General features: G+C 61.6%; 51 protein-coding genes, 4 tRNA genes and 3 pseudogenes (1 of these 58 running past the window's edge). 23 read left to right on the top strand and 35 right to left on the bottom strand.

Features of this window, described 5'->3' with window-relative positions; genetic code table 11:
- The 4 genes and pseudogenes from BJQ17_RS09395 to BJQ17_RS09385 all read left to right on the top strand — a co-directional run.
- Window positions 1–1154 carry the 3' portion of an APC family permease gene (locus BJQ17_RS09395; RefSeq protein ID WP_003254749.1) on the top strand. It extends 199 nt beyond the left edge of the window, so only the last 1154 of its 1353 coding nucleotides appear in the window; the start codon falls outside the window, past its left edge; its stop codon occupies window positions 1152–1154.
- 66 nt (window positions 1155–1220) lie between these two features.
- A pseudogene (gene mcpU, locus BJQ17_RS32485) lies at window positions 1221–2429 on the top strand (methyl-accepting chemotaxis protein McpU); the annotation flags it as partial.
- 102 nt (window positions 2430–2531) lie between these two features.
- Window positions 2532–3287, top strand: coding sequence for a methyl-accepting chemotaxis protein (locus BJQ17_RS32480; protein ID WP_370688784.1), 756 nt, complete (start codon window positions 2532–2534; stop codon window positions 3285–3287).
- Between the two features lie 148 nt (window positions 3288–3435).
- Window positions 3436–4395 carry a cation diffusion facilitator family transporter gene (locus tag BJQ17_RS09385; protein ID WP_003254751.1) on the top strand — a complete coding sequence of 320 codons (960 nt, stop codon included), beginning with the start codon at window positions 3436–3438 and terminating at the stop codon, window positions 4393–4395.
- A 93-nt stretch (window positions 4396–4488) separates the two neighbouring features.
- Here BJQ17_RS09385 and BJQ17_RS09380 read toward each other — a convergent pair.
- From BJQ17_RS09380 to BJQ17_RS09295, 19 genes and pseudogenes are all read right to left on the bottom strand, one after another.
- Window positions 4489–4564, bottom strand: a tRNA-Lys gene (locus BJQ17_RS09380).
- Window positions 4565–4624: 60 nt separating this feature from the next.
- The gene (queC, locus tag BJQ17_RS09375; RefSeq protein WP_080634937.1) at window positions 4625–5317 is read right to left on the bottom strand and encodes a 7-cyano-7-deazaguanine synthase QueC; all 693 of its coding nucleotides are present in this window, start codon (window positions 5315–5317) and stop codon (window positions 4625–4627) included.
- Complete coding sequence (gene queE / locus BJQ17_RS09370) at window positions 5317–5964, bottom strand: 7-carboxy-7-deazaguanine synthase QueE (RefSeq protein WP_003254753.1); 648 nt, start codon at window positions 5962–5964, stop codon at window positions 5317–5319. Before queE ends, queC begins: the two co-directional genes overlap by 1 nt.
- 168 nt (window positions 5965–6132) lie before the next feature.
- On the bottom strand, window positions 6133–6939 hold the full coding sequence (gene ybgF / locus BJQ17_RS09365) for a tol-pal system protein YbgF (protein WP_003254754.1): 807 nt from the start codon (window positions 6937–6939) through the stop codon (window positions 6133–6135).
- A 6-nt stretch (window positions 6940–6945) separates the two neighbouring features.
- A complete protein-coding gene (pal, locus tag BJQ17_RS09360; protein ID WP_003254755.1) occupies window positions 6946–7446 on the bottom strand; it encodes a peptidoglycan-associated lipoprotein Pal in 501 nt (166 codons plus the stop codon).
- Between the two features lie 54 nt (window positions 7447–7500).
- Window positions 7501–8772: a Tol-Pal system beta propeller repeat protein TolB gene (gene tolB / locus BJQ17_RS09355; protein WP_012051477.1), complete on the bottom strand. Its 1272-nt coding sequence runs from the start codon at window positions 8770–8772 to the stop codon at window positions 7501–7503.
- Window positions 8773–8798: 26 nt separating this feature from the next.
- A complete protein-coding gene (gene tolA, locus BJQ17_RS09350) occupies window positions 8799–9917 on the bottom strand; it encodes a cell envelope integrity protein TolA (RefSeq protein ID WP_012051476.1) in 1119 nt (372 codons plus the stop codon).
- Window positions 9917–10369 (bottom strand): protein TolR, encoded by a 453-nt coding sequence (gene tolR, locus BJQ17_RS09345; RefSeq protein WP_003254760.1) that lies wholly within the window; start codon window positions 10367–10369, stop codon window positions 9917–9919. Before tolR ends, tolA begins: the two co-directional genes overlap by 1 nt.
- Window positions 10370–10383: 14 nt before the next feature.
- Window positions 10384–11079, bottom strand: a complete 696-nt coding sequence (gene tolQ, locus BJQ17_RS09340; protein WP_003254762.1) for a protein TolQ — start codon at window positions 11077–11079, stop codon at window positions 10384–10386.
- Window positions 11080–11081: 2 nt separating this feature from the next.
- Window positions 11082–11534 (bottom strand): tol-pal system-associated acyl-CoA thioesterase, encoded by a 453-nt coding sequence (ybgC, locus tag BJQ17_RS09335; RefSeq protein WP_003254764.1) that lies wholly within the window; start codon window positions 11532–11534, stop codon window positions 11082–11084.
- Between the two features lie 125 nt (window positions 11535–11659).
- A complete protein-coding gene (gene ruvB / locus BJQ17_RS09330; RefSeq protein ID WP_003254766.1) occupies window positions 11660–12706 on the bottom strand; it encodes a Holliday junction branch migration DNA helicase RuvB in 1047 nt (348 codons plus the stop codon).
- Complete coding sequence (ruvA, locus tag BJQ17_RS09325; RefSeq protein WP_003254768.1) at window positions 12703–13320, bottom strand: Holliday junction branch migration protein RuvA; 618 nt, start codon at window positions 13318–13320, stop codon at window positions 12703–12705. Before ruvA ends, ruvB begins: the two co-directional genes overlap by 4 nt.
- Before the next feature lie 109 nt (window positions 13321–13429).
- On the bottom strand, window positions 13430–13954 hold the full coding sequence (ruvC, locus tag BJQ17_RS09320) for a crossover junction endodeoxyribonuclease RuvC (protein WP_003254769.1): 525 nt from the start codon (window positions 13952–13954) through the stop codon (window positions 13430–13432).
- Window positions 13955–14139: 185 nt separating this feature from the next.
- A complete protein-coding gene (locus BJQ17_RS09315; protein ID WP_003254770.1) occupies window positions 14140–14886 on the bottom strand; it encodes a YebC/PmpR family DNA-binding transcriptional regulator in 747 nt (248 codons plus the stop codon).
- A gap of 114 nt (window positions 14887–15000) precedes the next feature.
- The gene (gene aspS, locus BJQ17_RS09310) at window positions 15001–16776 is read right to left on the bottom strand and encodes an aspartate--tRNA ligase (protein ID WP_004575741.1); all 1776 of its coding nucleotides are present in this window, start codon (window positions 16774–16776) and stop codon (window positions 15001–15003) included.
- Between the two features lie 93 nt (window positions 16777–16869).
- Complete coding sequence (locus BJQ17_RS09305) at window positions 16870–17091, bottom strand: FmdB family zinc ribbon protein (protein ID WP_003254776.1); 222 nt, start codon at window positions 17089–17091, stop codon at window positions 16870–16872.
- Between the two features lie 94 nt (window positions 17092–17185).
- Window positions 17186–17515, bottom strand: coding sequence for a ribbon-helix-helix domain-containing protein (locus BJQ17_RS09300; protein WP_003254778.1), 330 nt, complete (start codon window positions 17513–17515; stop codon window positions 17186–17188).
- A 234-nt stretch (window positions 17516–17749) separates the two neighbouring features.
- Window positions 17750–17824: pseudogene (locus BJQ17_RS32050) on the bottom strand (dihydroorotase); the annotation flags it as partial.
- Between the two features lie 78 nt (window positions 17825–17902).
- A complete protein-coding gene (locus BJQ17_RS09295) occupies window positions 17903–18376 on the bottom strand; it encodes a Dps family protein (RefSeq protein WP_003254783.1) in 474 nt (157 codons plus the stop codon).
- Window positions 18377–18656: 280 nt separating this feature from the next.
- Between BJQ17_RS09295 and BJQ17_RS32380 the strand changes: the two genes are divergently transcribed.
- Window positions 18657–19250: a cold-shock protein gene (locus tag BJQ17_RS32380; protein WP_003254784.1), complete on the top strand. Its 594-nt coding sequence runs from the start codon at window positions 18657–18659 to the stop codon at window positions 19248–19250.
- A 121-nt stretch (window positions 19251–19371) separates the two neighbouring features.
- On the opposite strand, the gene BJQ17_RS09285 is transcribed toward BJQ17_RS32380, so the two are convergent.
- Entirely contained in the window at window positions 19372–19578 is a 207-nt protein-coding gene (locus BJQ17_RS09285) for a SlyX family protein (RefSeq protein ID WP_003254785.1), read from the bottom strand.
- A gap of 1 nt (window position 19579) precedes the next feature.
- A complete protein-coding gene (locus BJQ17_RS09280) occupies window positions 19580–19999 on the bottom strand; it encodes an HIT domain-containing protein (RefSeq protein WP_070095932.1) in 420 nt (139 codons plus the stop codon).
- A 691-nt stretch (window positions 20000–20690) separates the two neighbouring features.
- Between BJQ17_RS09280 and BJQ17_RS09275 the strand changes: the two genes are divergently transcribed.
- The 3 genes from BJQ17_RS09275 (at window position 20691) to BJQ17_RS09265 (ending at window position 24806) form a co-directional block, all read left to right on the top strand.
- Window positions 20691–21956, top strand: a complete 1266-nt coding sequence (locus tag BJQ17_RS09275; protein ID WP_012051471.1) for an OprD family porin — start codon at window positions 20691–20693, stop codon at window positions 21954–21956.
- A 160-nt stretch (window positions 21957–22116) separates the two neighbouring features.
- Window positions 22117–23832 carry a proline--tRNA ligase gene (locus BJQ17_RS09270; protein ID WP_003254788.1) on the top strand — a complete coding sequence of 572 codons (1716 nt, stop codon included), beginning with the start codon at window positions 22117–22119 and terminating at the stop codon, window positions 23830–23832.
- Window positions 23833–23852: 20 nt separating this feature from the next.
- Complete coding sequence (locus BJQ17_RS09265; RefSeq protein WP_003254789.1) at window positions 23853–24806, top strand: hypothetical protein; 954 nt, start codon at window positions 23853–23855, stop codon at window positions 24804–24806.
- A 26-nt stretch (window positions 24807–24832) separates the two neighbouring features.
- On the opposite strand, the gene dinB is transcribed toward BJQ17_RS09265, so the two are convergent.
- Entirely contained in the window at window positions 24833–25891 is a 1059-nt protein-coding gene (gene dinB / locus BJQ17_RS09260; protein WP_161775046.1) for a DNA polymerase IV, read from the bottom strand.
- Window positions 25892–26112: 221 nt separating this feature from the next.
- Between dinB and BJQ17_RS09255 the strand changes: the two genes are divergently transcribed.
- From BJQ17_RS09255 to BJQ17_RS09235, 5 genes are all read left to right on the top strand, one after another.
- Window positions 26113–26189: transfer RNA gene (locus BJQ17_RS09255), tRNA-Met, on the top strand.
- A gap of 134 nt (window positions 26190–26323) precedes the next feature.
- Window positions 26324–26400 (top strand) — tRNA-Met (locus BJQ17_RS09250).
- 134 nt (window positions 26401–26534) lie between these two features.
- A tRNA-Met gene (locus BJQ17_RS09245) sits at window positions 26535–26611 on the top strand.
- 261 nt (window positions 26612–26872) lie between these two features.
- Window positions 26873–29515, top strand: coding sequence for a bifunctional lysylphosphatidylglycerol flippase/synthetase MprF (gene mprF / locus BJQ17_RS09240; protein ID WP_003254792.1), 2643 nt, complete (start codon window positions 26873–26875; stop codon window positions 29513–29515).
- Window positions 29515–30807, top strand: a complete 1293-nt coding sequence (locus BJQ17_RS09235; protein ID WP_003254793.1) for a virulence factor family protein — start codon at window positions 29515–29517, stop codon at window positions 30805–30807. The genes mprF and BJQ17_RS09235 overlap by 1 nt, the downstream gene beginning before the upstream one ends.
- A 49-nt stretch (window positions 30808–30856) precedes the next feature.
- Here the strand turns inward: BJQ17_RS09235 and BJQ17_RS09230 are convergent, their stop codons facing one another.
- Window positions 30857–32767 carry a potassium transporter Kup gene (locus BJQ17_RS09230; protein ID WP_003254794.1) on the bottom strand — a complete coding sequence of 637 codons (1911 nt, stop codon included), beginning with the start codon at window positions 32765–32767 and terminating at the stop codon, window positions 30857–30859.
- 235 nt (window positions 32768–33002) lie between these two features.
- Between BJQ17_RS09230 and rimO the strand changes: the two genes are divergently transcribed.
- Window positions 33003–34334, top strand: coding sequence for a 30S ribosomal protein S12 methylthiotransferase RimO (gene rimO, locus BJQ17_RS09225; RefSeq protein ID WP_070095931.1), 1332 nt, complete (start codon window positions 33003–33005; stop codon window positions 34332–34334).
- 71 nt (window positions 34335–34405) lie between these two features.
- On the opposite strand, the gene BJQ17_RS09220 is transcribed toward rimO, so the two are convergent.
- From BJQ17_RS09220 to BJQ17_RS31600, 4 genes are all read right to left on the bottom strand, one after another.
- Window positions 34406–35155: a hypothetical protein gene (locus tag BJQ17_RS09220; RefSeq protein WP_012051465.1), complete on the bottom strand. Its 750-nt coding sequence runs from the start codon at window positions 35153–35155 to the stop codon at window positions 34406–34408.
- A gap of 54 nt (window positions 35156–35209) precedes the next feature.
- Window positions 35210–36901 (bottom strand): DUF5666 domain-containing protein, encoded by a 1692-nt coding sequence (locus BJQ17_RS09215; protein ID WP_070095930.1) that lies wholly within the window; start codon window positions 36899–36901, stop codon window positions 35210–35212.
- The gene (locus BJQ17_RS09210; RefSeq protein WP_003254799.1) at window positions 36898–37743 is read right to left on the bottom strand and encodes a DUF6502 family protein; all 846 of its coding nucleotides are present in this window, start codon (window positions 37741–37743) and stop codon (window positions 36898–36900) included. Before BJQ17_RS09210 ends, BJQ17_RS09215 begins: the two co-directional genes overlap by 4 nt.
- Before the next feature lie 191 nt (window positions 37744–37934).
- On the bottom strand, window positions 37935–38429 hold the full coding sequence (locus BJQ17_RS31600; protein WP_070095929.1) for a hypothetical protein: 495 nt from the start codon (window positions 38427–38429) through the stop codon (window positions 37935–37937).
- A 294-nt stretch (window positions 38430–38723) separates the two neighbouring features.
- Between BJQ17_RS31600 and BJQ17_RS09200 the strand changes: the two genes are divergently transcribed.
- The 4 genes from BJQ17_RS09200 (at window position 38724) to tsaA (ending at window position 41219) form a co-directional block, all read left to right on the top strand.
- Window positions 38724–39179 carry a GNAT family N-acetyltransferase gene (locus tag BJQ17_RS09200; RefSeq protein ID WP_003254803.1) on the top strand — a complete coding sequence of 152 codons (456 nt, stop codon included), beginning with the start codon at window positions 38724–38726 and terminating at the stop codon, window positions 39177–39179.
- Between the two features lie 119 nt (window positions 39180–39298).
- Entirely contained in the window at window positions 39299–40009 is a 711-nt protein-coding gene (locus BJQ17_RS09195) for an rRNA pseudouridine synthase (RefSeq protein WP_010952344.1), read from the top strand.
- A 49-nt stretch (window positions 40010–40058) separates the two neighbouring features.
- The gene (locus BJQ17_RS09190; RefSeq protein WP_003254807.1) at window positions 40059–40520 is read left to right on the top strand and encodes a DUF1456 family protein; all 462 of its coding nucleotides are present in this window, start codon (window positions 40059–40061) and stop codon (window positions 40518–40520) included.
- A gap of 6 nt (window positions 40521–40526) precedes the next feature.
- Window positions 40527–41219, top strand: a complete 693-nt coding sequence (gene tsaA / locus BJQ17_RS09185; protein ID WP_003254809.1) for a tRNA (N6-threonylcarbamoyladenosine(37)-N6)-methyltransferase TrmO — start codon at window positions 40527–40529, stop codon at window positions 41217–41219.
- Between the two features lie 194 nt (window positions 41220–41413).
- Here the strand turns inward: tsaA and BJQ17_RS09180 are convergent, their stop codons facing one another.
- The 4 genes from BJQ17_RS09180 to BJQ17_RS09165 all read right to left on the bottom strand — a co-directional run bounded on the left by BJQ17_RS09180 (window position 41414) and on the right by BJQ17_RS09165 (window position 45906).
- Window positions 41414–42736, bottom strand: coding sequence for a dicarboxylate/amino acid:cation symporter (locus tag BJQ17_RS09180; RefSeq protein ID WP_003254811.1), 1323 nt, complete (start codon window positions 42734–42736; stop codon window positions 41414–41416).
- Between the two features lie 349 nt (window positions 42737–43085).
- Window positions 43086–44432 carry an ATP-binding protein gene (locus tag BJQ17_RS09175; RefSeq protein WP_070095928.1) on the bottom strand — a complete coding sequence of 449 codons (1347 nt, stop codon included), beginning with the start codon at window positions 44430–44432 and terminating at the stop codon, window positions 43086–43088.
- On the bottom strand, window positions 44429–45106 hold the full coding sequence (locus BJQ17_RS09170; RefSeq protein ID WP_003254813.1) for a response regulator: 678 nt from the start codon (window positions 45104–45106) through the stop codon (window positions 44429–44431). Before BJQ17_RS09170 ends, BJQ17_RS09175 begins: the two co-directional genes overlap by 4 nt.
- Before the next feature lie 194 nt (window positions 45107–45300).
- Window positions 45301–45906, bottom strand: a complete 606-nt coding sequence (locus BJQ17_RS09165) for an outer membrane beta-barrel protein (RefSeq protein ID WP_003254814.1) — start codon at window positions 45904–45906, stop codon at window positions 45301–45303.
- Between the two features lie 129 nt (window positions 45907–46035).
- On the opposite strand from BJQ17_RS09165, the gene BJQ17_RS09160 reads away from it, so the two are divergent.
- Both BJQ17_RS09160 and BJQ17_RS09155 read left to right on the top strand, forming a co-directional pair.
- The gene (locus BJQ17_RS09160) at window positions 46036–46827 is read left to right on the top strand and encodes a dienelactone hydrolase family protein (protein ID WP_003254816.1); all 792 of its coding nucleotides are present in this window, start codon (window positions 46036–46038) and stop codon (window positions 46825–46827) included.
- 81 nt (window positions 46828–46908) lie between these two features.
- Entirely contained in the window at window positions 46909–47610 is a 702-nt protein-coding gene (locus BJQ17_RS09155) for a 4'-phosphopantetheinyl transferase (RefSeq protein ID WP_003254817.1), read from the top strand.
- Window positions 47611–47613: 3 nt separating this feature from the next.
- On the opposite strand, the gene BJQ17_RS09150 is transcribed toward BJQ17_RS09155, so the two are convergent.
- Together BJQ17_RS09150 and BJQ17_RS09145 are read right to left on the bottom strand one after the other, a co-directional pair.
- Window positions 47614–49221 carry an ATP-binding protein gene (locus tag BJQ17_RS09150; RefSeq protein ID WP_070095927.1) on the bottom strand — a complete coding sequence of 536 codons (1608 nt, stop codon included), beginning with the start codon at window positions 49219–49221 and terminating at the stop codon, window positions 47614–47616.
- A complete protein-coding gene (locus tag BJQ17_RS09145) occupies window positions 49218–49916 on the bottom strand; it encodes a response regulator transcription factor (protein WP_004576832.1) in 699 nt (232 codons plus the stop codon). Before BJQ17_RS09145 ends, BJQ17_RS09150 begins: the two co-directional genes overlap by 4 nt.
- 748 nt (window positions 49917–50664) lie before the next feature.
- Between BJQ17_RS09145 and BJQ17_RS09140 the strand changes: the two genes are divergently transcribed.
- From BJQ17_RS09140 to BJQ17_RS09135, 3 genes are all read left to right on the top strand, one after another.
- Complete coding sequence (locus BJQ17_RS09140; RefSeq protein ID WP_003254820.1) at window positions 50665–53544, top strand: ribonucleoside-diphosphate reductase subunit alpha; 2880 nt, start codon at window positions 50665–50667, stop codon at window positions 53542–53544.
- 139 nt (window positions 53545–53683) lie between these two features.
- Window positions 53684–53815: a hypothetical protein gene (locus tag BJQ17_RS32045; RefSeq protein ID WP_003254821.1), complete on the top strand. Its 132-nt coding sequence runs from the start codon at window positions 53684–53686 to the stop codon at window positions 53813–53815.
- A gap of 440 nt (window positions 53816–54255) precedes the next feature.
- Window positions 54256–55506: a ribonucleotide-diphosphate reductase subunit beta gene (locus tag BJQ17_RS09135; RefSeq protein WP_003254823.1), complete on the top strand. Its 1251-nt coding sequence runs from the start codon at window positions 54256–54258 to the stop codon at window positions 55504–55506.
- Between the two features lie 438 nt (window positions 55507–55944).
- Here the strand turns inward: BJQ17_RS09135 and BJQ17_RS29845 are convergent.
- Window positions 55945–56232 (bottom strand): annotated as a pseudogene (locus tag BJQ17_RS29845) (type II toxin-antitoxin system RelE/ParE family toxin).
- The gene (locus BJQ17_RS09130) at window positions 56222–56461 is read right to left on the bottom strand and encodes a type II toxin-antitoxin system RelB/DinJ family antitoxin (protein ID WP_003254825.1); all 240 of its coding nucleotides are present in this window, start codon (window positions 56459–56461) and stop codon (window positions 56222–56224) included. Before BJQ17_RS09130 ends, BJQ17_RS29845 begins: the two are co-directional and overlap by 11 nt.
- Between the last annotated feature and the right edge of the window lie 352 nt (window positions 56462–56813).

Below are 56813 nucleotides of genomic sequence, written 5' to 3'. Positions count from 1 at the left end.
GCTATGGCACCCTGGTAAAACGCTTCCCGCAGTCGGGCTCGGCCTACACCTACACCCAGCGCGCGATCAACCCGCACGTGGGCTTCCTGGTGGGCTGGTCTTCACTGCTGGACTACCTGCTGCTGCCGATGGTCAACGCGCTACTGGCCAAGCTGTACCTTTCGGCCATGTTCCCGGAAGTACCTGAGTGGATGTGGGTCGCCGGCTTCGTCACCCTGATCAGCCTGATCAACATGCGCAGCGTAAACCTGGTGGCCCACTTCAACCTGCTGTTCGTGGGTGTACAGGTGGCGATCATCGCCGTGTTCATCTACCTGTGCGTGCGCGGCCTGGACCAGGGTGAAGGGCTGGGTACCACCTGGAGCCTGATACCGTTCGCCGACAGCCAGACCCAGTTCAGTGCCCTGGCCGCCGGTGCAACCATCCTGTGCTTCTCGTTCCTGGGCTTTGATGCGGTCACCTGCCTGTCCGAGGAAACCCGCGATCCGGCCAAGACCATTCCCCGGGCGATCTTCCTCACCGCACTGATTGGCGGTGTGGTCTTCATCACCGTGTCGTACTTCATCCAGGCCTACTTCCCGACCATGGCCCGCTTCCACGACCAGGAAGCAGCCCTGCCGGAAATTGCCCTGTACGTTGGCGGCAAGCTCTTCCAGTCGATCTTCATCGCCTGCACCGTGATCAACACCATCGCCTCGGGCCTGGCCTCGCAAACCAGCGTGTCACGCCTGCTGTATGTAATGGGCCGCGACAACGTGATCCCGGCCAGCGTCTTCGCCCGCCTGCATTCGCGCTACAAGACGCCAGTGCTGAACATTGCAGTCGTAGGGCTGATTTCGCTATCGGCGATCTTCTTCGACCTGGTTACCGCCACTTCCATCATCAACTTCGGCGCCCTGGTCGCGTTCAGCTTCGTCAACCTGTCGGTCATCAACCACTGCTACCTGCGTGAAGGCAATCGCAAAGGCCTCAGCAACCAGTTGAAGTACCTGGTTCTGCCGACCATCGGCTTCTGCATCATCGTCTCGCTGTGGCTGGACCTGAACGCACATTCGCTGATGTTTGGCGGCATCTGGGCTGCGCTCGGATTGATCTACCTGGGCTGGCTGACCAAAGCCTTCCGCGCGGCACCGCCCAACTACGTCGCCGAATGACCCACGCTGCCAACAACGCCCGCGCCTGATCGCGGGCGTTGCATTTGTTCGAAAAGGAAAGCCCTCATGCCGCTGCGTCGCCTCTCCATCCAGTGGAAGATCACACTCCTCGCCGGCCTGTGCCTGCTGGCCATTGTCGCCTTGCTGGTAGCCACCTCGCTGACCCAGGCCCATCGCAGCGCCGCTCTGGTCAACCAGGCCAACACTGCCATGCTCGAAGACAGCGCCCGCCAGCGCCTGCAGGCCCACGCCGAAACTCAGGCCTTGCGTATCCAGCGCTACTTCATGGACGCCTACCAGTACGGCAATGGCTTTGCCCGCCTGGTACAGGTGCTGAAGGCCCGTGGTGGTAGCGACCTGCGCGCCGAACTGACCCGCCAGGCGCGTGCCAGCCTGGCCGGCAACCCGGATGTGATTGGCCTGTATTTGGTGTTCCAGCCCAATGCCCTGGACCAGCAGGACAGCCACTACCTCGGGCAGGACGCCCTGGGCAGCAATGAGAGCGGGCGTTTCTCGCTGTACTGGTCCCAACCAAGCCCCGGCACCCTGGAACTTGAAGCCATGCCGGAAACGATGCTCGGCGACACCAGCATCGGCAGCAACGGCGCGGCGAAGAACCGCTGGCTGACCTGCCCGCAGGACACCGCCAGGACCTGCATGCTCGAACCGTACCTCGACGAGGTCAACGGCCGTCAGGTGCTGATGACCAGCATCGCTCTGCCACTGCTGGAACACGGCAAGGTAGTCGGCGTGGTCGGCCTGGACATCGGCCTGGCCAACCTGCAGCAACTGAGTGTGGACGGCCGCCGCGACCTGTTCGACGGCCAGGGCCAGGTGAGTATCGCCACCGCCGCCGGCCTGCTGGCGGGCAACAGCCGCGACGACAGCACGCTCGGCAAGCCCATGGCAAATGCGGTAGCCGACGGCCTGCTACGCGTGGCCCACCCCTTCACGCCAATCCCTGACACAGCCCCGTGGCAGGTATGGCTGGAAGTGCCGGAAAGCGTGCTGCAGGCCCCTGCCGTAGCCCTCAACCAGCGCCTTGATGCCCATAACCAGAATGCCAACCTCACCAGCCTGCTGATAGGCCTTGGCACGGCAATCGTGGGTTTGCTGCTGGTGTGGCTGACCGCTCGCGGCGTTAGCCGGCCAATCCTGGCCGTGGCGGCACGCCTGGAAGACATTGCCAGTGGCGAAGGCGACCTTACCCGTCGCCTGGACTACGCCCGCCAGGATGAACTGGGCCTGCTCACCGGCTGGTTCAACCGCTTCCTCGACAAGTTGCAACCGGTCATTGCCCAGGTCAAAGGGTCGCTGCAGGAGGCCCGCGACACCGCCGACCAATCGGCTGCCATCGCCAGCCAGACCAGCAACGGCATGCAGCAACAGCATCGCGAAATCGAACAGGTGGCCACAGCGGCCAATGAAATGAGCGCCACCGCTCTGGATGTCGCCCACAACGCCTCGCAGGCGGCCCAGGCCGCACGCGCCGCGGATCAGGCCAGCCAGGAAGGCTTGCAACTGGTGGACAGCACGCGCCAGGGCATCGACCGCCTGGCCGCAGGCATGAACACTGCCATGGACGAGGCCCGTGCACTGGAAGACCGCAGCGGGCAAATCGGCTCGGTACTTGAAGTGATCCGCACCATTGCCGAGCAAACCAACCTGCTGGCACTGAATGCCGCCATCGAAGCGGCCCGCGCAGGCGAAGCCGGGCGTGGCTTCGCCGTGGTTGCCGATGAGGTGCGCGGCCTGGCCCAGCGCACGCAGGTTTCGGTAGAGGAAATTCGCCAGGTCATCGAGGGCCTTCAGCAAGGCACCCAGGACGTGGTGGGGGCCATGCATGCAGGCCAACGCCAGGCCCAGGACAGCGCCGCACGCATGGAGCAGGCATTACCGGCACTGCAGCGTATTGGCGAGGCCGTGGCGGTGATCAGCGACATGAATTTGCAGATAGCCTCGGCGGCGGAAGAGCAGAGCGCGGTGGCCGAGGAAGTGAACCGTAACGTGGCCGGCATTCGAGACGTGACAGAATCGTTGGCCGGGCAGGCCGATGAATCGGCACGCATCAGTCAGGCCCTGAACCGGCTGGCCAACCAGCAGCAAGCGCTAATGGAGCAGTTTCGCGTCTAGCCTGTGAGGGCCTCTTCGCGGGTAAACCCGCTCCTACACGGGATTTGCACTGCTCTTGTAGGCGGCGCCAGCCCCTGTAGGAGCGGGCTTGCCCGCGAAGAGGCCGGAACAGACACAACAGCATCATCGTTTTTACTGAGCACTACTCATGCAAACCGCAACCCGATCCACCTTCTTCGACATCACCAGCGAACAAGGACTTTTACGCACCTCGATCGCCGCCACCCTGTTCATCGCCAGCATCGGCATCGCCTTCGGCCTTGCCTCCGGCTCGTTTTCCATCGTCTTCGACGGCGTATACTCGCTGGTCGACGCCAGCATGAGCGGGCTCTCGCTGGTCGTGGTCAAGCTGATCACTTCGCACACCACCAGCGTGCAGATGTCACGCAAGCTGCGCGAGCGCTTCACCATGGGTTTCTGGCACCTGGAACCCATGGTACTGGCGCTCAACGGCATTCTGCTCGGCGGCGTGGCCATCTACGCGCTGATCAATGCCGTCAGCAGCCTGCTGCAAGGCGGACGCCACCTGGAGTTCGGCATTGCCATGGTCTACGCGGCGCTGACGGTGATCACCTGCGTGACCATCGCCGTCATCGAGGCCCGCGCCAACCGCAAACTAAAGTCAGACTTCGTGCGCATGGACGTCAAGGGCTGGGTGATGTCGGCCAGCATCACTGCCGCACTGCTGATCGCCTTCTGCTTTGGCTATGCCGTGCAAGGCACTTCGCTGGAATGGGTATCACCCTATATTGACCCGGCGGTGCTGGCGCTGGTGTGCCTGGTGATCGTGCCATTGCCGATGTCGGTGGTGCGTCAGGCGCTGTCTGAAATCTTCCTGGTCACCCCTGGCGACCTCAAGCTGCACGTAGATGAGGTGGCCAAGGCCTTCGTCGCTCGCCACGGCCTGCAGTCTTACCGCGCCTATGTCGCCAAGGTCGGGCGTTCGCGGGAGATCGAACTGTATTTCATCGTGCCCAAAACCATGGCGGCGAAGACCATCGATGAATGGGATGCCTGGCGCAACGAGATTGGCGACGCGGTAGGCGGCGAAGGGCCGGACCGCTGGCTGACAGTGGTGTTCACTGGCGACCCGGAATGGGCCGAGTAATGTGTGGGCGCGCTGCGCCCTTTTTCCGAAACCCGTAGCGCAAACGAAAAAGCCCGCGACCATTTCTGGTAGCGGGCTTTCACGGACTGCGTATGGTGGGTCGTGTAGGATTCGAACCTACGACCAATTGGTTAAAAGCCAACTGCTCTACCAACTGAGCTAACGACCCATTTGATGGCGCGTATAATACTGATTTCTAACGAGAATTCAACACCCCATCACGATTTTTTCAAAAATACCGAGTCGGGTCTTCGATACCGGCGGCCTTGAAACCGTCGGCGCGCAGGCGGCAGCTGTCGCATTTGCCACAGGCGCGGCCGTCATCGTCGGCCTGGTAGCAGGAAACGGTCAGGCTGTAGTCCACACCACGGGCCATACCGGCCTGCACGATCTGCGCCTTGCTCATGTTCTGCAGCGGCGCCTGGATGCGGAAACCCTGCCCTTCTACGCCAGCCTTGGTCGCCAGGTTGGCCATGCGCTCGAAGGCCTCGACGAACTCGGGACGGCAATCCGGGTAGCCAGAGTAATCGACGGCGTTGACGCCAATGAAGATGTCGCGCGCTTCCAGCACTTCTGCCCAACCCAGCGCCAGCGAAAGGAACACGGTGTTGCGCGCCGGCACATAAGTGACCGGAATGCCTTCACCCGGGGCTTCCGGCACGTCGATGCTGCTGTCGGTCAATGCCGAACCGCCGATGCCGTCGAGGTTCAGCCCAATCACCTTGTGCTCGACCACACCCAGGTCGCGGGCCACGCGGGCAGCGGCGTTCAGCTCGGCGCGATGACGCTGGCCGTAGTCAAAGCTCATGGTGTAGCAGCTGTAGCCTTCGCCCTTGGCCATGGCAACCACGGTGGCCGAGTCCAGGCCGCCGGACAACAGGATTACTGCGCGTTTTTCTGTCATGTGTACGTGCTCCTCAATCAACGTCCGGGCTCGTCGTTCCACAGCAGCTTGTGCAGCTGAAGTTGGAAGCGTACGGGCAGGTTGTCAGCAACGATCCAGTCAGCCAGGTCACTGGCGTTTACCTGATGATGGCTGGGTGAGAACAACACCTCACCGGCACGCTCTGCCAGGTTGTACTGGATCAGCTTGGATACCGCCCAGTCATAATCCTCACGGGAACAAATGACGAACTTGACCTGGTCGTTGCGCGTCAGCTGCTCGATGTTCTCGTAGCGGTTACGGTGCGACTCTTCGGAGCCTGGGGTTTTCAGGTCGACCACACGACTGACGCGGGTGTCGGTGCCGGCAATATCCAGCGCGCCGCTGGTCTCCAGCGACACCTCGTAACCGGCGTCACACAGCCGCTGCAGCAATGGCAAGGCGTTGGGCTGGGCCAGCGGTTCGCCACCGGTGACACAGACGTAGCGCGGCTTGAAGCCGGCCACTTGCTCAAGGATCGAATCAAGGGTGCGAACGGTACCGCCACTGAAGGCATAGGCACTGTCGCAGTACTGGCAACGCAGGGGGCAACCGGTGAGGCGCACAAATACCGTAGGCAGCCCGGCCGTTCGCGTCTCACCCTGCAAAGAGTAAAAGACTTCGGTGATGCGTAATGTGTCTTGCATGCTCGCCACGGGCGTGACAGCTAAACAGGCTGTCCGCCTCCGTCAGGCACTGTCGCGGACTCGACATCGCGTTATCCGCAGCAGCGTGTTTACGAAAAAAGGGCAGTGATTCTAACGAAAAAACCCGCGACTGGCGCGGGTTTCTTTCGAGCGGTACAGCGACAACGCCTAGAGCTTCTGCAGGTCACGCTGGGCCAGTTGAGCGGCAGAGGTGCCGGGGTACTGGGTGACGACCTGCTGGAGGATGCCTTTTACCTTGTCGGTATGGCCCATACGGCGCTCGACATCAGCCAGTTTGTACAGCGAATCTGGCACCTTGCTGTGCTTCGGGTACTTTTGGCTGACCTGGGCAAAGGCCTGGCTGGCGCCTTGCAGGTCACCCTTGGCCAGGTTCACTTCACCCAACCAGTACTGGGCATTACCGGCGTACTGGCTGTTGGGGTACTTGCGCAGGAAGGCGTTGAACGCCTGGCTGGCCTTGTCGAAGTCTTTCTGTTTGATCAGGTCGAAAGCTGCGTCGTAATAGAGCTTCTCTTTCGCCGGATCACCGGGCTGGCTACTGCCGGCCGGTTGTTGCGCAGCAGCACCTGCTGCGGCATCGGGGGCGGCATTGGACGCACCACCACCGGAGGAATTGTCAGGGGTTGCGGCAGGCGCAGCGCCACTGTTGATGCGACGGTCCAGGTCCTGGTAACGCTCCAGGTTTTCCTGCTTCATGCGCGACACATCGTTTTGCAGCTCTTCGATGATGCCTTGCTGGCGGGAAAGCTGATCCTGCATCTGTTGCAGCTGCATGAACAGCTGGCCCTGTGCAGAGGCAGGGGCCGAAGCCCCTGACCCGGCATAGGCGCCGCTCGTGCCATAACCCGCAGGCGGATAGCTGCCTGCGTTGTCATCTACTACAGGGACCTCAGCCCAGGCCGCAAGCGGCAGGCTGAGTGCGAGGACGGTTACTACACGGCGGCACATACGCATAAGAACTTACTTACGCAGTTCTACGCGACGGTTCTGAGCCCAGGACTGCTCGTCGTTGCCGGTAGCAACTGGACGCTCTTCGCCGTAGGAAACCAGTTCCAGCTGAGCAGGGGAAACGCCCTGCAGAACCAGGTAGCGCTGAACGGCTTTCGCACGACGCTCACCCAGAGCCATGTTGTACTCGCGGGTGCCGCGCTCGTCGGTGTTACCTTCCAGAACAACACGGTTGCCGTTGGCTTTCAGGTCCTTGGCGTGAACGTCCAGAGCGCGCATGGCTTCTGGCTTCAGGTCCGAGCTGTCGTATTCGAAGTAGAAGGTGGTGATTGCGCGCAGGGCGGCTTCTTCGCTCAGGGAGCCGTCAACAGCGCCAGTGTTGGCACCGTAGCCAGCGTTAGGGTCTACAGCAGCGCCTTCGCCTGCGTTATCACCGCCCTTCGAGGAGCAACCTACAGCTACGGCCATGGCCAGGGCCAGCGCAGCAAATTTACCAAACTTCAGCATTTCCATCGTGAAACTCCTAATGAAACCCCAGTGTGTTAAGCAAAATGTATTACGCCGCAATCAGTTCAGGTAAGGGGACCAGGACGGTTCTCTGACTTCGCCTTGAGCGGTAGGAAGTGGGAGCCTCACGCGGCCATTAAGCGACACGAGCATCAAGACTCCCCGGCCCTGCTGGCGGGTGGCGTAGATTAGCATGGTGCCGTTTGGCGCAACAGTGGGAGACTCATCAAGACTTGTTTCAGACAGAATCTTTACACTTCCGCGCTGCAAGTCCTGTGCCGCCACTTTGAAGTTGGTAAAGCCCTGTTGGCGATGGATCATTACCAGGGTCTTTTCGTCCGCCGAAAGTTTCGGGTTGGCGTTGTAGTTACCCACGAACGTTACGCGCTCGGCACCACCACCACTGACCGACTGTTTATAGATCTGCGGTTTGCCGCCACGGTCGGAAGTGAAGTAAAGGGTGTTGCCATCTTTGCCCCAGAACGGCTCGGTATTGATACCCGGGCCTGCAGTAACACGGCTGATCTGGCGCGAGGCCACATTCATCACGTAGATGTCCGGGTTGCCGTCCTTGGACAGCACGAACGCCAGGCGCGAACCGTCTGGCGACCAGGCTGGCGCGCCATTGAGGCCCTCGAAGTTGGTCACCTGCTCGCGGCGGCCAGTATCGATGTTCTGCACGAAGATACGTGGGCGCTTCTGCTCGAACGAAACGTAGGCGATCCGTTTGCCATCTGGCGCAAAGCGCGGCGACAGGATCGGCTCACGCGATTGCAGCAGGGTCACCGCACGCGCACCGTCGTAGTCCGAACGCTGGAGGGTGTAGCGGGTGTTGTTGGTGGAGAAACGCTCGGCCGTCACGTACAGCATGCGCGTAGAGAACGCGCCCTTGATGCCGGTCAGCTTCTCGAACGACTGGTCGGCAATGTAGTGCGCCATGTCGCGCAGCTGGTCGGTGCTGCCCGCCACGCTGCCGGTCAGCACTTGCTGCTCGGTGGCGACGTTGAACAGCGCGTACTGCACCTGCAGGCGACCGCCCGACGGCACGATGCTGCCGACCATCACGTATTGTGCACCCAGCGCTTTCCAGTCACGGAAGATCACTTCGCTGGCCTGCGACGGCTGGCTGATCATGTTCTGCCGCGGAATTGGCGAGTAGTAGCCAGAGTTGCGCAGGTCATTGCCGATGATGTCGGCGATGTCTTCGGGCAGCACGCTGCCGCCCTGCAGACCGAACGGCACTACCGCGATGGGCGTGGCCCGATCACTGCCGCTGGTAACCAGGATGTTCTTTTCTTCTGCCACCGCCATGCCTGCCACGCAGCAGAGCATGACCAGCAGTCCTCTCAGACGTTTAATCACAACGCTAGATCCTCAGGTGTAAATGTCATCTTGAACGAACGATATTGGTTGAAATCGCTCGGCTTCATACCCTGCATCTCGGTCAAACGACCAATGTTCTTCACCGCAGCCACCGCCGAACTGTCATACGGGCCGTCACCACTGGAACGGGCCACGCTGACACTGGTGATGGTACCGTCCGGCAACATGTTGATCTGCAGGACCACCGTCATGCCCTTGCGCGCGGAAGGCGGACGTGCCCAGCCCTCGGCCGCGCGCATACGGATCAGGTCGTCGAAGTCACCGGCCACCTGGTCACCCTGCTCGTCGGCCAGCGCCTGCTGCCGCTCGGTGGTATCGGACAACAGCTCGGCCAGTGCCTGGGCTTTCTTGTCTTCTGCCGCCTTGCGGGCCGCTTCCTGTGCCTTCTTCTTCTGGGCATCTGCAGCGGCCTTTTTCTTGGCCTCTTCAGCTGCCTTCTTCTTCGCGTCCTCGGCCGCCGCTTTCTTCTTGGCGTCCTCGGCTGCTTTCTTCTTGGCCTCTTCGGCTGCCTTTTTCTTGGCTTCCTCGGCGGCTTGCTTCTTCGCCTCTTCAGCGGCCTCTTTCTTGGCCTCTTCTTCGGCTTTTTTCTTGGCTTCGTCCTCAGCCTTTTTCTTGGCGATGTCGGCCTGCTGTTTCTCGGCGGCTTTCTTCGCCTCGTCGGCTTTCTTGGCTTCGGCGGCTTTCTTGGCCTCGGCAGCCTTGGCAGCTTCGGCGGCCTTGGCAGCATCCTCGGCTTTTTTCGCCTCGGCGGCTTCGCGGGCCTCTTCGGCCTTTTGAGCGGCGTCAGCTTTCTTTTGTTCCGCGGCCTTCACGGCCTCCTGCTCGACCTTCTTCTGTTCCAGCTGCTCGACTTCGGTCTGGCGCGAAGCGGTTTTCTTCGCCTCCCCGGCAATCTTCTGATTGGTCTGGGTGGTTGCCTGGCTCTTGGACTTGAGCTGGTACAGGGTAGCCTGAACGATCGGCTTGGAAGGCGGCAGCTCAGGCGTCATGGCAAAACTGACGAACAGCAGGGCAAACACCAGCACATGCAGGCCGATGGCCCAGACACTGGGCCAGAAGTAGCTTTCCGAGGCGGATGGCTCTCGCTGTTGCATCAGGGCGCCTCGGTAATCAGGCCAACGTTACCGACACCGGCCTTCTGCAACCCGCCCATGGCACCCATGACCGCGCCATAGTCGACAGCCTTGTCGCCACGAATGAACACCTGGGTCTGCTTGCCCTGGTCACGGCCGGCAGCAATGATCTTGGTAACGGCGTCGGTCATGGCCGGCAAGGTCATGGCTTTGTCCATCTGCTTGTCGGTATCGACTTCGCTGCCGAGGTTCCAGTAATAGGTTTTATCGGCCTTGATGGAGATGGTGAGGATCTGGACGTTGTTGTCCTGCGGCAAGGCTTCGCTGGAAACCTTGGGCAGGTCGACCTTCACGCCCTGATTGAGCATGGGCGCCGTCACCATGAAGATGACCAGCAGCACCAGCATCACGTCGATGTAGGGCACCACGTTCATCTCGGCGACGGGCTTGCGTTTGTGGCGAACTCGGGCCATGGGCTTCTACCTGATTACTCTTCGCTGGTGTGCACTTTGCGGTGCAGGATCGCCTGGAACTCGTCGGCGAAGGTGTAGTAACGGCCGATCAGTATTTCACTGCGCGCGGCGAAACGGTTGTAGGCAATGACAGCCGGGATTGCCGCGAACAGGCCGATGGCGGTAGCGATCAGTGCTTCGGCAATGCCCGGTGCAACGGTGGCCAGGGTGGCCTGCTGTGCGCTGGCCAGGCCGCGGAAGGAGTTCATGATGCCCCACACGGTGCCGAACAGGCCGATGTACGGGCTGGTCGAACCAACGGTGGCCAGGAACGGCAAGCTCTGCTCGAGTTTTTCTTCCTCGCGCGAGATGGCCACACGCATGGCACGACCAACACCTTCCATGACAGCGTCCGGGTCGACACCCGGCTGCTGGCGCAGGCGCGAGAACTCCTTGAAACCGGCACGGAACACCTGCTCCACGCCGGAGTCCGGGTCTGGGTTGCTGCCTGCCTGGCGGTACAGCTTGGACAGGTCGATGCCTGACCAGAAACGCTCTTCGAAGGCATCCAGCGCACGACGACCGGCGCGCAGCATGGTGCTGCGCTGGAAGATCATGATCCATGAGGTGACCGAGGCGGCCACCAGGGTCAGCATTACCAGCTGTACCACCACGCTGGCATTGCTGACCAGACTCCACATGGAGGTATGGTCGACGACGTTAGCTTCCACGCTTATTCTCCTGCATTCGATTGATTACCCGAGCCGTCCGCCGCAAAGGCGTCGCGCAGCTGGGGGGGTAGGGCTCGGGGTTTGAAAGTGTCGGCGCGCACGGCAGCCACCAGGAACTGCCCTTCGCAAAGCAGCGTTTCATCCTTTTCCCGCCAGACCTGCTGTACGAAACGCAAGCTGGCGCGATTGAGTTCAAGTACTTGCGCGGTCACCCGCAATTCGTCATCCAGCCGCGCCGGCGCGTGATAGCGCGCTTCGCTGGAATGGACCACGAACAGCAGGTTGTCTTCAGCCAGCTGCGACTGGGAAAAGCCCAGGTGCCGCAGGCGTTCGGTGCGCGCGCGCTCCATGAATTTCAGGTAGTTGACGTAATACACCACGCCGCCCGCATCGGTATCTTCGTAATAGACGCGACACCGGTGTGCGAACGGTTCGAGCTGATTTTGCGCGCGCATACTCTAGTGCTTACTCCTCAGCTTGCCAATCCGCTGTGGCAACTGTTTTTTCTTCATTAATGTCTTATTGCCAGCGCACCCAGGGCATGCCAGCGGTAGGACCACGAAAAGTCGCTTTTGATCTGTCATTCATCGCCTGGCTCGGAAAAATCGCCCCCCTCCCCCAAGCGCCCGGGAATATTCAGCCCAAAGTGCAGGTAGGCATGCCGGGTGACCACGCGGCCGCGTGGCGTGCGCATGATGTAGCCCTGCTGAATCAGGTACGGCTCAAGCACATCTTCGATGGTATGACGCTCTTCGCTGATGGCTGCAGCCAGGTTGTCCACGCCCACCGGGCCGCCGTCGAACTTCTCGATCATGGTCAGCAACAGGCGACGGTCCGAATGGTCGAAACCACGCTCGTCGACATCCAGCAGGTTCAGCGCCATGTCAGCCACGGCCTTGGTGATCTGGCCCTTGCCGCGCACCTCGGCGTAGTCACGCACGCGGCGCAGCAGGCGGTTGGCGATGCGCGGCGTGCCACGGGCACGACGGGCGATCTCGTAGGCCCCCTGGTCTTCGATGGCCAGGCCAAGGATGTTGGCCGAGCGGCTGACAATGGTGCTCAGATCCTTGTCGTTGTAGAACTCCAGGCGCTGCACGATACCGAAGCGGTCACGCAGCGGGTTGGTCAGCATGCCGGCACGGGTAGTAGCCCCCACCAGGGTGAAGGGTGGCAGATCGAGCTTGATAGAACGGGCTGCCGGGCCTTCGCCGATCATGATGTCGAGCTGGAAGTCCTCCATGGCCGGGTAAAGCACTTCTTCGACCACAGGCGACAGCCGGTGGATTTCGTCGATGAACAGCACGTCGTGCGGCTCGAGGTTGGTCAGCATCGCTGCCAGGTCGCCGGGGCGCTCGAGAATCGGCCCCGAAGTGCTCTTCACCGACACGCCCATTTCATGGGCGATGATGTTGGCCAGGGTGGTCTTGCCCAGGCCGGGCGGGCCGAAGATCAGCGTGTGGTCAAGCGATTCGCCGCGGCCGCGGGCGGCCTGGATGAACAGCGCCATCTGCTCGCGCACCACCGGCTGGCCAATGTACTCGTCCAGGCTCAGCGGGCGAATCGCACGGTCCTGGACTTCTTCGCGGTCGCGGCCACTGGCGGCGATCAGGCGGTCGGCTTCGATCACTTGGAAATCATCCCTTTCAGGCTGCGGCGGATCAGCTCTTCACTGCTCAGGCCGGCCTTGTCCTTGATCGCGGCAATTGCCTTGCTGGCTTCCTGCGGCTTGTAGCCCAGCGAGACCAAGGCACTGACTGCATCGGCCTCGGCACTGGACTCGCTGGCAACCGGCAAAGGCCCATCGGACACCAGGGTGAACATGGCCGGCGAGGTTTCCCAGGCCTTGAAACGGTCCTTGAGCTCGACCAGCAAGCGCTCGGCGGTTTTCTTGCCGACGCCCGGCACGCGCACCAGGGCTGAGGTGTCCTGGGCCTGTACGCAGCGCACCAGTTCATCCACTTCCAGCCCGGACATCAGCGCCAGGGCCAGCTTAGGCCCTACGCCGTTCAGACGGATCAGCTCGCGGAACAGCTCGCGCTCACGTTTTTCGGCAAAGCCGTAGAGCAAGTGGGCATCTTCGCGCACGACCAGGTGGGTATGCACCGTGACGGTTTCACCCACTTTGGGCAGACGGTACAGCGTGGTCATGGGAACTTCCAGTTCGTAACCCACGCCGTTGACGTCGATAATCAGGTGAGGCGGTTGTTTTTCCGCCAGGGTGCCGCGCAAACGTCCAATCACGTTCCGATCCTTCCTCTCGGGGAGCCGGTCAAAGACCGCTCAACCCTATCAGCAAATGCAGCAGGTGAATGCATCACCCGAACAAAATGTGTATCAGCGCATGAAGCGCTTACAGACGCAAGCGCCCGCCGCGTCGCCGCGCTGTGCTCAAGCCATGCGGCACCAGGCTGGAGCGGGTGTGGGCGTGGCACAGGGCGATGGCCAGGGCATCGGAAGCGTCGATCTGCGGTTTTTGCGTCAATTTCAGCAGGTGCATGACCATCATCATCACCTGCTCCTTGTTGGCCCCCCCCGTGCCGGCCACGGCCTGCTTGACCTGGGTGGCGCTGTACTCGGCGATCTCCAGGCCGGCCTCGGCGGCGGCGACGATAGCCGCGCCACGTGCCTGGCCAAGCTTGAGCGCCGAATCGGCGTTGCGGGCCATGAACACCCGTTCGATGCCCATGGTCACCGGGCCGTGCTGAGCAATGATTTCACTGACACCACGAAAAACAATCTGCAGCCGCTCGTGCAGCTCACCGCTGCCGGTGCGGATGCAGCCCGACGCCACGTACTCGCAACCACGGGCGGTCTGGCGTACCACGCCATAGCCGGTGATGCGCGAGCCGGGGTCGATACCTAGAATCAGAGTCATAAAGCCCGTCGAAAAAATGATGCATCTCTACAAACTGCGCCGGCCCTTTCGCGGGTAAACCCGCTCCTACAGGTACTGCACCACATTTGAAATGGGCGCAATACCTGTAGGAGCGGGTTTACCCGCGAAAGGGCCGGCACAGGCGCTATCAAACGCTCAGAGTTGGCACAAAATGCCAAATCACCTTAGCCGAGGTTTTCCATGATCTCATCGGAAATCTGGGCGTTGGAGTAAACGTTCTGCACGTCATCCAGGTCTTCGAGCATGTCGATCAGCTTGAGCACCTTTTCGGCACCGTCCTGGTCGAGTTCGGCGCTGGTGGTCGGCTGCATGACGATTTCCGCGTCAGCGGCCTTGAAGCCAGCCTCTTCCAAGGCATTACGCACGGCATAGAAGCTGTTGAACGAGGTGAACACGTCGAAGGAGCCGTCGTCGTTGGCGACCACGTCGTCGGCATCGGCTTCCATTGCCGCTTCCATCAACGCGTCCTCTTCCACGCCCGGGGCAAAGCTGATCTGGCCTTTGCGCTCGAACAGGTAGGCCACAGAACCGTCAGTACCCAGGTTGCCGCCACACTTGGTGAAGGCATGGCGCACGGCCGCGGCGGTACGGTTGCGGTTGTCGGTCATGGCTTCGACCATGATCGCCACGCCACCCGGGCCGTAACCTTCGTAGCTAAGCTCTTCGACATTGTCGCTTTCATTGGTGCCAGCACCACGGGCCACGGCACGATCGATGATGTCGCGGCTCATGTTGGCGCCCAACGCCTTGTCCAGCGCCAGGCGAAGGCGCGGGTTGGATGCCGGATCAGGGCCACCCTGCTTGGCAGCGACCGTCAGTTCGCGGATCCACTTGGTGAAGACCTTGCCCCTCTTGGCATCCTGGCGCTCTTTGCGGTGCTTGATGTTCGCCCACTTGGAATGACCAGCCATAACGACTCCGAATCCTTTGAATCACAAACAGCCCCGCCCCATGACGGGGCGGGACGGGAAAATACCTGCGTCGAAACGCAAAGGCGCATCCATGTGGATGCGCCCGGGGACTGCTTACTCGACCTTGGTCTGTTCGCGCAGTCGGATGTGCAGCTCGCGCAGGGCCTTGGCGTCGACCATGCCAGGGGCCTGGGTCATGACGCATGCGGCGCTCTGGGTTTTCGGGAACGCGATCACTTCACGGATCGACTGAGCGCCGGTCATCAGCATGACCAGACGGTCCAGACCGAACGCCAGGCCACCGTGAGGCGGTGCCCCGAACTTCAGAGCGTCGAGCAGGAAGCCAAACTTCTCTTCCTGTTCTTCTGCCTCGATACCCAACAGACGGAATACCGCCTGTTGCATCTCTTTACGGTGGATACGGATCGAACCGCCACCCAGCTCGGTACCGTTCAGCACCATGTCGTAGGCACGGGACAGGGCAGTGGCCGGGTTGGCCTCGAGCTCCTCCGGGGTGCACTTCGGCGCGGTGAACGGGTGGTGCAATGCAGTGAAGCTGCCGTCTTCGTTCTCTTCGAACATTGGGAAGTCGACGACCCACATCGGCGCCCACTCGCAGGTCAGCAGCTCGAAGTCGTGACCCAGACGAATACGCAGCGCACCCAGGGCTTCGCTGACCACCTTGAACTTGTCGGCACCGAAGAACACGATGTCACCGTCTACGGCGCCAACGCGATCGAGGATGTTGTTGAGGTTGGCCTCAGGGATGTTCTTGACGATCGGCGACTGCAGGCCTTCGACGCCCTTGGCGCGCTCGTTGACCTTGATGTAGGCCAGCCCCTTGGCACCGTAGATACCGACGAACTTGGTGTACTCGTCGATTTTGCTGCGCGGCATGCTGGCACCACCTGGCAGACGCAGGGCGGTAACGCGGCACTTCGGATCGTTGGCCGGGCCGGCGAACACCTTGAAGTCGACATCCTTCAGCTGGTCGGCAACGTCAACCAGCTCCAGCGGAATACGCAGGTCTGGCTTGTCGGAGCCGTAGCGGCGCATGGCCTCTTCGAAGGTCATGTGCGGGAATTCGCCGAATTCCAGGTCGAGCACTTCCTTGAACAGCTTGCGGATCATGCTTTCGGTCAGGCCCATGATCTCGCTTTCATCGAGGAAACTGGTCTCGATGTCGATCTGGGTGAATTCCGGCTGACGGTCGGCACGCAGGTCTTCGTCACGGAAGCACTTGGCGATCTGGTAGTAACGGTCGAAGCCAGCGACCATCAGCAGCTGCTTGAACAGCTGTGGCGATTGCGGCAGGGCGAAGAAGCTACCGGCGTGGGTACGGCTTGGCACCAGGTAGTCGCGCGCGCCTTCCGGCGTGGCTCGGGTGAGGATCGGGGTTTCGACGTCGAGGAAGCCGTTTTCGTCGAGGAAGCGACGGATGCTGCTGGTGATGCGCGAGCGCAGGCGCAGCTTGTCGGCCATTTCCGGGCGACGCAGATCGATGAAGCGGTAACGCAGGCGGGTTTCCTCGCCGACGTCGGAGTATTCGTTCAGGGGGAACGGCGGGGTTTCCGCTTCGTTGAGCACGTTCAGCTGGTAGCCGAGGATCTCGATGGCACCGGATGCCATGTTGGCATTCACTGCACCTTCAGGACGCTTGCGGACCTTGCCGGTGATCTGCACGACGTATTCGCTGCGCACACGGTCGGCGGCAGCGAAGGTTTCGGCGCGATCCGGGTCGAACACGACCTGGGCCATGCCTTCGCGGTCACGGATGTCGAGGAAGATCACCCCGCCGTGGTCGCGGCGACGATGGACCCAGCCGCAAAGGGTGACTTCCTGGCCGTCCAGGCTCTCGTTCAGTTGGCCGCAATAATGGCTGCGCATCATGATGGTGGTTTCGCTTCTCGTGATTCGTGTATTCGGTGGAGGCCTTGGCCGCCCGGAGGGCTAATACTGCAAGACCCGGTCACAGCATTCAACTCAGTCGGCCTTGTCGCCGCCTGCCAGATTCTTTTTCGCCCCGGTCTTGAAGTCGGTTTCGTACCAACCGTTACCGCTCAGGCGAAAGCCTGGCACCGACAGCAGCTTTTTCAGTGCCGGCGCCTGACAGGCCGGGCAATCGGTCAGCGGCGCGGCGCTGATCTTCTGCAGCACTTCCATGCGGTGCTCGCAGGACGCACATTGATAGTCATAAAGGGGCATGGGTGTCTCTCGTCAACCATAACGCTGGCTGCCGGGGGGCAGCAAAAAGCGGGATTATATATGGTTAGCAAGCACTGCGCAGCCCGCCTGGCGATCAGCGCACACTTGGCGGGTCCTGCAGCCACGCCACGCAGATTACCCGGATCAGCCCGCTGAAGTTGCGCACTCCGCCCTGGCGCAGGTGCACTTCACGGTCCACGTAGGACAACACCGCACTGACCGAACAACGGTTGGCGGCAGCGATGCGCTCAAGGATACCCCAGTAGACAGCCTCCAGGCGCAAACAGGTAGAAAAGCCGTTGAGCCGCACCGAACGTGACACCGGCTGCGTCTGCAACATGTCGAAGTCCGCCTTGAACGGGTCGATGCACTGTTTTCCTGGCCAGCTGCCCTGGCCAGCCATACGTTTGCTCGCTTGCATCATGCGCCACACTTCCTCGTCACAGGTACCAGGTGGCCTATGAAGCGCTGACGGGCGAGCTTAAAGCAGCGGCAAAATGTTCCTTCGCAAATACCGGATTGCCAGGCGGAGCCTGTGGGAGCGGCCTTGCGTCGCGAAAGGGCCGCGCAGCGGCCCCAGGATCTCGGCATCATGCATAGATTGCTGGGGCCGCTTTGCGGCCCTATCGCGACACAAGGCCGCTCCCACAGGGGTTACTCAGGCCTCGTGGCAGAGGTGCCCGTCGACCAAGGTATAACGCACTGCACCTGGCAGGCGGCTGCCGATGAATGGTGGGCACCGGCTGCGCCGGTGTTCGCGGGCGTGCCCGCTCCCACAGAGGTTGCGCAAGCTTTCCGCCTTGAGCAACGGTTACTTGCCGTCGAGCAGTACCCGCAGCATCCAGGCGGTTTTCTCGTGTACCTGCATGCGCTGTGTCAGCAGGTCGGCGGTCGGCTCGTCACTAACCTTGTCCACCACAGGGAAAATGCTGCGCGCAGTGCGTACCACGGCCTCCTGCCCCTGAACCAACTGACGGATCATCTCGTCTGCCGGGGGGACGCCTTCCTCCTCCTTGATCGACGAGTGCCGTGCATAAAATGCATACGAACCCGGTGCCGGGAAGCCCAAGGCACGGATGCGCTCGGCGATCGAATCGACTGCCAGCGCCAGTTCGTTGTACTGCTCTTCGAACATCAGGTGCAGGGTGCGGAACGACGGGCCGGTGACGTTCCAGTGAAAGTTATGGGTTTTCAGATACAGCACGTAGGTATCCGACAACAGGCGGGACAGCCCATCGACGATGGACTTGCGATCTTCTTCACTGATACCGATATCGATTGCCATGAAGCTCCCCTTTCCATAAGGCTTGAGACTCAAGCGGGCGCCGACCACTGTAGCAACACTTGTCGCATCCCGCATGTGACATGGCGCAATACATCGCCACTGGGCGGCCCGCGGTTTGAGTAGGCTGTGGCTTTACTGTTAAATAGGCACTGTGCCACCCGTGCGGACTGTCATTGCCGGGTGCATAGGCTGGCCTGCCACGTGTTCGCGCTCTATATCTCATGCGCACCGTGCTGCCAGCTCTTCCTGTGATCGGCCTTATCAACAGTGAGCCAACCCCATGTTCAAGATCGTCCATCTGGTGACGGGCGTCGCAGCTTTGCTGCTATCGCTCATACCCAGCCTGAAAACCGATGCGACACCCTTCCTGCAGCAACCCGACGCGGTCTACCTGGCCCTTCTCGGCCTGCTCAATCTGGTGCTGGCCCCGGTCGTGCCGCTGTATCATCGCGGCGCGCGGCAACAACTGCAGCACCTGGCCTGCGCCCTGCTGGTGGTCGCCGTCGTGCTGCAGACCCTGACGCTACTGGCCCGCCCGGAAATGGGCAACCTGGCAGCCCTGGTGTGTGCGGCGCTGGCCGTGGCCCTGCATCTGGCCGTGGGCTTTGCCCGCAGCCCGCGCAAGGCACGCGGCAGTCAACACGTGGCACAAGATGCCGGCAACCGTGATACCGGCACCGTCAAATGGTTCAACACATCGAAAGGCTTTGGTTTTATCTCCCGAGACTCGGGTGATGACATTTTCGTGCACTTTCGGGCCATCCGCGGCGAGGGCCACCGCATTCTGGTCGAAGGCCAGCGCGTGGAGTTTTCGGTGATGCACCGCGACAAGGGCCTGCAGGCCGAAGACGTGGTTGCAGTAACCCGCCGCTGACCAACGGCTGACCGGCCGACGCTATCAACGGCAAGCCAACGCCCACAAGGGCCGTGCTGCACCTGAAGGCAGCATCACACCTGTGGGGGCTGGCTTGCCGGCGATAGCAGCCGGGAACAACTCAATAATGAGGAGGCGGGGCCTCTTCCCCTTCGCTGCCATACTGGCCAACCATCTCTTCATGGCGCCTGATCAGCTCGGCCATCTGCAATTGCAGCCGCTCGATCACACGCGCTTGCTCCACCACCACGTCATTCAGCGCCTGGATAGCGTCATCCTGAAACGCCTGACGGGTTTCCAGTTCGACCATCCGCATTTCCAGTGTCATCTCAGGCCTCTTGGTAACCAGCAAGTTGTAGCCCGCGCAGGCGCAGGCGAACGGCTTGCAGTTGATCATCGGTGTAGCCCACAGGCGCACACTTGCCCCATACCGGTGCCGGCCACGCGGCGTCGTCGCGCTGGCGCACGATCACATGCATGTGCAACTGGCTGACCACGTTGCCCAAGGTAGCCACGTTCATCTTGTCGGCCCCATAGCTGGCCTTCAGCGCTTCTGCCAACAAGGTGGTTTCCTGCCACAACTGCTGTTGCTCTGCCGCATCCAGCTCGAACAGCTCACTGACACCAGCGCGCTTGGGCACCAGAATGAACCATGGGTAATTGGCATCCTTGCTCAGCAGCAACTGGCACAGCGAAAACTCTCCCAACACCAGCGAATCCTGCTGCAAACGCGAATCGAGGACGAACACGGCATATCTCCTTCAGGCAATACCATCCCGCTTCAGGCGGAAAACAGGCCAGCAAGGATACCTTGCACACTCCCGGTAACACAGCGCTACTTTTCGCACCAAAATGAGGCCACCTGCCCGCCCTCCCCACACTGACCACCCCACAAACGACGCCGGATGAACAAGTTGCGGTAACACCTTGACTCTAATGGCAGGTTTTTAAATTTTAATGATTCTCGATCCCAAAAATCACTCACGCCGCCTTCGTCCCGCATTTACGGCACTTTCCGACCCTCGGTAGCAGGTTTTGTGAAAATTTCATGAACTGTTGCGAATTTTGAGCACGCTTGTTGCATTCCCTTCACGCCAAGTCGGCACGACACCTGCAGTGGCAGCTGTACGCGACAAATAACAACAGCGACATGGGTTACCAGGGAGTTTCCTCATCCGGAATCGGCAGTTACCGATTCATTACGGTGACAGGAACAGCGCTGAGGTTATACGGCCCCTGAACCGGGGCGTGATTTGCGACATGGAAATACTTAAAAGCGACACGGTGAAAAAGTTCCGCAAAGAGTGCTTATAGCCATATCGCCAACAACAGTCTGCGTGCTATACATTTTCGCCGACATAACAAGAAAGAGCTGCCCCATATAACTAAAAGACTTGGACGCAGCGGTACTCTTCCTAAAAACCAAAGGAGCAAATCACGATGCGCGTGATGAAGTGGAGCATGATCGCCCTGGCCGTTTCGGCAGGGACCTCGCAGTTGGCAATGGCCTCGGCACAGGACGAGTCCAAAGGTTTCATCGAAGACAGCAAGCTGAGCGTCAAGACCCGCATGCTGTATTTCAGCCGTGACTTCCGCAACAACGAAGGCGGTCAGAGCCGTCGCGAAGAAACCGGCCTGGGCTTCGTCGGCACCTTCGAGTCCGGCTTCACCCAAGGCACCGTGGGTGTAGGTGTCGACGCCATCGGCATGCTCGGCCTGAAACTGGACAGCGGCAAGGGCCGTGCCGGTACCGGCCTGTTCCCGACCGGTTCCGACGGCCGTTCGCAGGATGACTACTCCAAGGGCGGCGGCGCGGTCAAATTCCGCATCTCCGACACCGTGCTGAAAGTGGGTGACCAGTTCACCGCGCTGCCGGTCTTCGCCACCGATGACAGCCGCCTGCTGCCAGAAATCGCCCAGGGCACCCTGATCACCAGCAACGAGATCGAAGGGCTGACCCTGCACGCTGGTCACTTCACCAGCCTGACTGCCCAGGAACAAACCAACCGCGACAGCTTCGGCCTGAAGGAAGCCAACGTGGTCGGCGGCACCTACGCCTTCACCGACAACCTCAGCACCAGCCTGTACTACTCGAAGGTTGAAGACTACTGGCGCAAATACTACGCCAACGTCAACTGGGCGCTGCCAATCTCCGACAATCAAGGCCTGGTGTTCGACTTCAACATCTATGACACCAAGAGCGAAGGCTCTGCCGAGTACCGCGCATTCGATGGCGAGAAGCTGGACAACCGCGCGTTCAGCCTGTCGGGCGCCTACAACATCGGCGCTCACACCTTCACCCTGGCCTACCAGAAAGTCACCGGTGACGGCGACTATGGCTATGGTATCGACGGTGGCGGCACCATCTTCCTGGCCAACTCCGTGGCCCGCTCCGACTTCAACGCCGAAGACGAGAAATCCTGGCAGGCTCGCTACGACCTGAACTTTGCCGAATACGGCATTCCAGGCCTGACCTTCATGACCCGTTATGTACGCGGTTCCGACGCCAACGTCGCCGGCACCACCAACGGCAAAGAATGGGAACGCGACGTCGACATCAAGTACGTGCTGCAGGAAGGCCCGGCGAAAGACCTGAGCTTCCGCGTGCGTCAAGCCACCTACCGTTCTTCCGATGGTGTCTACTACGATTCCCCATCGATCGACGAACTGCGCCTGATCGTGGAGTACCCGCTGAGCATCCTGTAAGCCTGGCTTGCAGTGCCCCGCACCTGAAAAAGCCCGGCAAATACGCCGGGCTTTTTCTTGGCTGACAAGTGTCACGCCCTGGGGCATCCTGTACGCCTTCGTTTCCCCCCCGTACAATGCGGGGCTATTTCAACGTCTTAGGCAATCGACACGGCTAACCATGCGCACCAGTCAATATTTGCTCGCCACCCAGAAAGAAACCCCTGCCGACGCAGTGGTCATCAGCCATCAGCTCATGCTGCGTGCCGGCATGATCCGCAAACTGGCCTCCGGCCTGTACACCTGGCTGCCGATGGGCTTGCGGGTAATGCGCAAGGTCGAAGCCGTGGTGCGTGAGGAAATGAACGCCGCCGGCGCCCTGGAGGTGCTGATGCCGAGCATCCAGCCCGCCGAGCTGTGGCAGGAATCCGGTCGCTGGGAGCAATACGGCCCTGAGCTGCTGCGCCTGAAAGACCGCCACCAGCGTGACTTCTGCGTCGGTCCTACCCACGAAGAAGTGATCACCGACCTGGCCCGTAACGAGCTGTCCAGCTATAAACAGCTGCCGCTCAACCTGTACCAGATCCAGACCAAGTTCCGTGACGAAATCCGCCCGCGCTTCGGCCTGATGCGTGGCCGCGAGTTCATCATGAAGGACGCCTACTCGTTCCATGCCGACCAGGCTTCCCTGCAGGAAACCTACGACCGCATGCACCAGGCGTACAGCAATGTGTTCACCCGCCTGGGCCTGGACTTCCGCCCTGTGCAGGCCGATACCGGCTCGATCGGTGGCAGCTACTCGCACGAGTTCCACGTGCTGGCCGAGTCCGGCGAAGACGACGTGATCTTCAGCGACAGCTCCGACTATGCCGCCAACATCGAGAAAGCCGAGGCTATCCCGCGTGAAACCGTGCGCCCTGCCCCTACCGAGGAGCTACGCCTGGTCGACACCCCGAACGCCAAGACCATCGCCCAGTTGGTGGAAAACCACGGCCTGCCGATCGAAAAGACCGTCAAGACCCTGATCGTACGCGGTGCCGAAGAGGGCAAGCTGATTGCCCTGATCGTCCGTGGCGACCACGAACTGAACGAAATCAAGGCCACCAAGCTGGAACAGGTTGCCGACCCGCTGGTCATGGCCACCGAAGCCGAACTGCGCGACGCCATTGGCGCCGGCGCCGGCTCGCTCGGCCCGCTCAACCTGCCACTGGAAATCATCATCGACCGCTCGGTTGCCCTGATGAGCGACTTCGGCATTGGCGCCAACATCGACGACAAGCACTACTTCGGCGTCAACTGGGAACGCGACCTGCCGGTGCCACAGGTTGCCGACCTGCGTAACGTGGTCGAAGGCGACCCAAGCCCGGACGGCCAGGGCACCCTGGTGATCAAGCGCGGCATCGAAGTGGGCCACATCTTCCAGCTGGGTACCAAGTACAGCGAGGCATTGAAATGCCAGGTACTGGGCGAGAACGGTAAGCCGGTGGTTCTGTCGATGGGCTGCTACGGCATCGGCGTTTCCCGCGTGGTCGCCGCGGCCATCGAGCAGAGCTATGACGACAAGGGCATCATCTGGAACGACGCCCTGGCCCCGTTCCAGATCGCTCTGGTACCGCTGCGCTATGAAACCGAGGTGGTCCGTGAGGCAACCGACAAGCTGTACGCCGAACTGACTGCTGCCGGCTTCGAAGTGCTGCTGGACGACCGCGACAAGAAGACCAGCCCAGGCATCAAGTTTGCCGACATGGAGCTGATTGGCATCCCACACCGCATCGTCGTCAGCGATCGCGGCCTGGCCGAAGGCAACCTGGAGTACAAGCACCGCACCGAGCAGGACGCCCAGGCGTTGCCGCTCAATGAAGTGCTGGCCTTCCTGCAGGCCCGCGTTCGCCGCTGATAACCAATGCACGAGTGATCATGTACAAGCGAAGTACCTTTACCCTTGGGGGCGCCGCACTGTGCGGCGCCCTGCTCGTCAGCGGCTGCGCCAACCAGATGTCCCAGCGCAGCGACCATGAGGAGCGCGTCGAGCGCAAACTGCTCGAGCACACCCTGCAGATCGATGTCGGCGAGCCGAAGGTGATGGAGCTTCCGCAGCGACGTGTGCGCGTGCATGAGCAAAAGCGCTTCGAAGTGACCGAATTCGAAGTGACCCGTCGCTATGACCGCTACACGCCTTACCAACCCTGGCGGGAGATCTACGAGATCCCGCTGGGTGCAGTGGCCGTGGTGGCGGGTGTCGGCGCCAATGTGGTCAACGTCTTCGCCTTGGGCAACCTGCCGCAAAGTATCACCCACGACTGGCTCAGCTATGGCGTGGATGGGCTCAATCCGTTCATGAACGTGCCATCCAACGGCCGCGCCCAGCAGAACCTGGCCGGGATCAGCGAAGTGCAGAAAGGCCAGCGAGAGGAATCCACCAGCCTGCCCTGGAGCGAGCGCCTGGTCGAGGTCAAGGCCGGCAAGATGACCCACGAGCTGACCACGGACCGCAACGGCGTGCTGCGCCTGAACCTGCTCGACAGCCCGTTCTCCGAGCAAAACCTCAACCACGTCGGCACCCTGCACCTGCAAGTACTTGACGAGGACAATGCGGTACGAGGCGATGCCAGCCTGTTGGTCAGCGCTACCCTGCGCAATAAGCTGCTCGAAGCCCATGAGCTGATCTTCGATGACCTCGAAGACGATGATGTCGGCCAGTGGGTGCACCGGGTCAAGCGCCTGTCCGAACTGGGCCTTGAAGAGGAAGCCAGTGAAATGGAACAGAGCCTGATCGAGCTGACCCGCAACGATCCGGAGCTGCAACAGGAGTTCCTGCAGTCGCTGACCAAGGCCACTGGCCGGTTGGTGGCGGATCCAGGCGTGCATTAATAGAAGGGGCTGCATTGCAGCCCCTTTCATTTAGGCGGGAACAGCTCCAGCTGTTCATGTGCGCCCCGCAAGTCACGCAACCTCACCCCTACCCCTAGCAAGCGTACCGGCTTGCCGCCACGGGCGAACGCCTGCCCCAGCAATTGCCGATAACTCTCCAGGTCCCGGCCGGCCCCGGCTTGCTCCATGGTGGTCTGGCTGAAGTCATGGAACTTGACCTTGACGAACGGCTTGTCTGGCCGGTAACTGCTGTCCATTCGAGCGATGCGTTCGTTCAGGCTAGCCAGCAGATCTGGCAGCCGCGCCAAGCAACTGGCCAGGTCTGGCAGGTCGGTGTCGTAGGTATTTTCCACACTCACCGACTGGCGTCGGCTGTCGTTATGCACTGCACGCTCATCGATCCCCCGCGCCAACCCCCACAACCGCTCGCCAAAACTGCCGAACTCGCGCACCAATGCCAGCCGTGACCACTCACGCAAATGCAGGCAGGTTTCGATGCCCAGCCGCGTCAGTTTGTCGGCCGTCACCTTACCCACCCCATGCAACCTGGCCACCGGCAAGGCTGCAACGAACGTTTCCACTTCATTTGGGGTAATCACGAACAGCCCGTTGGGTTTGCGCCAGTCACTGGCGATCTTGGCCAGAAACTTGTTAGGCGCCACGCCAGCCGACACGGTGATATGCAGGGTGCGGGCAACACGCCGGCGTATATCCTCGGCAATGCGCGTGGCGCTGCCCGAATACCACTGGCTGTCGCTGACATCCAGATAGGCTTCGTCCAAGGACAAAGGCTCGATGAGCTCTGTGTAGTCGCGAAAGATCGTGTGGATTTCCCGCGAGGCCTCACGGTAGGCCTCGAAGCGCGGCTTGACGATCAACAGATCGGGGCAGAGCTTCAGCGCATGCCGCGATGACATGGCCGAGCGCACGCCATAGGCACGCGCTTCATAGTTGCAGGTGGCGATTACCCCGCGATGGTCGGGCGAGCCCCCCACCGCCATGGGGCGACCGGCCAGGCGCGGGTCATCACGCATCTCGATCGCAGCGTAGAAACAATCGCAGTCGACGTGGATGATCTTGCGCAAGGACATGGACGACCGTCAGCACTGTAAATTCATACAGATAGTATCGCATGCGCCCTCCTCTGAAACAGCTCACCTGCTTTGCTACACGATAATCGGCCTGAAAGCCCCGCCGTGACTGAGCTGTACACTGTTATGAAGCGCTAAGGGTTTGAACAAAAAAGGTTTTTCCAAAACAATTGCTTGACATCAGTGCGTAAATCCGTAGAATTCGATCTCACAGGCGCGGGATGGAGCAGCCTGGTAGCTCGTCGGGCTCATAACCCGAAGGTCGTCGGTTCAAATCCGGCTCCCGCAACCAGATTCGAGAAAAGGCCACTGTTAACGCAGTGGCCTTTTTCTTTGCCCGTTAAAAAGCTTTTCCGAAAAAGCCTCGAAAAATCAAAGCCTAGCGCTTGACATATAAACTACACGCTGTAGAATCCGCCCCACTGACGCGGGATGGAGCAGCCTGGTAGCTCGTCGGGCTCATAACCCGAAGGTCGTCGGTTCAAATCCGGCTCCCGCAACCAGATTCAAGAAAAGGCCACTGTTAACACAGTGGCCTTTTTCTTTGCCTGCTGATAAGCATTTGCGAAAAAACGTCGAAAAATCAAAGCCTAGCGCTTGACATACAAACCACACGCTGTAGAATCCGCCCCACTGACGCGGGATGGAGCAGCCTGGTAGCTCGTCGGGCTCATAACCCGAAGGTCGTCGGTTCAAATCCGGCTCCCGCAACCATATTCGTCAGAACAAACCCCGCCTGTGTAAAAGCAGCGCGGGGTTTGTTGCTTTATACCTCCCTGATTTTCGTCGCCTCGATTTTCCCTCCCCTCATGCCAACCCGCAGGCTTGAGATGTCGTGCCCAGGATGAACTATCTTTAACCCTGCCAAGCCGCTGCAAACGCTTGAGGCCGGAGTAACATTGGATACGTTTTCTTAAGGGACTTTCACTTGGCCGCACCTTTCCTTCACCTCGCGCCGCATGCCCGGGGCAACTCATGACTTCGCACAATCCCGAACCGCCGGTGCCACTCGCTACGGCGCTACCCGGTGCTGTGCAGCGCCTGCCCCTACTCGAACGCCTGAGTCGCTACCGCCAGCCCATAGGCCTGATGGTGACCCTGTTACTGTTCACGATGGCCTTGATTGCCTGCCGCCACCTGCTGAGCGAGCTGGACATCTATGCCTTGCACGATGCCATGCTCAGCGTGCCCACCCAGTCATTGCTGGGCGCCTTGCTGGCAACGGTGATCGGCTTTGTGATCCTGCTGGGCTACGAGTGGTCGGCCAGCCGCTATGCGGGCGTGAAACTGCCAGCACGCAGCCTGGCACTGGGCGGCTTCAGCGCCTTTGCCATCGGCAACGCCATCGGCCTGTCGATGCTCTCTGGCGGCTCGGTTCGCTATCGCCTGTACGCACGGCAAGGGCTTGGTGCTGGCGAAGTCGCACGCATGACCGTGTTTGCCAGCCTGTCACTGGGCTGCGCGCTGCCGCCCCTGGCCGCCTTGGCGACATTGAGCAACCTGCCGGCGGCCTCGACAGCGCTCGGGTTGGCGCCCGGCCTGCTGGCAGCTGTTGCCAGCGCCGTGCTGGTGGTGTCTGCCTTACTGGTAATTGGCTTGTACCGCCGACGCCTGGCCGAGCAACCGGCGGCCAATAACCTGCTCGTTCAACTGGGGCGGCGCACACTTCGCCTGCCGGATGCACGCCTGGCGGCCCTGCAATTGCTGATAACCGCGCTGGATGTGGCGGCGGCGGCCACCGTGCTCTACCTGTTGCTGCCCGAAGCCCCTCCTTTCGGCGCGTTCGTGCTGGTGTACCTGCTGGCCTTGGCCGCGGGCGTGCTCAGCCACGTACCGGGCGGCGTCGGGGTGTTCGAAGCGATCCTGCTGGCGGCCTTTGCCGACCAGCTCGGTGCCGCACCGCTGGCGGCTGCCTTGCTGCTGTACCGGCTGATCTATGTGGTGCTGCCACTGCTGCTGGCCTGCGTGTTGCTGCTGGCCAATGAAGCCCGACGCCTGCTATTTGCGCAACAGGCCATCAAGGCCGCTTCAGGTCTGGCCGCACCGATCCTGTCGATTCTGGTGTTCCTGTCCGGCGTGGTGCTGCTTTTTTCCGGTGCCACGCCCGAGATAGATACGCGCCTGGAGCATATGGGTTTCCTGGTGCCACACCGGCTGATCGACGCCTCTCATTTCGGCGCCAGCCTGATCGGTGTGCTATGCCTGCTGCTGGCCCAAGGCCTACGCCGGCGCCTGTCCGCCGCCTGGCTACTGACCACCGTGCTGTTGCTGGTCGGCGCCCTGCTGTCGCTGTTGAAGGGCTTTGACTGGGAAGAGGCTTGCCTGCTGACCTTTACCGCCGCCCTGCTCGCGCTGTTCCGCCGCTCGTTCTATCGCCCCAGCCGACTGCTGGAGCTGCCCTTCTCGCCGGTTTTCCTGGTGGCCAGCGCCTGTACGGTGGGCGCATCAGTGTGGCTTCTGCTGTTCGCCTACCAGGATGTGCCTTACAGCCATCAGCTGTGGTGGCAGTTCACCCTCGATGCCGACGCGCCACGGGGCCTGCGCGCCGCCATGGGCAGTGCCTTGCTGCTGGCTGCCGTGGCACTGACGTGGCTGCTGCGCACAGCGCCGCCCGTGATCCACCTGCCCGATGAAGAAGAGCTGCAACGCGCCAGCCGCATCCTGCAGGCCTCCGACCAACCCGACGGCGGCTTGGCGCTGACTGGCGACAAGGCGTTGCTGTTCCACCCGCGTGGTAACGCGTTCCTCATGTACGCCCGGCGCGGCCGCAGCCTGGTGGCGCTGTACGACCCGATAGGCCCGGCCCAGGAACGCGCCGAGATGATCTGGCAGTTCCGCGACCTGTGCGACCTGCACCACGCACGCCCCGTGTTCTACCAGGTACGCGCGGAGAACCTGCCGTTCTACATGGACATCGGCCTGACCGCATTGAAGCTCGGTGAAGAAGCCCGGGTCGACTTGCGCCGCTTTGACCTTGAAGCCAAAGGCAAGGAGATGAAAGACCTGCGCTACACCTGGAACCGCGGCGGACGCGATGGCCTGAGCCTGGAGATCCATGAGCCCGGCCACGCCCCGTTGGCTGAGCTGAAGGAAATTTCCGACGCCTGGCTCGGCGGTAAAAACGTGCGCGAGAAAGGCTTCTCCCTGGGGCGCTTCAGCCCAGACTACCTGCAGCACTTCCGCATAGCCCTGATTCGCTTCCAGGGCCGCCCGGTAGCCTTCGCCAACTTGCTGGAAACCCATGGAAACGAGCTGGCCAGCCTCGACCTGATGCGTGCGCACCCCGAAGCGCCAAAGCTGACCATGGAGTTCATGATGATCGGCTTGATCCTGCACTACAAAAGCCATGACTACGGGCGTTTCAGCCTGGGCATGGTACCGCTGTCCGGCCTGCAACCAAGGCGCGGCGCCCCTTTGACCCAGCGCTTGGGTTCGCTGGTGTTCCGCCGCGGTGAACAGCTTTACAACTTCCAGGGGCTTCGACGCTTCAAGGACAAGTTCCAGCCGGACTGGGAACCCCGATACATGGCCGTGCCAGCCGGGCTTGACCCGCTGGTGGCACTGGCCGACACCGCCGCCCTGATTGCAGGCGGCCTGACTGGATTGGTGAAACGCTGATGACCCGACGCTTTTGGCTGTACCTGCTGGTTCCCCTGCTGCTGGCCGCCCTGGGTGGTGGGCTGGCCTTCTGGCTGTGGACGCGCCCGGCCCCCGAGGCGCGCCTGGAGCAAATGAGCATCAATGACACCAGCATCACCCGTGTTACCCCTGGCGTGCACCCCAAGGCCCGGGTGGCCATCGGCGTGCCACAAGACCAGGCACTGACGGGCAAGCAACTGCTCGACCTGAGCCAGGCCGGTGAAGCCCAGCTGGTGCAGGTGATTCTGCCGCCTGGCGACTGCAGCAAGCAGCAGCAGGCCATGGACCAGGCGCTGACCCAACTGCAGGAAAAACCGACCTTGGTCGCCGGCATCGGTCCCGGTGCCACCCAGGCCTGGCGCTGGCTGGCCAGCCAGAACGATGACAAGGCGCGGGCCATTTCCGTGGGCTTCACCCTCGAACAGCCTGACTGCCAGGCTCCGCTGCCCAAATCGGCTGCCCATGGCCACTGGAACGTCGCCTGGAACGACAACCCGGATGACGCCAGCGCCGCCTTCGTGCGCGACCAGGCCAACGCCGAAACCAGCATCAGCGACTACGACATCCACTTGCCACAAGTGCTCAAGGCGCAACTGACCCAAGCCCTGGTCGGCCGCGACGGTAACGCACTGGCCATCCCGGTGGTCGAAGTGCCGGCCGGGCAAACCACAGACACGGTTACCTTGTTCCTCTCTGGTGATGGCGGCTGGCGCGACCTGGACCGCGACGTGGCCGGGGAAATGGCCAAGCTGGGTTACCCGGTGGTGGGCATCGACACGCTGCGCTACTACTGGCAGCACAAGACCCCGGAACAAAGCGCCGCCGACCTTTCCGAGCTGATGCATCACTACCGGCAGAAGTGGGGTACCAAGCGCTTCGTATTGACCGGCTATTCGTTCGGCGCCGACGTGCTGCCGGCAATCTACAACCGCCTGCCCGTCGAGGACCAGCAGCGTATCGACGCGGTGGTGCTGCTAGCCTTTGCGCGCAGTGGCAGCTTCGAGATCGAGGTCGAGGGTTGGCTGGGCAAGGAAGGCCAGGAAGCGCCAACCGGGCCGGAAATGGCCAAGCTGCCAGCGTCCAAGGTCGTGTGCGTATATGGCGTCGAGGAAACCGACGAGAGCGGTTGCACGGAAAAGACGGCAGTGGGTGAACGCCTGAAACTGCCTGGTGGTCACCACTTCGACGAGAACTACCCGGCACTTGCCAAGCGGTTGATTGGCGAGATCGAGACGCGCCAAGGCAAGACCAGCGTAGCTGAGCAGAACTGACAAGGGTCAGGGCCGCTCTGCGGCCCGGACCCTTGCTGTGCAAACCCATTCAGATCTCGACCTGCGTCCCCAGTTCGATCACCCGGTTCAACGGCAGGTTGAAGAAGCGCAAGTTGCCGTTGGCATTTTTCAGCAGGAACGCGAACAGGTTGCCCCGCCAGCGCGACATCCCCTCCAGCCGTGACGCGATCACCGTCTCGCGGCTGAGGAAGTAGGTAGTGCGCATTGGCGTGAAGTCCAGGTCATCCAGATGACACAGCTTCAACGCGGCAGGCACGTCCGGCTCATCCATGAACCCAAAGTGCAGCAACACACGGAAGAATCCGTCGCCATAGGCTTCCACCTCGAAACGCTCATGTTCCGGTACCCGCGGCCGGTCTTCGCTGACCACAGTCAGCAGCACCACCTGGCTGTGCAACACCTGGTTGTGCAACATGTTGTGCAACAGCGCATGCGGCACGGCATCGGAGCGTGCCGTCAGAAACACCGCCGTACCCTCGACCCGGTGCGGTGGCTGAATGCGGATGCTGCTGATGAACAATGGCAATGGCAGGGCACCTTCATCGATGCGCTCGACCAGAATCTGCTTGCCGCGCTTCCAGGTGCTCATCAGCAGGTACAGCACACCACCGGCCAACACCGGGAAGGCACCGCCCTGAGCGATTTTCGGCACGTTGGCGGCGAAGAACAGCCCGTCGACAAGCAGGAAGCCGACCAGAATCGGCACTGCGAGCAGCGGCGGCCACTTCCATAGCAGCAGCATCACCGCTGACACCAGGACGGTGGTGATCAGCATGGTACCGGTCACCGCAACCCCGTAGGCAGCCGCCAGTGCGCCTGACGACTCGAAACCGATGACCAGCAACACCACGCCCACCATCAACGTCCAGTTCACCGCACCAATGTAGATCTGCCCCTGCTCGTCGCTTGAAGTGTGCTGAATGTGCATACGCGGGATATAGCCCAGCTGGATGGCCTGGCGTGTCAAGGAGAAGGCCCCGGAAATCACCGCCTGCGAAGCGATAACCGTGGCCATGGTGGCCAGCCCGACCAAGGGCAGCAGCGCCCAGCCCGGCGCCAGCAGGTAGAACGGGTTGCGCGCGGCCTCCGGGTTTTGCAGCAGCAATGCACCCTGGCCAAAGTAATTGAGCACCAGCGCCGGGAGCACCAGGATGAACCAGGCCCGGGCAATCGGCTTGCGGCCAAAGTGCCCCATGTCGGCGTACAGCGCCTCGGCCCCCGTCAGCGCCAGCACGACCGCGCCGAGAATGGCCACGCCGATGCCAGGGTGCACCACGAAGAAATTGACTGCCCAGACCGGGCTGAACGCCTTGAGTACTTCCGGGCTCTGCGAGATGCCATGCACACCTAGCGCGCCCAGCGCCAGGAACCAGGTAACCATGATAGGACCAAACAGCTTGCCGATCTTCTCGGTGCCGTGCCGCTGTACCAGGAACAGTGCCACCAGCACCACCAGCGAAATTGGCACCACCCAGTGGTCGATACCGTCGAAGGCCAGGCCCACGCCCTCCACCGCCGACAGCACCGACACCGCCGGGGTGATCATACTGTCGCCATAGAACAGCGAAGCGCCGATCAAGCCACAGATCACCATCAGTGTGCGCAGCCGCGGGTACGCCGCCGTGGCCCGCCGCGCCAGAGCGGTCAGCGCCATGGTGCCGCCCTCCCCCTGGTTATCGGCACGCAAGATGAACATCACATACTTGAATGACACCACCCACAACAACGACCAAAGGATCAGCGACAGGATCCCCAGCACGCCATCATGGTTGACCGACACCCCGTAGCCGCCGGTAAAGACTTCCTTGAGGGTATACAACGGGCTGGTGCCGATATCGCCATAAACTACCCCGACCGCCGCCACGAGCAGGCCCACCGACCGTGACGCACCCTGCTTCCCCTCGTGCCCGCCCTCAGCGTGACTGCTTGCCTGAACCATCGACCACTCCCGCAAACGGCCTTCACGGCCCTTGGTAATCAATCTGCCACCAGGCCCTGGAAGGTACCCCGGCGCAACGGCGCGAAGCATAGCGCAGCGTTCGTCGTATTTCTGCTGGTCAAGCGCCCTTGCGCTCGCTAGAATTGCGCACTTTTTGATCAGAGGCGCCAAAAGCGCCCGTCAAGTTCGCCCCCGATTCCGGCCGGGCGACCTGTATTCAATACCGAGGTTAGTCATGTCCACCACGCCCGCCACCCCCAAGGTAGGTTTCGTAAGCCTGGGTTGCCCAAAAGCCCTGGTCGACTCCGAGCGCATCCTGACCCAGCTGCGCATGGAAGGCTATGAAGTCGTACCCACCTACGAGGACGCCGACGTGGTGGTGGTCAACACCTGCGGCTTCATCGACAGCGCCAAGGCCGAATCGCTGGAAGTGATCGGCGAAGCCATCAAGGAAAACGGCAAGGTGATCGTCACCGGCTGCATGGGCGTCGAAGAAGGCAGCATCCGTGACGTGCACCCAAGCGTGCTGTCGGTCACTGGCCCGCAGCAGTACGAGCAGGTAGTCAACGCCGTTCACGAAGTGGTGCCGCCGCGTCAGGACCACAACCCGCTGATCGACCTGGTGCCGCCACAGGGCGTCAAGCTGACCCCGCGCCACTATGCCTACCTGAAGATCTCCGAAGGCTGCAACCACAGCTGCAGCTTCTGCATCATCCCGTCGATGCGCGGCAAGCTGGTCAGCCGCCCGGTGGGTGAAGTGCTGAGCGAGGCCGAGCGCCTGGTCAAGGCCGGGGTGAAGGAAATCCTTGTGATTTCCCAGGACACCAGCGCCTACGGCGTCGACGTCAAGTACAAGACCGACTTCTGGAACGGCCGCCCGGTGAAGACCCGCATGCTCGAGCTGTGCGAAGCACTGAGCAGCCTGGGCGCCTGGGTCCGCCTGCACTATGTGTACCCTTACCCGAACGTTGACGACGTGATCCCGCTGATGGCTGCCAGCAAGATCCTGCCGTACCTGGACATCCCGTTCCAGCACGCCAGCCCGAAAGTGCTCAAGTCGATGAAGCGCCCGGCCTTCGAAGACCGCACCCTGGCGCGCATCAAGAACTGGCGCGAGCAGTGCCCTGAGCTGGTGATCCGCTCCACCTTCATCGTCGGCTTCCCGGGCGAGACCGAGGAAGACTTCCAGTACCTGCTGGACTGGCTGACCGAAGCCCAGCTCGACCGCGTGGGCTGCTTCCAGTACTCGCCGGTGGAAGGCGCCCCGGCCAACGACCTGGGCCTGGCCGAAGTACCGGACGACGTCAAGCAAGAGCGCTGGGACCGCTTCATGGCCCACCAGCAGGCCATCAGTGCTGCCCGCCTGCAATTGCGCATCGGCAAGGAAATCGACGTGCTGATCGACGAAGTCGAGGAACAAGGTTCGGTTGGCCGCAGCTTCTTCGATGCACCGGAAATCGATGGCAGCGTGTTCATCGATGGCGACCATGGTTTCAAGCCAGGCGACAAAGTGCGTTGCCGTGTGGTGGATGCCGACGAGTACGACATGTGGGCTGAACCCATCTAAAACGGCTGAAGCCTGCAAAGCCCCTGCCCCGGCGTTCTCCATAGGGAATGACCGGCGCAGGGGCTTTTTTGTCAGAACGTGTGAAACAGCATCAGGCCGCCCTCGGCATCCGGGCTGGCATCCGAGAAGCCTTTGACTGCATAGAGTTGGACTTTCCACTGCTGGTTGAGCTTGTGGGTGAGGAACAGGGTAAGCTCCTTGATCTGCGCCCCGGTCGAGACCACTTTCTGCCGCCAATCGTAGGAGGCGCCGGCCGAAGTACCGACCGCCACCGGCAGGGCAAAGCCGAGACTGGCAAATACCGGGTCATCGAAGTCGCTATCGGGCGGGTCACCGAACTTCTTCCAACCCAGCGTCGCGAAACCGGTGACCGGGCCAAAGCCCTTGGCTATGTCGACCTGGGTGGTGTAATCGTACTGGCCGGTGCCCAAGCACTGGTCTTCATCAGCGGTAGGGAATTTGACCTTGCCGATCAGGTCCAGCATCAGGCCGCCGTCACGACCATCGAGCAGTGCATAGGCGGCGCTGGCAACCGTGTCACCCAACCCGCTTTCCACGTCTCGGCAACCACCGGGCAAGGGGTCACCATTGGGGCCGACTTCGGGGTTGGTGATACGCAACCAAGGCACGGTAACCTTGTAGGTCATGGGGCCGCTCTCATACTTGCCGACCACCGGCACATACCAGATTTCCGAAGTGGTGCCGGTACCATAGTCGCCACTTGAATAATCCATGCCAATGGCGGCACTGAAGGTATCGGCCAGCGCCGACACGCAGGTGCACGAGAGCAAACAGGCGAACAGAGGGAGCGTGGGTCTCATTTGCAACTCAGTACTCTTTCGGGAAGCATGGCCAGACTTACCCAGCCTAGTTGGCTAACGCCCGGATCGCTCTGGATGCTCGACTTTTTCCACCGTCTCTGCCTTTTCCGGCCTCTCCACCTTTTCAACTTTCTCTGGTAACTCCACCTTTTCGACCCGTTCAGGCTTTTCTACTTTTTCTACTTTCTCGGGCTTCTCGACTTTCTCGACTTTCTCGACTTTCTCGACCTTCTCGACCTTCTCGACCTTCTCGACCTTCTCGACCTTCTCGACCTTCTCGACCTTCTCGACCTTCTCGACCTTCTCGACTTTCTCGGGCTTCTCGACCTTGTCTACTTTTTCGACCTTTCCGGTGTTTTCGACTTCGACCTTCTCAACCCGATCGGAGCTTCCACTGTTGCTACGCGTCGATTGCTCCGATGCGTCGAGGTGTACCGACTCTCCCGACTTGTCACCACTGCCATGGTCACTGGAGCCGTCAACGGCACTGCGCCCACTGTGATCATCGCTGTTTTCATCACGATCGTTGGCCCCATCGCTTGCGCCATGACCGCTGCTGGAGCCGCCGGAGTTGCTTCCGTCATGCTCACCACCGTGCCCCGACTGGCTTCTGTCAGGATTGTCGACACGGCCGTCCTGGAATTCCACGCGGGTTGCCCGCAGCTCGTGAGTTCCATTGAGCACCCCGCTCACCCGCACACGCTGATCAAGCGCCAACGCCGCTGGCTGCCGACCGACAATTACGGTGCCCTGCCCCAATGTCACATTGAGACCTGCAACCACCAACTGCCGAGCTTGTGTGCGCTGTACCAGCCCTTCAACCACCGCCTGCTGGACACGACCAGCAAAAGGCAGGCTCGGGTCTGGACGGGTTTGCGCCACTTCAAGCTGGCGCCCGGTCCACTGGCCGCGCACCAGCACCTCACGAGCAGGCGCCACACGGGTACCCAACTTCAACCCTTGAAGGCTGCCAGTGCGATCAACCGCGCCGATGGCGCTGGCCTCCCTCAACCCCGGTGCCCGTTCGATACGGGTCGCCACGACTTCTCCCCGGGCATCGCGCAGGCCGCTGACCCTCACGGGCTCACCCGGGCGCAACCCTTCAGCTACCCGCGCGCCAGCGGCCAGCCGCACGGGTTGCCCCATGACCCGCAGTGGGGCCGAGGCATTGGGCAGCGCCGTCAACGGCCCTTCGAAGACGTTGAGGATCGAAATGCGCCCCGCTTGCAGGCCGCGCTGGGTGGCGAATGCCTCCACCGCCACCACCTGCCCGATCGCCAGGTGACCACTGCTGGCAGGCGCACCGTTCTCACTCACCGGTACGTCCTTGCCATAGTGCACTTCCATGCCATTGACGCAGATCGAGGCGAAGCCGGTGATGGTACCGACGATGCCTGTACCCCCAGTACCACCCGGGCGCAGGATCGGCGTACCGGTACCACCTACATCACCGTGGCGCTGATCAAAGTAGGTGCCGTCCACACCCTCCGCCACCGCGCCTGTGCCGCCTGTACCACCCGGACGTTGCTGGACTGGGGCACCGGTGCCACCGACGCCGCCATTTTCATTGCGTACACCGGTGCCGCCCATACCGCCGGGAAACTGCAGGCCTGCGGCACCGGCCATACCCATCTCGTCACGGCTGACACACACCGGCGCTGCGGCCACCTCGGCCGGGGCCATCAGGTTCCCCCCGAAAACCAGGGCAAACATGACAGCACTGAGGTAGCGCACAGGAAGAGTCATGGGCCGGGTGTCTTCGACGGGTCGGAATCGGTAGCTTCAGTGTAGAAATAAAGCCCGACAGTGATGCGCTGACGTTGTTCGATACCGGGCTCATCAGCACTCTCCAACGCTGCTGCAAGCCGGCTGAAGGCAAGTAGTGTCTGCATGCCATCCTTGGCTACCACATCTCGCAAATGCTCGACGCTGGCCGGGCTCAAGGCATCGTAGTGCACGCTACGCTCAAAAAATGGCGGGCCTTCGCCGCTGAGGTTGTGCACCGCCGCACAGGCATGGTCATGCAGGTTGTGGCCGAAGTACGCAGCCTTTTCATCAAAACCCTTCTGTGGCACGAATGCATGGGCTTCCAGGTGCACGCAATCCTGCTCATCGAGCCGCACGACGCCCAGGCGCAACCATTCGTCCAGCACCACCCGGCCGCGGATATCGGTGCTGACCTTGGCGACCAGGGCGTCGAATGAGCAATCGCCACCCACACTGGCTAGCCGCGCAAGCGCCCTCGCCTGGCCGGGTGCCGAGCAGAATGGTGGGGTGTTGGTCCATACATTGACCAACTGTGCACCTAGCGTGATGTTATCCGGCAGGGCCGCAATTGCAGTGTCACCCTCATTACGCAGCCGCCGAACATCTTTACGATGTACGCCAGTAAGCAGGCTGATGCGGCTATCGGTTGGCGCGGTGTCGTTCAGGCGAAACTCGCGATGGGCCACATCGACGAACACCTCCTTGAGCAGGTCGGTGAACATCGTGTAGGTAACCCCTTTGCGCAGCATCAGGCGCACCAGCGGGCGCATCACACGCCGCAGCGCACTCAGCATCGACGGGGGTAAGACAGGCGATTGCATCGAGGGCATTCCTTGACAGAGGCACCCAGTATAAGACGCGGGAATTAATCCCACGCAAACCGCAATCATATCCCGGCATGGACGAGGAAAAAGCTGTCAGCGCTCATTGGAAATGACGTGATAAAGGCAAGACAGGCCAGAACCTGCTCATACAAAACCCGTCCGCTGGGTTTTGTATGGGCCACTTCGGGTCAGCGCCAATCAGCTTCTGCTGTTGTCATCCCCGGCCTCGCCGCCGGCATGAACACCGTGGTCATCACCGGGTTCGCCACCCACATGGTTGCCGTGATCATCGCCAGGCTCACCGCCGACATGATTACCATGATCATCCCCGGGTTCCCCACCCGCGTGATTGCCATGATCGTCACCCGCTTCAGCATGGTTGCTGCTGCGCCCAGCGTTTGAATTACCGTCGTGGCCACTGCCGCTGTTGCCGGCATGGCCACCACCGTCACCGCCGCTGCCGTGGCCACCACTTCCGCTTCCGCCACCATGGCCACCGCCGCCACCACTTCCACCACCACCGTGGCCACCGCCACCGCCACTTCCACCGCCACCGTGGCCACCGCCGCCGCCACTTCCACCGCCACCGTGGCCACCGCCGCCGCCACTGCCACCGCCACCGTGGCCACCGCCACCGCCACCGCCACCGCCACCGCCATCTTTAGCGTAGGCACTGGAGCCATGAGAAATCGAGTCAGGGATCAAGGCAATGGACATCGACAACACGCCAGCTACAGCAGCCGCGAGTAAAGCCTTCTTGAACAGCAGGTGGATTTGCATAGTCCGTCTCCAGGTCTTCGCCACGAGAACGCCAAATCAGTCAGTAATCTTGCTTCAGATTGAACTTATATTTACGTGGGATTTTTTCCCACGCTTAATTAATAGACCGTCACTCCCCAGGTCTCAAGCGCCAATCGAACAAGCCGACCGGTGGTTGGCCTGCTATGTTTTCCCTATCGCCCCAGAGGAACACCGGCATGGCTGCGCTACTGACGCTGCAAACCCCGCGCTTGTGCGACTACAGCGAGCTGGTACAGGTGTGGGAGGATTCAGTACGCGCCACCCACGACTTTCTGCCAGAGGGCTATATCCTGCTACTGCGCGAACATGTGCTGCGCCGCTACCTCGACGCAGTGATGCTGATCTGCTGCAAGGACCGCCAGCGCATCTGTGGTTTCGCCGGTGTCGCCAACGGGCGGGTGGACATGCTGTTCGTCGCACCTGGCTACCGCGGCCAAGGGGTAGGCAAGCGCCTGCTGCGCTATGCCATCAATGAGCTGAATGCCGAGTACCTTGACGTCAACGAACAGAACCCGAAAGCGCTGGGCTTCTACCTGCATGAGGGTTTCGAGGTCATCGGCCGTTCGGAAACCGACGGCCTGGGCCAGCCCTATCCTCTGCTGCACATGAGGCTAATGCGCACAGTGCCTTGAGGCGGCGCCTGAATGTGCCGCGCTATGTGTCCAAAATGGCGCATCTGACACAGATTCCCATCATCTACCGCTTGCAGGCAGGTACAATGGAGGCCTTTCCCTGCCTTGCGAATTGCCCCATGTCCGAACCCGTCCGCCTGTCCAAACGCCTCATCGAGCAGCTCGGCTGCTCCCGCCGCGAGGCCGAGCAGTACATTGAAGGAGGCTGGGTAACGGTCGATGGCGTGGTGGTCGAGCAGCCGCAGTTCAAGGTTGAGCAGCAGCGCGTCGAACTGCTGCCGGGCGCCCGTGCCGAAACCCTGGAGCCGGTGACCCTGCTGCTGAACCAGCCAGCCGGCATGGACAGTGAAGACGCCCGCGCCAGCATGAACATGGGCAGCCTTAGCGAGGCCCACCGCGAAGGCGTGCGCGCCCTGCACGGGCATTTTGCCCGGCAGGCCTGCGTGGCACCGCTGGAGCGTGGCGCCAGCGGCCTGCAGGTGTTTACCCAGGACTGGCGGGTATCCCGCAAGATCGAGGCCGACCTGCGTCGCCTGGAGCAAGAGTTCATCATTGAAGTGCGCGGCGAAACCACCCCCCAGGCGCTGGAACGCCTGGCGCGTGGGGCCATGCGCAATGACCGCGAGTTGCCCAAGGCCAAGGCCAGCTGGCAGAACGAGACACACCTGCGCATGGTGTTGAAAAACCCACAACCAGGGCAGATTTCCGAGCTATGCGCCTACCTGCGCCTGGAGCTTTTAGGCATGCGACGCATTCGCCTGGGTGGTGTGTCGATGGGCAAGCTGCCCTTGGGCCAATGGCGTTACCTGGCTACCTCCGAACGTTTCTAAGCAATACGCCGCGCCGGAACGCGCGGCACCTGAACAGGATTCTGCTGCAATGAACCACAACGACGTCCTGCGCAGCCTGCGCTACATGCTCAAGGTGAACGACGCCAAGATGGCCGAGATCATCGGGCTCTCTGGCCTCGAAGTGCATCCTCTGGTGCTGGCCACCTACCTGAAAAAAGAAGAAGAGGAAGGCTTCGTGCGCTGCCCTGAACGGGTGATGGCGCACTTCCTTGACGGCCTGGTGATCTACCGCCGAGGCAAAGACGATAGCCGCCCGCAGCAGCCGATCGAGCTGCCGGTAACCAACAACCTGATCCTCAAGAAGCTGCGTGTGGCCTTTGAGCTCAAGGAAGACGACCTGCACGCGATTCTCAAGTCGGTCAACTTCCCGGTCAGCAAACCTGAGCTCAGCGCGCTGTTCCGCAAGGCTGGCCACGACAACTACCGCCCGTGTGGCGACCAGTTGATGCGCAACTTCCTCAAGGGCCTGACCCTGCGCGTGCGCGGCTGAGTGGCCATGCAGCATAAGGTTGTCCCGGTCGGCATCGTCCACTCCTGTTTCAAGGAAAAGTTCGCCATTCCGCGCCAGCCGCAGCTGGCGCCTGCCGCCCGTGGCGTACTCGAACTGTTGCCGCCGTTCGATCAAGGTGACGCGGTCGAAGGCCTGGAGCAGGTCAGCCATGTCTGGCTGCTGTTCCTGTTCCACCAGGCCCTGGAAGAAAAGCCGCGCCTGAAAGTGCGGCCTCCGCGTCTGGGCGGCAACAAGAGCATGGGGGTGTTCGCCACCCGCGCCACCCATCGGCCCAACGGCATCGGCCAGTCGGTGGTACGCCTGGAGGGCGTGGAGCCCGGGCGCCTGCTGCTGTCCGGGATCGACCTGCTCGACGGCACGCCGGTGCTGGACATCAAGCCGTATGTGCCCTATGCCGACAGCGTCGCTGGCGCCAGCAACCAGATGGCCAATGCAGCGCCTGTGGCAATTGACGTGCAGTGGGCGGACAACGCCCTGATCCAGGCCCGCGAGCATGCGCTGCGTTTGAATGAGCCGCTGGTGCAACTGATCGAGCAATGCCTGGCGCAGGACCCACGGCCGGCCTACCAGATACCACCGTCCGAGCGGGTGTACGGGGTGAAGTTCTGGGATGTGCAAGTAAGGTGGCATTACCCACAGCCGGAGGAGATCCGGGTGTTGGAGGTGGTACTGGGCTGAGGGCCACCGCATCGCCCTGTGTGGGAGCGGCCTTGCGTCGCGAAAGGGCTGCGCAGCGGCCCCAAGATTTCAGCCATCCTGCAAGGTCGCCGGGGCTGCTGCGCAGCCCATTCGCGACGCAAGGCCGCTCCCACAGGGACCGCGCAGACACGAAAAAGGCGACCTTGGGTCGCCTTTCTCATTTCAACCCGCTATCAACGAGCCGGGCCTTCAGCCACGCCCAGGTCGTCCGTCGGGCGGGTATCGACCAGCGGCGCACCACCGGAGGCCAGTTCCGAAGCCAGCTTGTCGTTGTCCATTTCCTTGACCCACTTGGCCACTACCACGGTGGCAACGGCGTTGCCCACCAGGTTGGTCAGGGCGCGGGCTTCGGACATGAAGCGGTCGATGCCGAGGATCAGCGCCAGGCCGGCAACCGGCAGGTGGCCAACAGCCGACAGGGTCGCGGCCAGCACGATGAAGCCCGAGCCGGTAACGCCGGCAGCACCCTTGGAAGCCACCAGCAGCACCAGCAGCAGGGTGATCTGGTGAGTGATGTCCATGGTGGTGTCAGTGGCCTGAGCGATGAACACCGCAGCCATGGTCAGGTAGATCGAGGTACCGTCCAGGTTGAACGAGTAGCCAGTCGGGATAACCAGGCCCACTACCGATTTCTTGGCACCCAGGCGCTCCATCTTGGCCAGCATGCGTGGCAGGGCCGACTCCGAGGACGAAGTACCCAGCACGATCAGCAGTTCTTCACGGATGTAGCGGATCAGCTTGATCACGCTGAAGCCGTGGGCACGGCAGATACCGCCCAGCACCACCAGCACGAACAGCAGGCAGGTGATGTAGAAGCAGGCCATCAGGTAGCCCAGCTGCACCAGCGAGCCAACACCGTACTGGCCGATGGTGAAGGCCATGGCGCCGAAAGCGCCGATCGGGGCCAGCTTCATGATCATGTTGATGATGTTGAACATGACGTGGGCGAAGCGGTCGATCATGTCCAGTACCGGCTTGCCGTAGCTGCCCAGGCGGTGCAGGGCGAAGCCGAACAGTACCGAGAACATCAGCACTTGCAGGATGTCGCCGTTGGCGAAGGCGCCGACGACCGTATTGGGGATGACGTTAAGCAGGAAGCCGACGGTAGTCTGCTGCGCGCCGGCGGCGGCGTAGGCAGCCACGCTGCTGGCGTTCAGGGTGCTGACGTCGATGTGCATGCCAGCGCCTGGCTTGACCACGTTGACGACGACGAGGCCGATGATCAGGGCGATGGTGGAGACGATTTCGAAGTACAGCAACGCGTAGCCGCCGGTTTTGCCGACCGACTTCATGCTCTGCATGCCGGCAATGCCGCTGACCACGGTACAGAAGATGATCGGGGCGATGACCATCTTGATCAGTTTGACGAAGCCGTCACCCAGGGGTTTGAGGGCAACGCCCGTTTCCGGGTAGTAGTGGCCGAGCAGGATGCCGATGGTGATGGCGACCAACACCTGGACATACAGGGATTTGTACAGCGGCTGACGTGTCGTCATGGCTAATTTTCCTCAAGTGTGCCGGTTCACCCTTCCCAGGGTGATGGGGGCACCTGAATCGCTAACCCTCCTGCACTTGGAGGGATTTGTCGTTGTGTTCGAGCTGCCTGGGCAGGCCTCTGCGAGGATCAATAGCAAGGGTGGTGCCAAAATGCCCATGAAGGGTGCAAAGCCCGTATTTGCTAGGAATAAATGCCCAACGACAGGGCGATATTCCCGAGACGGATTGGCGGATTTCCGCCCGATGGCGGAATTTGTACAAGGAGGAATGGCGGAAATCCGCCCTTTGTGGATTGCCTGTGCCCCCATTCGCGGATTGACCTGCGAATGGGCCGGCACAGGCTAGGGATCAATCCAGGTTGAAGGTGATCCTGAACGCAGCGCCCCCCAGCGGCGAATCGCCAAGGCTCAGCTCGGCGTCATAGCTGTCGACGATATCCTTGACCACGGCCAAGCCTATGCCCTGCCCCGGGTGCTGGCTGTCCAGCCGCTCCCCACGCTCCAGAATGCGTTCACGCTGGTCGGCGGGCACGCCCGGCCCGTCGTCCTCGATGCACAAGGTCAGATACCCCGGCGCCTTCACCAGGCTCACCCGCACTTGGCCCAGGCTTAGCCGGTAGGCGTTCTCCAGCAGGTTGCCGAGCATTTCCAGGAACGCGCCCTGCTCCATCGGCACCTGCGCCGCGTCCGGCAACTCCAGCACCACGTTCACACGTTTTTCCCGGTAAACCTTGGCCAAGGTGCTGCACAGGCTGTCGAGCAACGGCCGCAGCAAGACGCTGTGGCGGACCAGGCCACTCTTGCGCAGGCTGGCGCGTTGCAGCTGGTAGTCGATCTGCTGGCTCATGCGCTCGATCTGGCTTTGCAGCACCCGCGCCTGCTCGCGCTCGCCGCTGCGCTGCTGCAAGCTTTCACCCACACCCTGCAACACCGCCAGCGGCGTCTTCAGGCTGTGGGCCAGGTCGTCCAGCGAATCACGGTAGCGCGTGCGCTGCTCACGCTCACTGCGCAACAGACGGTTGAGCGAGCGGGTCAGGCGCAGCAACTCGCGTGGGTGCTCACCGCTCAGACCGTCACGTGCACCTGATTCCACTTCATCCAGTTCGTGGCTGAGGCGTCGCAACGAGCGCAGCCCCCAGGTCAGGCCTGCCCACAACAACACCATGAGCGCCAGCAATGCAGCGCCGAACCCCAGGTAGAGCTTTTCGCGCAGGCCACTGAGGGTGGCCTTGTACTCGCTCACGGGCTGCAGAGCGACAATGCTGTAGGCGGCACTCTGCCCGCCCAACAGCTTGATCTCGACGTCGTAAACGAAGAACTCTTCGCCATCGGACTGGTGAATGCGGTCGAACTCGTTGCCGCGCCCGTCATAGCGCGGCTGGTAGTTGATGTGCCGGTCGGCGGTGGCACGCGACTGCCAGACCAGTTTGCCGTCGCGGTCAAAGATATAGCCGAGCAGGCCTGTGTAGGGCAGGTTGTAGCGCTCGTCCGGCAGCAGTGTCGGCATCTGCAGCTGGCCATGCTCGATACGCGCAGCGGAAATCAGCGTGGTCACATCCGAGGCCAGACGCTGCTCGATCGACTCCTGCAGAGCCAGGCTGAAGGCCTTCTGCAAGGCCGGCAGCAGCGCCAGCATGAACAGCAGCGCCAACACTGCGGCGGCCAGCATCAGGCGCACCCGCAGCGAGCGGATCATCGGCAGCGCTCGGTGAACAGGTAGCCCAGACCGCGCACCGTGTCGATGGGTTTGAAGCCGCGCTCGCCTTCAAGCTTGCGGCGCAGGCGGCCAACCAGCACTTCGATGACATTGGGGTCGCGCTCTTCGTCACCTGGGTACAACTGTTCCATCAGGCGATCCTTGGCCACCACCTGCTGGTGATGGCGCATGAGGTATTCGAGGATGCGGTATTCGTAGGCAGTCAGGGCCAAGGCTTGTTCGTCGAGGGTGGCCTGCTTGCGGTTGAGGTCGAGCACCAAGGGGCCAGCGGTGATGGTCGACTGGATGAAACCACTGGAGCGGCGTAACAGGGCATTGAGCCGTGCTTCAAGCTCCTCGAACTGGAACGGCTTGACCAGATAGTCGTCGGCACCGGCGGCCAGGCCCTCGACCTTGTCTTGCCAGTTGCCACGGGCTGTGAGGATGAGAATGGGGAAGGTCTTGTCCTGGCTGCGCAGCCGCGTGATCAGCTCCAGGCCGCTGATACCGGGCAGGCCCAGATCGATGATGGCAAGGTCGAAATGGTACTGCTCGGCCTGGTACAGCGCCTCTTCGGCATCAGCGACCGCCTCGACCACATGGCCGCTTTCGCCCAGGCGGGTGTAGAGGTGATGGCGAAGCAGGGCTTCGTCCTCGACCACCAGCAGTTTCATGTGCAGCTCCTTATGTGTATTGCCTGTACCGGCCTATTCGCGGGTATGCCTGCTCCCACAGCAATCGCACAGTCTCTGAAACGTGTGCAGCACCTGCACAAGCCAAAGGTACTGCACAGTTTCAGCGGTTTGTGCAGTACCTGTGGGAGCGGGCGTACCCGCGAAGGCCGGTACAGGATAACGCGGCTCGTTCGTCAGAACTTGTAACTTGCTGCCAGGTAGGTCTGCGCGCTGCTGGTCAGGCGCAGGGTGCCATCCTTCGGCCCGCCATGCGCGCCCACCTCGGTCGCGGCATTGGTGCGCAGGTAACGGTAGCCCAGTTCGACCGAGGCCTTGTCGGTGATGTCCTGGATCACACCGGCCTGCAAGCCGTAGGCATAACCGTAGTCAGTGTCCCGGCTGGCGCCTGGCGAGTCCTGGGTAAGCTTGGTCACACCCAGGCTGCCACCACCGAACAGCTTGGTGGTATCGCCCACCGGCAGGAACAAGTCATAGCTGCCAAGCAGGTTTTCCTGGCGCAACTTCAGGCCACTGTGGTCGCCAGAGACATTGTCATAGGTCATGTAGTAGCGGCCCTGGTCGTTGATCTTGCCCAGACGCACACCCCAGGTATCGTCCTTGCCGATAATACCGTCGGCATTGAGCTGATCGGTGTTGCGTTGCAGCAGGCCGGACTTGCGAACTTTGTCGCTGGTCTGGCCGTAGGTGAGGCTGGCGAAGTTGTCGTCCGCGGCCTGGGCGGTGGTAATGCCAGCGGCACAGACGGCCATGGCGGCAAGCAGGGTATTGAAGGTTTTCATGGCTGGGTACTCCAGTTGGGTGCGCTGTTTCGGTCTGGAAGCTAGAGTAATCAGGGCACCCTGAACCGCGACTGAACCCTGGCTGAACCCCGGCTGAACGAATCGATAGCAAAACAAGGAGTTGTGAACATGCGAGCCCTGCTGGCCCTGACCCTGATGTGCAGCGCCGCCCTCGCCCAAGCGGCGGTAGTGACCCGTGAAATTCCTTATCAGGACGACGATGGCAACCGCCTCGTCGGCTACTATGCCTACGATGACGCGCTGGACGGCAAACGCCCAGGCATCGTTGTGGTGCATGAATGGTGGGGCCTGAACGACTATGCCAAGCGTCGTGCGAGAGATCTTGCCGCCCTGGGCTACAAGGCACTGGCCATCGACATGTACGGCGATGGCAAGCACACCGAGCATCCGCAGGATGCCCAGGCATTCATGGCTGCAGCGATGAAGAACCCGGCCGCAGCAGCAGCGCGCTTCGACGCGGGCCTGGAGTTGTTGAAAAAGCAGCCGAATGTGAACAAGCATCAACTGGGCGCTGTCGGCTACTGTTTTGGCGGCAAGGTGGTGCTCGATGCCGCACGCCGGGGAGAAAAGCTCGATGGCGTGGTGAGCTTCCATGGCGCACTGGCCACCCAGACCCCGGCAAAACCTGGCGTGGTGCGGGCCGATATCCTGGTCGAGCATGGTGCGGCGGACAGCATGGTCACCCCACAGCAGGTGGAGGCGTTCAAGGCCGAGATGGATGCGGCCAAGGTCAACTACCAGTTCGTCAGTATTGAAGGGGCCAAGCACGGGTTCACCAACCCCGATGCCGATCGGCTGAGCCACGGTGAACATGGGGGGCCGGACATTGGCTATAACAAGGCAGCGGACGAGCGTTCCTGGGCGGATATGCAGGCGTTCTTCAAGAAGGTGTTCAAATAAAAGATTGTGCAATCGTTGTGGGAAAGGAGGCGTTACCACGCCACCTCCCTTAGCGCCTGCACAGCTGGCACAATAGCCGCCATGAACACACTTCCTGCCTGTTGCGCCCCGCTCCAGCACCACTGGCCCCTGCCCCGCCCATTGCCCGGCGCGGTGCTGGTCAGTTGCGCCTTCGACCCTGCCCACTTGGCGGCCGACGACTTCCAGCGCGCTGGCGTACTGCCCAGCGCCAGCCTGCTGCGCTCGGTGGCCAAGCGCCAGGCCGAGTACCTGGCCGGCCGCGTATGTGCCCGCGCCGCGCTCCAGCACCTGGACGGCCGCGACTACGTGCCCGGCACCCACGAAGACCGCTCGCCCATCTGGCCCGCCGGTATTCATGGCTCGATCACACACGGCAAGGGCTGGGCCGCCGCGGTGGTCGCCGGCGAAAACAGCTGCCAAGGTCTGGGCCTGGATCAGGAAGCCTTGCTGGATGACGCGCGCGCCGAGCGGCTGATGGGCGAAATCCTTACCCCGGCAGAGCTGGAGCGCCTGGACCGCCGCCAGCTTGGGCTTACGGTCACCCTGACGTTCTCGCTGAAGGAAAGCTTGTTCAAGACCCTGTACCCACTGACTCGCCAACGCTTCTACTTCGAACACGCAGAAGTGCTCGACTGGTCCGCAGAAGGGCTGGCGCGCTTGCGCCTGCTCACCGACCTGTCACCGCAGTGGCAGCAAGGCGCAGAGCTGCAAGGCCAGTTCTGCCTGCAGGACGGCCACCTGCTGAGCCTGGTCAGCGTCTGACCTTCACAGCGGTGCCTGCTGCCTTGGCCAGTTCAGGCTGAAGCAGGCACCGCCCAACGCCTCGCTGCGGCCCACCGTGGCCCGGCCCGCGTGCCAGTAGATGATCCGCCGTACGATCGACAGGCCCAGGCCATGCCCGCCCGAGGCACGGGTGCGGCTGTCATCGAGGCGGGTGAAGGGCGTGAAAATGCGGTCCCAGAAGCCCTCGGGGATCCCCGGGCCGTCATCCTCCACATCGATGCGGCAACGTTGCTGGCCCAGCTGATAGCTCAGGCGCACTTCGCTCTCGGCATGGCGCATGGCATTGCCGACAAGGTTCTGCAGGGCCCGGTGCAAGTAGCGCGGCTCGGCCTCGACCCAGGCGCCTTCGGCATCCGCGCCCTGACAGTCGCCGCGCACCACCCGCACCTCGGCACGCAAAGGTGCCAGCTCTTCGATCACCCGATCGAGCAAGGCATCCAGATCGACCCGCTGGAACTTCAAGGCCGGTGCGCCCTGCTCCAGGCGGGCGTAGGTCAGCATCTCGTCGACCAGCTTGTCGAGGTCCTGGATATCCCCGTCCATGCCCGCCAGGTGCTTTGCCCGCACCTGTTCAGTCGTGGCGCTTTCGATCATCTCCAGGCCAAAGCGCAGGCGCGCCACCGGCGTGCGAAGCTCGTGGGACACCGCTCGCACCAGCTCGCGCTGCATGGTCAGCGAGCGCTGCAGGTGCTCGGCCATGCCATTGAAGGCAGCCGCCAGGCGCCCTACCGAGTCGGCGTCGCCGGCCGGCACGCGGGTATCCAGGCTGCCTTGGGCGATGCGCGTGGCAGCAATCTCCAGGCCGGACACACGACGTTCCAGCTGACGCACCAGCAGGTAGACCACCAGGCCGATCAGGCACAGCCCCAGGAAGGCAATCAGAATCAGCAACTGCGGCGGGTAAGGGTTGAGCTGGTACAGCGGGCCGATTTCCAGTACCCATGGCGAGCCCGTCAGCCCGGCGAACACCCGGATCGAGTCACCATCCTTGCCCAGCGCCATCACCGTGTCGCCCTCCTCCACGCGGCGCCGCTGGTCATCGTCCAGGCTGACCCGCTCGATACGTTGCAAGGCAACGCCAAAGCCGAAGCCCTTTTCCTGCTTGATCTGTGCCAGGCGCTGCTGCTGTTCGGTTACCGGGTAGCGCACCAGTTCGTCGGCCAATAGATAGAGGGTGGCCCGCGCCAACTGCTCGCTGATCTGTTTGATCTGCGCGACCAGCATCAGGTCTTCCTGGCCCACCTTGCGTAGCACTTGCGCCGCATGCGGGCCAATCTTCTCGACCACCACCAGGCCACGGTACAGGCGCGCCCGCTGGCCACCGTCAAGGCTGCGTGCGCTCATCGGTTGCAGCGCCAACGGCACGCCAAGCAGGCGTTCCCAGATCAGCAGCGAACGCTTGCGTTGGGTTTCATTCTGCATTGCCAGGTTGTCGGCCATCAGGCTGAAGGTGCCCTGGGCCAGGCCCTCGCTATGCTGGGCAGCGCGCACTTCGTTGACCAGGTGCAGGCTGAGCACGCCAAGCAGGGCCACCAGCACCAGCACGGCCAGCATGCCGCCGTAGATGCGCAGGAAGATCGAATTGTTCATGGTGCCTCGCCAACGAACAGGTAGCCTTTGCTGCGCAGGGTCTTGATCAACCGCGGCTGAAGCGGGTCGTCGCCGATCTTGGGGCGGATTTTCGAGATGCGGATATCGATGGAGCGGTCCTGGCCGTCGTAGCCCACGCCACGCAGTGCGGTGAAGATCTGTTCACGGGTCAGCACCCGACCAGCGTTGCTGGCCAACAGCCAGAGCAGATCGAATTCGGCGCCGGTCAGTTCGATCAACTGCTCGCCCAGGTGCGCCTCGCGCAGGCGGTTATCGATACGCAGCGCACCGAAGGCCAGGTCCTGGCGCTTGCTGTCCACGGTTTCGCTGCGGCGCAGCAGGGCCTGGATACGCGCCAGCAGCAAGCGTGGGCGCACGGGTTTGCAGACGTAGTCGTCGGCACCCAGGTCCAGGCCCTGAACCTGGTCGAGTTCATCGCTGCGCGCGGTGAGCATGAGGATCGGCCCCTGGTACTGGCTGCGCACCCGACGGCAGATGCTCAGGCCGTCCTCGCCGGGGAGCATCAGGTCGAGGATCACCAGGTCGGGCTGGCTGTCGATGATGCGCCTCGCGGCGCGGGCGCCATCGGCCTCCACCGCGACCTCGAAACCATTGGCCTGCAGGTATTCGGCGGTGAGTTCGGCGAGGCGCTGGTCGTCTTCGACGATGAGGATGCGGGGTATGGGGTGGTCCATGGCTTTGGCCTTGTTGTTCTTGGGATCGTGTCAGGGCAGCTGAGAGTATGAATGTAGATGGGGGGCCCTGCGAGACCGACCGCCCCGCGGACGGTGCTCGATCTCCCAGGCACCCCAGATCTTAAGACACGCCCTACCGCCCCCTCGACTGAACCGTTTTTTGTGACAGGCTTCGCGCCCCAAAAAAACTGCCCAAGGGCGTCACGGTGCAGAAAAATACTGCAAACCACTTGGCACAAGGCCTACAGCGAATACCCACCATTCACTCACAAAGTACACACAACTTATCCACAGGCGCTCGCCTTGCAAAGCCCCCAATACCGCATTATCTTGTATCCCGATCGCAGCGAACCACTAGATATAGGGGTTCGTGCAAAATCACACACAAAAGTCAACCCGCAAGATCAAGCGATTTTTCGGGTGGAACTTCAGGTGATTTCAGCAGCCAAACCGCTCCTGCGGAGGCGACCGAGGCAAGCCCTTCCAGGGCCTTGTTCGGGCATGGGTGTTGCAGGCCAGCCCTGGCATCCATCAGCAACAGATTTTGGGCCCCGCCCAAAACCTTTGACTTCGGCCAGGGAGCGGCAAGCCATTGCCCCTAATTCCTGAGTCTGTCCCGAAGTCGGTACGCCCGTGCGGGCGGATGCGCATGCTTTGTGCATCCCCGCAGGGCCATCGAGCAAGTGGACGGAACGGTGGGCGCCCATAGGGCGCCTGAACAATATAGAAATTGTGGAGACACCCACCCATGCAAACCGACACAACTCGCGAGAACCCGCAGGCCAAGGTGCCGCAGGCCGCCGATTCCAACCAGGATCTGGCTGCCACCGCCCCTGGCCAACTGCGCGTGATCAAGCGTAACGGCACTGTCGTCCCTTACACCGACGACAAGATCACCGTCGCCATCACCAAGGCGTTCCTCGCAGTTGAAGGCGGCACTGCCGCCGCTTCGTCGCGCATCCACGACACCGTCGCGCGCCTGACCGAGCAGGTTACCGCCACGTTCAAGCGTCGCATGCCATCGGGTGGCACCATCCACATCGAAGAAATCCAGGACCAGGTCGAACTGGCCCTGATGCGCGCCGGCGAGCAGAAAGTTGCCCGCGACTACGTGATCTACCGTGACCAGCGCGCCAAGGAGCGTGCCACCCGCGCCAACACCGACGCCGTGGTCGAGCCGCACCCGAGCATCCGCATCACCCTGGCTGACGGCAGCCTGGCGCCGCTCGACATGGCCCGCCTGAACACCATCATCAGCGAAGCCTGCGAAGGCCTGGCCGAAGTCGATGGCGACCTGATCCAGCGCGAAACCCTGAAGAACCTGTACGACGGCGTGGCCATCAAGGACGTCAACACCGCCCTGGTGATGACCGCCCGTACCCTGGTGGAGCGCGAGCCGAACTACTCGTTCGTTACCGCCCGCCTGCTGATGGACACCCTGCGCGCCGAAGGCCTGGGCTTCCTGAATGTAGCCGACAGCGCCACCCACCACGAAATGGCTGACCTGTACGCCAAGGCCCTGCCGGCCTACGTCGCCAAAGGTATCGAGTTCGAGCTGCTGAACCCGGCCCTGGCCGACTTCGACCTGGAAAAACTGGGCAAGGCAATCAACCACGAGCGCGACCAGCAGTTCACCTACCTGGGCCTGCAGACCCTGTACGACCGCTACTTCATCCACAAGGATGGCGTGCGCTTCGAGCTGCCGCAGGTGTTCTTCATGCGTGTGGCCATGGGCCTGGCGCTGGAAGAGAAAGACAAGGAAGCCCGTGCGATCGAGTTCTACAACCTGTTGTCGTCGTTCGACTACATGGCCTCGACCCCGACCCTGTTCAACGCCGGTACCCTGCGCCCGCAGCTGTCCAGCTGCTACCTGACCACCGTGCCGGACGACCTGTCGGGCATCTACCACGCGATCCACGACAACGCCATGCTGTCGAAATTCGCTGGCGGCCTGGGCAACGACTGGACCCCGGTCCGTGCACTGGGCTCGTACATCAAGGGCACCAACGGTAAATCCCAGGGCGTCGTCCCGTTCCTGAAAGTGGTCAACGACACCGCCGTTGCCGTGAACCAGGGTGGCAAGCGCAAAGGCGCTGTATGTGCCTACCTGGAAACCTGGCACCTGGACATCGAAGAATTCATCGAGCTGCGCAAGAACACCGGTGATGACCGCCGTCGTACCCACGACATGAACACCGCCAACTGGATCCCTGACCTGTTCATGAAGCGTGTCTTCGATGACGGCAAGTGGACCCTGTTCTCGCCTTCGGAAGTGCCAGACCTGCACGACCTGACCGGCAAGGCCTTCGAAGAACGCTACGAGTACTACGAAGCCCTGACCGAGTACAACAAGATCAAGGTGTTCAAGACCATCCAGGCCAAAGACCTGTGGCGCAAGATGCTGTCGATGCTATTCGAGACCGGCCACCCATGGCTGACCTTCAAGGACCCGTGCAACCTGCGTTCGCCGCAGCAGCACGTGGGCGTGGTCCACAGCTCGAACCTGTGCACCGAGATCACCCTGAACACCAACAAGGACGAGATCGCAGTCTGCAACCTGGGCTCGATCAACCTGCCGAACCACATCGTCGATGGCAAGCTGGACACCACCAAGCTGCAACGCACCGTGAACACCGCTGTGCGCATGCTCGACAACGTGATCGACATCAACTACTACTCGGTGCCGCAAGCGCGTAACTCGAACTTCAAGCACCGTCCGGTCGGCCTGGGCATCATGGGCTTCCAGGATGCGCTGTACCTGCAGCACATTCCTTACGGTTCCGATGCTGCCGTCGAGTTCGCCGACAAGTCGATGGAAGCGGTCAGCTACTACGCCATCCAGGCTTCGTGCGACCTGGCCGATGAACGCGGCGCCTACGAGACCTTCCAGGGTTCGCTGTGGTCCAAGGGCATCCTGCCGCTGGATTCGCAACAGATCCTGATCGAGGCCCGTGGCCAGAAGTACATCGACGTCAACCTGGAAGAAACCCTGGACTGGGCGCCGGTACGTGCCCGCGTGCAGAAAGGTATTCGTAACTCGAACATCATGGCCATCGCGCCAACCGCGACCATCGCCAACATCACTGGCGTGTCGCAGTCGATCGAGCCTACCTACCAGAACCTGTACGTGAAATCGAACCTGTCGGGCGAATTCACCGTGATCAACCCGTACCTGGTTCGCGACCTCAAGGCCCGCGACCTGTGGGACTCGGTCATGATCAACGACCTGAAGTACTACGACGGTTCGGTACAGCAGATCGAGCGTATCCCGCAAGAGCTGAAAGACCTGTACGCCACTGCGTTCGAAGTCGAGACCAAGTGGATTGTCGACGCTGCTTCCCGTCGCCAGAAGTGGATCGACCAGGCGCAGTCGCTGAACCTGTACATCGCGGGTGCATCGGGCAAGAAGCTGGACGTGACCTACCGCATGGCCTGGTACCGTGGCCTGAAAACCACCTACTACCTCCGTGCCCTGGCCGCCACCAGCACCGAGAAGTCGACCATCAACACCGGCAAGCTCAACGCCGTTTCCAGCGGTGGCGACAGCGCCCCGGTCCAGGCAGCCGGCCCAGCGCCAGTGCCGAAGGCCTGCGCGATCGACGAGCCTGACTGCGAAGCCTGCCAGTAAGGCCTGAATGCCGTGCGGGGTGCCTACGGGTGCCCCGCGCGGCATTTTTGTATCCGCGCCTCAGAGAAACCTTGCCCTTTGCCCACTGTTCACGCAGCTCGGTAAAAGAACAGGACCTCTCAAAAAAGGATGTACGCCCATGGCGCGGAAAAAACTGGCATCTCGCAAGATTGGTCGCAACGCAGAAACCGGCCGTTTCACCTCAGTGGAACAGGCACGCAAGCACCCCAAGACACACATTGTCGAAACGCTGTATACCCACCGTAGCTAGTGGTAGCTGGCCTCATCGCCGGCCACCCCGCGGCGAGGCCGGCTTTGCAACACAGCCCTCAAGAAACACCATATGATGTGCCTTGAAATTTAAACTGGCACAACATATAGGTTGGCGCTACACTCTCCCCCCGTAGAAGAAGCCACCTTTTTCGTGAACGGACGCACGCCAAACCGGTCGAAAAAGTTACCCTCGCCGGCGACACACGCGCCCCGATCGAAGGTGAATTCCGGTATACTCTGCGCCCTCTGAAAAGAGCACCTATTCAATTGTCCTGGCCCCTCCCAGAGGCCTGGCCAGGTACAAGCCAGAACACATTCAGATGTAAACGAGAGTCAGCCTCTCGAGCTGTCCATTCGCCGTTACGGCCTTGCGTCAGGCATCACATTCTTACAATCCAACCGGTTGCCCCAGGGCGACCCTCAAGCAGGAGCCAAACCATGCTGAGCTGGGACGAATTCGACAAAGAAGACGGCGAAGTAGCCGCCAAAGGCAACACCCCTGCGCAGGCCGCTGCCGCCGCCACCCTCGACAAGCTCGACAGCGCCGGTGGTGCCGCCGCCCTGGAGGCCCGTGCGGCCACCGCTTCTGACTCCGAAGCCGTCAAACGTGCCAAGGCTGCCCTCGACGCCCTCGACGTTGCCGAAGGCCTGGCCGAGCTGGAAGGCTCCTCGGCCCGCGTTGCAGTAGATGAAAAGCGCATGATCAACTGCCGCGCCGACCTCAACCAGCTGGTACCGTTCAAGTACGACTGGGCCTGGCAGAAGTACCTGGACGGCTGCGCCAACCACTGGATGCCGCAAGAGGTCAACATGACCGCCGACATCGCCCTGTGGAAGAGCCAGGACGGCCTGACCGAAGACGAGCGCCGCATCGTCATGCGCAACCTCGGCTTCTTCTCCACCGCCGACTCGCTGGTTGCCAACAACCTGGCCCTGGCCGTGTACCGCCTGATCACCAACCCGGAGTGCCGCCAGTACATCCTGCGCCAGGCCTTCGAAGAAGCGATCCACACCCACGCCTACCAGTACTGCATCGAGTCGCTGGGCATGGATGAAGGCGAGATCTTCAACATGTACCACGAGATCCCGTCGGTCGCTAAAAAAGCCGCCTGGGGCCTGAAGTACACCCGCGCCATCTCCGACCCGGAATTCAACACCGGCACCGTCGAAACCGACAAAGAGCTGCTGCGCAACCTGATCGCCTACTACTGCGTCCTGGAAGGCATCTTCTTCTACTGCGGCTTCACCCAGATCCTGTCCATGGGCCGCCGCAACAAGATGACTGGCGTTGCCGAGCAGTTCCAGTACATCCTGCGTGACGAGTCGATGCACCTGAACTTCGGCATCGACGTGATCAACCAGATCAAGATCGAGAACCCACACCTGTGGGATGCGGCGATGAAGGAAGAAGCGACCCAGATGATCCTGCAAGGGACCCAGCTGGAGATCGAATACGCCCGTGACACCATGCCACGCGGCGTACTGGGTATGAACGCGGCGATGATGGAGGACTACCTCAAGTTCATCGCCAACCGTCGCCTGACCCAGATCGGCCTGAAGGAAGAGTATCCAGGGACTACCAACCCGTTCCCATGGATGAGCGAGATCATGGACTTGAAGAAAGAGAAGAACTTCTTTGAGACGCGTGTGATTGAGTATCAGACTGGTGGGGCGTTGAGCTGGGACTGATCGTCCGGGCTGAGCATCGAGAAGGCTGCCGATTGGCAGCCTTTTTTTATGATTTTCCCCGAGAGTCCTGACGTCAGTTACGAAGATTGATTTCTTAATCCTATAAAAGACCGCCCCTGCGAAGGCCCATGTGAACAGGGGACCATTTATTGCCTGTGCTGGCCTCTTCGCGGGTGAACCCGCTCCTACAGAGATCGCAGTTTGCCGGGGTTACCTGGCAAGCTGGTCTGCCTGACTTGGCAATGAGCCCTCTGGGCTGATGGGGGACCTGTGCGGGTTCATCGAGGCGTAGAACCGCCGCGAACACCGGCGAAGCCGGTGCCATACACCGAGTCGGATTCTTCGCGGGCAAGCCCGCTCCCACCGAAGCACAGCTCTAGCTTTGAGGCGGTGTTTTACCTTGGAGATTTCGGCCTGGGGCTGCCAAACCCTATAGGCCTACTCAAGTCGCTCAGCAGCCTTTTTGTAAGCTTGGTCCCGCTCACGGCGATCGACAGCGACGACAAAAACCACGATCTCTTGGTCAATGACCTGATAAACCAGCCTGTACCCGCTGCTGCGAAGCTTTATTTTGTAGCAATCCGGCAGCGAGTGAAGGCGGTTTGCCTCGATTCAAGGTTTCAGCAGGACCTCTGCCAGTTTCTTCTTGAACTGCTGACGCACGGTATCGCCCAGCTTCTTCCACTCTTTCAATGCGCGGGAATCAAAGTCGAGGCTATAGGTCATCCAGCTTTACCCTCACGCGCTGCGGAGAAGCAAGCCGCTCTTGTACGGTAGCAATGAGATCTTCATCTTCCTCGGTCATCAGGACCGGCCGGAAGGGTAGCTTGCCCCGCTCAGCTACATATTGCAGGGCCTGGCGCATGAGTTCGGAGGGGGTGACACCGAGGCGATCGAGCTCTTTGTAGGCGCGGGCTTTGAGATCATCGTCGACGCGGATATTGATAGAAGCCATGACATAGCCCTCATGTAAAGACGATTGTCATTACACTGCACTGATCGTGGGGACTCTGCAATGGCAGTTTGTCTGCCGGAAGTGACCACAGCGCCATTCCCTTCAAATGAAGAGGCCTCGCCCCTGCCGACAGGAGGGGTACGGCACCAGCAAGGATGCCGGGACTGGACATGCCAGTCGACGTGGTCAAGGGCGAGGCCAGATCTGAAGATAGCGCAGGCTCGGGGATGGGGCCACCGCAGTTACGATTTGATTTTTAACCCTGCCCCCGGTTTGCAGTGCGAGGCGGCCAATGGGGTGGATGGCACGGGCTTTACCCGTGTTCGCGGGCAAGCCCGCTCCTACCAGTAGA

The sequence above is a fragment of the Pseudomonas sp. NBRC 111139 genome (assembly GCF_001753955.1).
GTDB classification, from domain to species: domain Bacteria; phylum Pseudomonadota; class Gammaproteobacteria; order Pseudomonadales; family Pseudomonadaceae; genus Aquipseudomonas; species Aquipseudomonas alloputida.
The sequence above is the reverse complement of the archived record's forward strand: the minus strand, read 5'-3'. Positions and strand labels throughout refer to the sequence as shown.

Coding starts and splice junctions, on each gene's coding strand:
- BJQ17_RS09140 (WP_003254820.1), top strand. CDS start 50,665: ATGCAAACCGACACAACTCGCGAGAACCCGCAGGCCAAGGTGCCGCAG.
- BJQ17_RS09285 (WP_003254785.1), bottom strand. CDS start 19,578: ATGACACTGGAAATGCGGATGGTCGAACTGGAAACCCGTCAGGCGTTT.
- BJQ17_RS09215 (WP_070095930.1), bottom strand. CDS start 36,901: ATGACTCTTCCTGTGCGCTACCTCAGTGCTGTCATGTTTGCCCTGGTT.
- mprF (WP_003254792.1), top strand. CDS start 26,873: ATGACTTCGCACAATCCCGAACCGCCGGTGCCACTCGCTACGGCGCTA.
- ybgC (WP_003254764.1), bottom strand. CDS start 11,534: ATGCGCGCGCAAAATCAGCTCGAACCGTTCGCACACCGGTGTCGCGTC.
- BJQ17_RS09135 (WP_003254823.1), top strand. CDS start 54,256: ATGCTGAGCTGGGACGAATTCGACAAAGAAGACGGCGAAGTAGCCGCC.
- pal (WP_003254755.1), bottom strand. CDS start 7,446: ATGGAAATGCTGAAGTTTGGTAAATTTGCTGCGCTGGCCCTGGCCATG.
- BJQ17_RS09300 (WP_003254778.1), bottom strand. CDS start 17,515: ATGATGCAAGCGAGCAAACGTATGGCTGGCCAGGGCAGCTGGCCAGGA.
- BJQ17_RS32480 (WP_370688784.1), top strand. CDS start 2,532: ATGCAGCAACAGCATCGCGAAATCGAACAGGTGGCCACAGCGGCCAAT.
- rimO (WP_070095931.1), top strand. CDS start 33,003: ATGTCCACCACGCCCGCCACCCCCAAGGTAGGTTTCGTAAGCCTGGGT.
- BJQ17_RS09295 (WP_003254783.1), bottom strand. CDS start 18,376: ATGGCAATCGATATCGGTATCAGTGAAGAAGATCGCAAGTCCATCGTC.
- queE (WP_003254753.1), bottom strand. CDS start 5,964: ATGCAAGACACATTACGCATCACCGAAGTCTTTTACTCTTTGCAGGGT.
- BJQ17_RS09200 (WP_003254803.1), top strand. CDS start 38,724: ATGGCTGCGCTACTGACGCTGCAAACCCCGCGCTTGTGCGACTACAGC.
- aspS (WP_004575741.1), bottom strand. CDS start 16,776: ATGATGCGCAGCCATTATTGCGGCCAACTGAACGAGAGCCTGGACGGC.
- BJQ17_RS32380 (WP_003254784.1), top strand. CDS start 18,657: ATGTTCAAGATCGTCCATCTGGTGACGGGCGTCGCAGCTTTGCTGCTA.
- tolB (WP_012051477.1), bottom strand. CDS start 8,772: ATGCTCTGCTGCGTGGCAGGCATGGCGGTGGCAGAAGAAAAGAACATC.
- BJQ17_RS09175 (WP_070095928.1), bottom strand. CDS start 44,432: ATGATCCGCTCGCTGCGGGTGCGCCTGATGCTGGCCGCCGCAGTGTTG.
- BJQ17_RS09195 (WP_010952344.1), top strand. CDS start 39,299: ATGTCCGAACCCGTCCGCCTGTCCAAACGCCTCATCGAGCAGCTCGGC.
- BJQ17_RS09230 (WP_003254794.1), bottom strand. CDS start 32,767: ATGGTTCAGGCAAGCAGTCACGCTGAGGGCGGGCACGAGGGGAAGCAG.
- BJQ17_RS09155 (WP_003254817.1), top strand. CDS start 46,909: ATGAACACACTTCCTGCCTGTTGCGCCCCGCTCCAGCACCACTGGCCC.
- BJQ17_RS09160 (WP_003254816.1), top strand. CDS start 46,036: ATGCGAGCCCTGCTGGCCCTGACCCTGATGTGCAGCGCCGCCCTCGCC.
- BJQ17_RS09150 (WP_070095927.1), bottom strand. CDS start 49,221: ATGAACAATTCGATCTTCCTGCGCATCTACGGCGGCATGCTGGCCGTG.
- tsaA (WP_003254809.1), top strand. CDS start 40,527: ATGCAGCATAAGGTTGTCCCGGTCGGCATCGTCCACTCCTGTTTCAAG.
- BJQ17_RS09165 (WP_003254814.1), bottom strand. CDS start 45,906: ATGAAAACCTTCAATACCCTGCTTGCCGCCATGGCCGTCTGTGCCGCT.
- BJQ17_RS09145 (WP_004576832.1), bottom strand. CDS start 49,916: ATGGACCACCCCATACCCCGCATCCTCATCGTCGAAGACGACCAGCGC.
- ybgF (WP_003254754.1), bottom strand. CDS start 6,939: ATGCGTATGTGCCGCCGTGTAGTAACCGTCCTCGCACTCAGCCTGCCG.
- BJQ17_RS09130 (WP_003254825.1), bottom strand. CDS start 56,461: ATGGCTTCTATCAATATCCGCGTCGACGATGATCTCAAAGCCCGCGCC.
- BJQ17_RS09305 (WP_003254776.1), bottom strand. CDS start 17,091: ATGCCCCTTTATGACTATCAATGTGCGTCCTGCGAGCACCGCATGGAA.
- BJQ17_RS09315 (WP_003254770.1), bottom strand. CDS start 14,886: ATGGCTGGTCATTCCAAGTGGGCGAACATCAAGCACCGCAAAGAGCGC.
- BJQ17_RS09385 (WP_003254751.1), top strand. CDS start 3,436: ATGCAAACCGCAACCCGATCCACCTTCTTCGACATCACCAGCGAACAA.
- BJQ17_RS09270 (WP_003254788.1), top strand. CDS start 22,117: ATGCGCACCAGTCAATATTTGCTCGCCACCCAGAAAGAAACCCCTGCC.
- BJQ17_RS31600 (WP_070095929.1), bottom strand. CDS start 38,429: ATGGCTCCAGTGCCTACGCTAAAGATGGCGGTGGCGGTGGCGGTGGCG.
- BJQ17_RS32045 (WP_003254821.1), top strand. CDS start 53,684: ATGGCGCGGAAAAAACTGGCATCTCGCAAGATTGGTCGCAACGCAGAA.
- ruvC (WP_003254769.1), bottom strand. CDS start 13,954: ATGACTCTGATTCTAGGTATCGACCCCGGCTCGCGCATCACCGGCTAT.
- BJQ17_RS09265 (WP_003254789.1), top strand. CDS start 23,853: ATGTACAAGCGAAGTACCTTTACCCTTGGGGGCGCCGCACTGTGCGGC.
- BJQ17_RS09235 (WP_003254793.1), top strand. CDS start 29,515: ATGACCCGACGCTTTTGGCTGTACCTGCTGGTTCCCCTGCTGCTGGCC.
- tolA (WP_012051476.1), bottom strand. CDS start 9,917: ATGCAACAGCGAGAGCCATCCGCCTCGGAAAGCTACTTCTGGCCCAGT.
- BJQ17_RS09210 (WP_003254799.1), bottom strand. CDS start 37,743: ATGCAATCGCCTGTCTTACCCCCGTCGATGCTGAGTGCGCTGCGGCGT.
- BJQ17_RS09180 (WP_003254811.1), bottom strand. CDS start 42,736: ATGACGACACGTCAGCCGCTGTACAAATCCCTGTATGTCCAGGTGTTG.
- BJQ17_RS09220 (WP_012051465.1), bottom strand. CDS start 35,155: ATGAGACCCACGCTCCCTCTGTTCGCCTGTTTGCTCTCGTGCACCTGC.
- BJQ17_RS09275 (WP_012051471.1), top strand. CDS start 20,691: ATGCGCGTGATGAAGTGGAGCATGATCGCCCTGGCCGTTTCGGCAGGG.
- BJQ17_RS09190 (WP_003254807.1), top strand. CDS start 40,059: ATGAACCACAACGACGTCCTGCGCAGCCTGCGCTACATGCTCAAGGTG.
- tolR (WP_003254760.1), bottom strand. CDS start 10,369: ATGGCCCGAGTTCGCCACAAACGCAAGCCCGTCGCCGAGATGAACGTG.
- BJQ17_RS09170 (WP_003254813.1), bottom strand. CDS start 45,106: ATGAAACTGCTGGTGGTCGAGGACGAAGCCCTGCTTCGCCATCACCTC.